General features: G+C 43.1%; 56 protein-coding genes (1 of these 56 cut by a window edge). 44 read left to right on the top strand and 12 right to left on the bottom strand.

Features of this window, described 5'->3' with window-relative positions; translation table 11 throughout:
- Window positions 1-104: 104 nt before the first annotated feature.
- From AB4407_RS14500 to AB4407_RS14510, 3 genes are all read right to left on the bottom strand, one after another.
- Window positions 105-317 (bottom strand): VF530 family DNA-binding protein, encoded by a 213-nt coding sequence (locus tag AB4407_RS14500; protein WP_017106559.1) that lies wholly within the window; start codon window positions 315-317, stop codon window positions 105-107.
- A gap of 164 nt (window positions 318-481) precedes the next feature.
- Window positions 482-2170 carry an AMP-binding protein gene (locus AB4407_RS14505; RefSeq protein WP_372121067.1) on the bottom strand — a complete coding sequence of 563 codons (1689 nt, stop codon included), beginning with the start codon at window positions 2168-2170 and terminating at the stop codon, window positions 482-484.
- Between the two features lie 90 nt (window positions 2171-2260).
- Window positions 2261-3010, bottom strand: a complete 750-nt coding sequence (locus tag AB4407_RS14510) for an AraC family transcriptional regulator (RefSeq protein WP_012604679.1) — start codon at window positions 3008-3010, stop codon at window positions 2261-2263.
- Between the two features lie 193 nt (window positions 3011-3203).
- Here AB4407_RS14510 and AB4407_RS14515 point away from each other — a divergent pair, with 193 nt between their 5' ends.
- From AB4407_RS14515 to AB4407_RS14595, 17 genes are all read left to right on the top strand, one after another.
- Window positions 3204-3374 carry a Flp family type IVb pilin gene (locus tag AB4407_RS14515; protein ID WP_012604678.1) on the top strand — a complete coding sequence of 57 codons (171 nt, stop codon included), beginning with the start codon at window positions 3204-3206 and terminating at the stop codon, window positions 3372-3374.
- A 173-nt stretch (window positions 3375-3547) separates the two neighbouring features.
- Window positions 3548-4078, top strand: coding sequence for a prepilin peptidase (locus AB4407_RS14520; RefSeq protein ID WP_372121068.1), 531 nt, complete (start codon window positions 3548-3550; stop codon window positions 4076-4078).
- A 37-nt stretch (window positions 4079-4115) separates the two neighbouring features.
- Window positions 4116-5465 carry an ATPase AAA gene (locus AB4407_RS14525; protein ID WP_012604676.1) on the top strand — a complete coding sequence of 450 codons (1350 nt, stop codon included), beginning with the start codon at window positions 4116-4118 and terminating at the stop codon, window positions 5463-5465.
- Complete coding sequence (cpaB, locus tag AB4407_RS14530) at window positions 5458-6207, top strand: Flp pilus assembly protein CpaB (protein ID WP_372121069.1); 750 nt, start codon at window positions 5458-5460, stop codon at window positions 6205-6207. The genes AB4407_RS14525 and cpaB overlap by 8 nt, the downstream gene beginning before the upstream one ends.
- Window positions 6208-6215: 8 nt before the next feature.
- Window positions 6216-7670, top strand: a complete 1455-nt coding sequence (locus AB4407_RS14535) for a type II and III secretion system protein family protein (protein ID WP_012604674.1) — start codon at window positions 6216-6218, stop codon at window positions 7668-7670.
- Window positions 7660-7929 carry a hypothetical protein gene (locus AB4407_RS14540; protein WP_029223092.1) on the top strand — a complete coding sequence of 90 codons (270 nt, stop codon included), beginning with the start codon at window positions 7660-7662 and terminating at the stop codon, window positions 7927-7929. The genes AB4407_RS14535 and AB4407_RS14540 overlap by 11 nt, the downstream gene beginning before the upstream one ends.
- Before the next feature lie 16 nt (window positions 7930-7945).
- Window positions 7946-9214, top strand: a complete 1269-nt coding sequence (locus tag AB4407_RS14545) for a TadE/TadG family type IV pilus assembly protein (protein ID WP_372121070.1) — start codon at window positions 7946-7948, stop codon at window positions 9212-9214.
- Between the two features lie 2 nt (window positions 9215-9216).
- Window positions 9217-9645 carry a TadE/TadG family type IV pilus assembly protein gene (locus AB4407_RS14550; protein ID WP_029223775.1) on the top strand — a complete coding sequence of 143 codons (429 nt, stop codon included), beginning with the start codon at window positions 9217-9219 and terminating at the stop codon, window positions 9643-9645.
- Window positions 9645-10136, top strand: a complete 492-nt coding sequence (locus AB4407_RS14555; RefSeq protein WP_269335709.1) for a TadE/TadG family type IV pilus assembly protein — start codon at window positions 9645-9647, stop codon at window positions 10134-10136. Before AB4407_RS14550 ends, AB4407_RS14555 begins: the two co-directional genes overlap by 1 nt.
- A gap of 24 nt (window positions 10137-10160) precedes the next feature.
- Window positions 10161-11375 (top strand): AAA family ATPase, encoded by a 1215-nt coding sequence (locus AB4407_RS14560; protein WP_372121071.1) that lies wholly within the window; start codon window positions 10161-10163, stop codon window positions 11373-11375.
- A gap of 33 nt (window positions 11376-11408) precedes the next feature.
- Window positions 11409-12860: a CpaF family protein gene (locus AB4407_RS14565; protein ID WP_372121072.1), complete on the top strand. Its 1452-nt coding sequence runs from the start codon at window positions 11409-11411 to the stop codon at window positions 12858-12860.
- A 9-nt stretch (window positions 12861-12869) separates the two neighbouring features.
- A complete protein-coding gene (locus AB4407_RS14570) occupies window positions 12870-13835 on the top strand; it encodes a type II secretion system F family protein (protein ID WP_372121073.1) in 966 nt (321 codons plus the stop codon).
- Window positions 13836-13838: 3 nt separating this feature from the next.
- Window positions 13839-14810, top strand: a complete 972-nt coding sequence (locus AB4407_RS14575) for a type II secretion system F family protein (protein WP_012604666.1) — start codon at window positions 13839-13841, stop codon at window positions 14808-14810.
- A complete protein-coding gene (locus tag AB4407_RS14580; protein ID WP_372121074.1) occupies window positions 14807-15811 on the top strand; it encodes a tetratricopeptide repeat protein in 1005 nt (334 codons plus the stop codon). Before AB4407_RS14575 ends, AB4407_RS14580 begins: the two co-directional genes overlap by 4 nt.
- 26 nt (window positions 15812-15837) lie before the next feature.
- Window positions 15838-17610, top strand: a complete 1773-nt coding sequence (locus AB4407_RS14585; protein ID WP_372121075.1) for a hypothetical protein — start codon at window positions 15838-15840, stop codon at window positions 17608-17610.
- Window positions 17607-18536, top strand: a complete 930-nt coding sequence (locus AB4407_RS14590; RefSeq protein WP_017096776.1) for a glycosyltransferase family 2 protein — start codon at window positions 17607-17609, stop codon at window positions 18534-18536. Before AB4407_RS14585 ends, AB4407_RS14590 begins: the two co-directional genes overlap by 4 nt.
- A 9-nt stretch (window positions 18537-18545) precedes the next feature.
- Window positions 18546-19256, top strand: coding sequence for a class I SAM-dependent methyltransferase (locus tag AB4407_RS14595; RefSeq protein WP_372121076.1), 711 nt, complete (start codon window positions 18546-18548; stop codon window positions 19254-19256).
- A 100-nt stretch (window positions 19257-19356) separates the two neighbouring features.
- On the opposite strand, the gene chrA is transcribed toward AB4407_RS14595, so the two are convergent.
- Window positions 19357-20505 carry a chromate efflux transporter gene (gene chrA / locus AB4407_RS14600; RefSeq protein ID WP_372121077.1) on the bottom strand — a complete coding sequence of 383 codons (1149 nt, stop codon included), beginning with the start codon at window positions 20503-20505 and terminating at the stop codon, window positions 19357-19359.
- A 100-nt stretch (window positions 20506-20605) separates the two neighbouring features.
- Between chrA and AB4407_RS14605 the strand changes: the two genes are divergently transcribed.
- Both AB4407_RS14605 and AB4407_RS14610 read left to right on the top strand, forming a co-directional pair.
- A complete protein-coding gene (locus AB4407_RS14605) occupies window positions 20606-21532 on the top strand; it encodes a LysR family transcriptional regulator (RefSeq protein WP_372087899.1) in 927 nt (308 codons plus the stop codon).
- Window positions 21533-21949: 417 nt separating this feature from the next.
- Window positions 21950-23077, top strand: a complete 1128-nt coding sequence (locus tag AB4407_RS14610) for a CyaA/EF/ExoY family adenylyl cyclase toxin (protein WP_372121078.1) — start codon at window positions 21950-21952, stop codon at window positions 23075-23077.
- 95 nt (window positions 23078-23172) lie between these two features.
- Here the strand turns inward: AB4407_RS14610 and AB4407_RS14615 are convergent, their stop codons facing one another.
- Window positions 23173-23733, bottom strand: a complete 561-nt coding sequence (locus tag AB4407_RS14615; RefSeq protein ID WP_372121079.1) for a gamma-glutamylcyclotransferase family protein — start codon at window positions 23731-23733, stop codon at window positions 23173-23175.
- Between the two features lie 288 nt (window positions 23734-24021).
- On the opposite strand from AB4407_RS14615, the gene AB4407_RS14620 reads away from it, so the two are divergent.
- Both AB4407_RS14620 and AB4407_RS14625 read left to right on the top strand, forming a co-directional pair.
- On the top strand, window positions 24022-25206 hold the full coding sequence (locus AB4407_RS14620; RefSeq protein WP_372121080.1) for an NnrS family protein: 1185 nt from the start codon (window positions 24022-24024) through the stop codon (window positions 25204-25206).
- 348 nt (window positions 25207-25554) lie between these two features.
- Window positions 25555-25872, top strand: coding sequence for a DUF3622 domain-containing protein (locus AB4407_RS14625; protein ID WP_017056240.1), 318 nt, complete (start codon window positions 25555-25557; stop codon window positions 25870-25872).
- Window positions 25873-26042: 170 nt separating this feature from the next.
- Here AB4407_RS14625 and AB4407_RS14630 read toward each other — a convergent pair whose 3' ends face one another.
- Complete coding sequence (locus tag AB4407_RS14630; protein ID WP_012604657.1) at window positions 26043-27089, bottom strand: succinylglutamate desuccinylase/aspartoacylase family protein; 1047 nt, start codon at window positions 27087-27089, stop codon at window positions 26043-26045.
- A 260-nt stretch (window positions 27090-27349) separates the two neighbouring features.
- On the opposite strand from AB4407_RS14630, the gene AB4407_RS14635 reads away from it, so the two are divergent.
- Window positions 27350-27889, top strand: coding sequence for a DUF3332 domain-containing protein (locus AB4407_RS14635; protein ID WP_372121081.1), 540 nt, complete (start codon window positions 27350-27352; stop codon window positions 27887-27889).
- Window positions 27890-28028: 139 nt separating this feature from the next.
- On the opposite strand, the gene AB4407_RS14640 is transcribed toward AB4407_RS14635, so the two are convergent.
- Entirely contained in the window at window positions 28029-29501 is a 1473-nt protein-coding gene (locus tag AB4407_RS14640; protein ID WP_372121082.1) for an aminoacyl-histidine dipeptidase, read from the bottom strand.
- Between the two features lie 1063 nt (window positions 29502-30564).
- On the opposite strand from AB4407_RS14640, the gene AB4407_RS14645 reads away from it, so the two are divergent.
- From AB4407_RS14645 to pgpA, 14 genes are all read left to right on the top strand, one after another.
- Window positions 30565-31854 carry an NCS2 family permease gene (locus AB4407_RS14645; RefSeq protein WP_009847476.1) on the top strand — a complete coding sequence of 430 codons (1290 nt, stop codon included), beginning with the start codon at window positions 30565-30567 and terminating at the stop codon, window positions 31852-31854.
- Window positions 31855-31938: 84 nt separating this feature from the next.
- Window positions 31939-32403: an oxytetracycline resistance phosphoribosyltransferase domain-containing protein Tet(34) gene (gene tet(34), locus AB4407_RS14650; protein WP_004741499.1), complete on the top strand. Its 465-nt coding sequence runs from the start codon at window positions 31939-31941 to the stop codon at window positions 32401-32403.
- A gap of 89 nt (window positions 32404-32492) precedes the next feature.
- Window positions 32493-33746, top strand: coding sequence for an esterase FrsA (gene frsA, locus AB4407_RS14655; protein ID WP_009847474.1), 1254 nt, complete (start codon window positions 32493-32495; stop codon window positions 33744-33746).
- A 143-nt stretch (window positions 33747-33889) separates the two neighbouring features.
- Window positions 33890-34279, top strand: a complete 390-nt coding sequence (crl, locus tag AB4407_RS14660) for a sigma factor-binding protein Crl (protein WP_009847473.1) — start codon at window positions 33890-33892, stop codon at window positions 34277-34279.
- Between the two features lie 76 nt (window positions 34280-34355).
- Window positions 34356-35540, top strand: a complete 1185-nt coding sequence (proB, locus tag AB4407_RS14665) for a glutamate 5-kinase (RefSeq protein ID WP_372121083.1) — start codon at window positions 34356-34358, stop codon at window positions 35538-35540.
- A gap of 66 nt (window positions 35541-35606) precedes the next feature.
- The gene (locus AB4407_RS14670; protein WP_372121084.1) at window positions 35607-36857 is read left to right on the top strand and encodes a glutamate-5-semialdehyde dehydrogenase; all 1251 of its coding nucleotides are present in this window, start codon (window positions 35607-35609) and stop codon (window positions 36855-36857) included.
- Between the two features lie 156 nt (window positions 36858-37013).
- On the top strand, window positions 37014-37463 hold the full coding sequence (gene nrdR / locus AB4407_RS14675; RefSeq protein WP_004734394.1) for a transcriptional regulator NrdR: 450 nt from the start codon (window positions 37014-37016) through the stop codon (window positions 37461-37463).
- A 40-nt stretch (window positions 37464-37503) separates the two neighbouring features.
- Window positions 37504-38607: a bifunctional diaminohydroxyphosphoribosylaminopyrimidine deaminase/5-amino-6-(5-phosphoribosylamino)uracil reductase RibD gene (ribD, locus tag AB4407_RS14680; protein ID WP_372121085.1), complete on the top strand. Its 1104-nt coding sequence runs from the start codon at window positions 37504-37506 to the stop codon at window positions 38605-38607.
- Between the two features lie 46 nt (window positions 38608-38653).
- Window positions 38654-39310, top strand: coding sequence for a riboflavin synthase (locus AB4407_RS14685; RefSeq protein ID WP_048658105.1), 657 nt, complete (start codon window positions 38654-38656; stop codon window positions 39308-39310).
- A 109-nt stretch (window positions 39311-39419) separates the two neighbouring features.
- Window positions 39420-40529, top strand: coding sequence for a bifunctional 3,4-dihydroxy-2-butanone-4-phosphate synthase/GTP cyclohydrolase II (ribBA, locus tag AB4407_RS14690; protein ID WP_372121086.1), 1110 nt, complete (start codon window positions 39420-39422; stop codon window positions 40527-40529).
- 280 nt (window positions 40530-40809) lie between these two features.
- A complete protein-coding gene (gene ribE / locus AB4407_RS14695; protein ID WP_004734398.1) occupies window positions 40810-41280 on the top strand; it encodes a 6,7-dimethyl-8-ribityllumazine synthase in 471 nt (156 codons plus the stop codon).
- Window positions 41280-41747: a transcription antitermination factor NusB gene (gene nusB, locus AB4407_RS14700; RefSeq protein ID WP_004734399.1), complete on the top strand. Its 468-nt coding sequence runs from the start codon at window positions 41280-41282 to the stop codon at window positions 41745-41747. Before ribE ends, nusB begins: the two co-directional genes overlap by 1 nt.
- A gap of 115 nt (window positions 41748-41862) precedes the next feature.
- The gene (thiL, locus tag AB4407_RS14705) at window positions 41863-42837 is read left to right on the top strand and encodes a thiamine-phosphate kinase (protein WP_372121087.1); all 975 of its coding nucleotides are present in this window, start codon (window positions 41863-41865) and stop codon (window positions 42835-42837) included.
- Window positions 42837-43343 (top strand): phosphatidylglycerophosphatase A, encoded by a 507-nt coding sequence (gene pgpA / locus AB4407_RS14710; protein WP_372121088.1) that lies wholly within the window; start codon window positions 42837-42839, stop codon window positions 43341-43343. Before thiL ends, pgpA begins: the two co-directional genes overlap by 1 nt.
- Window positions 43344-43470: 127 nt before the next feature.
- Here pgpA and dxs read toward each other — a convergent pair whose 3' ends face one another.
- The 3 genes from dxs to xseB are packed head-to-tail and all read right to left on the bottom strand — an operon-like array spanning window position 43471 to window position 46523.
- Complete coding sequence (gene dxs, locus AB4407_RS14715) at window positions 43471-45354, bottom strand: 1-deoxy-D-xylulose-5-phosphate synthase (protein WP_372121089.1); 1884 nt, start codon at window positions 45352-45354, stop codon at window positions 43471-43473.
- A 21-nt stretch (window positions 45355-45375) separates the two neighbouring features.
- Window positions 45376-46260: a (2E,6E)-farnesyl diphosphate synthase gene (gene ispA, locus AB4407_RS14720; protein WP_372121090.1), complete on the bottom strand. Its 885-nt coding sequence runs from the start codon at window positions 46258-46260 to the stop codon at window positions 45376-45378.
- Between the two features lie 20 nt (window positions 46261-46280).
- A complete protein-coding gene (gene xseB, locus AB4407_RS14725) occupies window positions 46281-46523 on the bottom strand; it encodes an exodeoxyribonuclease VII small subunit (protein ID WP_004734405.1) in 243 nt (80 codons plus the stop codon).
- Between the two features lie 298 nt (window positions 46524-46821).
- Between xseB and pomA the strand changes: the two genes are divergently transcribed.
- The 8 genes from pomA to AB4407_RS14765 all read left to right on the top strand — a co-directional run bounded on the left by pomA (window position 46822) and on the right by AB4407_RS14765 (window position 56482).
- Window positions 46822-47586, top strand: coding sequence for a flagellar motor protein PomA (pomA, locus tag AB4407_RS14730; protein WP_009847464.1), 765 nt, complete (start codon window positions 46822-46824; stop codon window positions 47584-47586).
- 11 nt (window positions 47587-47597) lie between these two features.
- Window positions 47598-48545 carry a flagellar motor protein MotB gene (locus AB4407_RS14735; RefSeq protein ID WP_009847463.1) on the top strand — a complete coding sequence of 316 codons (948 nt, stop codon included), beginning with the start codon at window positions 47598-47600 and terminating at the stop codon, window positions 48543-48545.
- Between the two features lie 338 nt (window positions 48546-48883).
- Window positions 48884-50332: a tRNA uracil 4-sulfurtransferase ThiI gene (gene thiI / locus AB4407_RS14740; RefSeq protein ID WP_371726977.1), complete on the top strand. Its 1449-nt coding sequence runs from the start codon at window positions 48884-48886 to the stop codon at window positions 50330-50332.
- A gap of 668 nt (window positions 50333-51000) precedes the next feature.
- On the top strand, window positions 51001-51909 hold the full coding sequence (locus AB4407_RS14745; RefSeq protein WP_017063339.1) for a transcriptional regulator GcvA: 909 nt from the start codon (window positions 51001-51003) through the stop codon (window positions 51907-51909).
- On the top strand, window positions 51902-52525 hold the full coding sequence (locus AB4407_RS14750; protein ID WP_017069501.1) for an alpha/beta fold hydrolase: 624 nt from the start codon (window positions 51902-51904) through the stop codon (window positions 52523-52525). The genes AB4407_RS14745 and AB4407_RS14750 overlap by 8 nt, the downstream gene beginning before the upstream one ends.
- Window positions 52515-52913 (top strand): DUF423 domain-containing protein, encoded by a 399-nt coding sequence (locus tag AB4407_RS14755; protein WP_017069500.1) that lies wholly within the window; start codon window positions 52515-52517, stop codon window positions 52911-52913. Before AB4407_RS14750 ends, AB4407_RS14755 begins: the two co-directional genes overlap by 11 nt.
- Window positions 52910-54001, top strand: coding sequence for a 23S rRNA (cytidine(2498)-2'-O)-methyltransferase RlmM (rlmM, locus tag AB4407_RS14760; protein ID WP_029223102.1), 1092 nt, complete (start codon window positions 52910-52912; stop codon window positions 53999-54001). The genes AB4407_RS14755 and rlmM overlap by 4 nt, the downstream gene beginning before the upstream one ends.
- A 450-nt stretch (window positions 54002-54451) precedes the next feature.
- On the top strand, window positions 54452-56482 hold the full coding sequence (locus AB4407_RS14765) for a TonB-dependent receptor (protein WP_372121091.1): 2031 nt from the start codon (window positions 54452-54454) through the stop codon (window positions 56480-56482).
- A 113-nt stretch (window positions 56483-56595) separates the two neighbouring features.
- Here AB4407_RS14765 and lipA read toward each other — a convergent pair whose 3' ends face one another.
- On the bottom strand, window positions 56596-57561 hold the full coding sequence (gene lipA, locus AB4407_RS14770; protein WP_017096213.1) for a lipoyl synthase: 966 nt from the start codon (window positions 57559-57561) through the stop codon (window positions 56596-56598).
- 4 nt (window positions 57562-57565) lie between these two features.
- Window positions 57566-57671 carry the 3' portion of a lipoyl(octanoyl) transferase LipB gene (gene lipB, locus AB4407_RS14775; RefSeq protein WP_004737632.1) on the bottom strand. It continues 554 nt past the right edge of the window, so only the last 106 of its 660 coding nucleotides appear in the window; its start codon lies off the right edge, out of view; the stop codon is at window positions 57566-57568.

Here is a 57671-nt window from a genome sequence, read left to right on the forward strand (position 1 = left end):
GCGAGATGCGAGATGCGAGAAATAGGAGACTGATGTGGCCCCTAAAAAGTAGACACAGGGGTTGTCCCGTATTTAATCAACACGGGACTGATGAAGCAGAGAGACTAACGCTTTAAGTCGATGTAAATCTGCTCTACCTTGGTACGAGCCCAATCTGTTTTACGCAAAAATTTTAAGCTCGATTTAATGCTCGGGTCTTTTTTAAAGCAGTTGATGTTCACCATGTAACTCAACTCTTCCCAGCCGTAATGTTCAACCAATTCAGTCAGTAGCTTCTGTAGAGTGATACCATGAAGTGGGTTGTTTTCTTGTGTCATGAGGGATTCTCGCGATTTAGTTACTCCCAGTATAACATTTTCACTTTATGGATGAGCAGGCAATTTTCCTTGCTAAACAGTGTGAACAATTGATTATTCAAAGAAATGAAAAGAGCGAGCTTTTCAGCTCACCCTTAACGTTATCTTTCATTCCGGTCCGATAGCTATTCTTCCCAAACCACCAATTTATCTTTCGGCCAGTTATGACCGATTTCATGGTATTTCTGCTCAAGGATATGTCGCTTTATCTTGAGAGTAGGGGTAAGTACACCGTTGTCGATGCTCCACGGTTCCTTAATCATCAGTACCCCTTTGATCTTCTCATGCGAGGCTAACTGTTCGTTCATTTTTTCAATGACACGTTTACTTGTTCTTTCATAACGAGCCTGATCAAAATTAGGGAAGTCATGCGGTACCACGAGTAGGATAGGACCAGGTAAGCCTAAGCCGATCAAACACATCATTTCTACGCGGCTGTATTCAAACAGTTTGTTTTCGATTGGCACTGGAGCCACAAACTTACCTTTCGCAGTTTTAAAGGTGTCTTTTTTACGTCCCCGGATCGTTAGGTAGCCCTCGCTGTCGATATCACCAATATCGCCAGTATGAAGCCATCCCTCAGAGTTAAAAGACTCTTGGGTGGCTATGTCATTTTTGTAATAACCAGAGAACATACCTTTGCTTCGAACCAAAATTTCTTCATCTTCTGCAATTTTGAGTTCGATGCCCGGACCAGCATTACCCACAGTACCAATTTTGTCGGCTCTAAACGGGTGATTAATCGTGCTGTAGGCGAAAGACTCAGTCATTCCCCAAGCCTCGGTAATGTGTAGGCCAACACTCTCATACCATGCGAGTAGAGCCGGTGATACCGGAGCTGAACCACATCCCAAAACGCGTGCTTGATCTAACCCTAGGCCATCAGCCAGTTTCTTCTTAATGATGTTGTTGATAAACGGAATCTTAAGTAAGAAATTCAGTTTCTTCTGCGGAAGCTTATCTTGGATTCGTTGCTGGAACAGAGTCCATAAGCGAGGAACTGAAATAAATAGAGTAGGGCGATGCATTTTTACATCATCAATAAAGGTATCTAAAGACTCCGGGAAAGCAGTGACTATACCGCCCATTACCGATGAGCCAAAGATGTAAACGCGTTCTGTAATATGGGCAAGCGGTAGATAAGAGAACAGGCGATCACCGGGTTGGATACCAATATGATCGATCAACCGTTGAACTGACCACGTAAAGGCGCCGTATGTGAGCATCGCACCTTTTGGTAGCCCTGATGTACCCGAAGTATAAACAAGCGACATTACTTTATCATCGTGATGCTGAGGACGCTTGGTTGAGGGTTCATGGGTATCGATGAGTTGTTCGAAAGTATGTTGGCACTTCGCTGCGCTATCGTAGGGAAGTGAGATACTCACCAAGTTTGGATTATCATCCAGTACTTTTTGAGTGGCCTTAGGATCGTCGAGTTTACCCGCAATCACAATTTTACTTTCACTGTGTTCAATACAGTACTGTATGGTATCGGCACCCGCTGTTGGAAAGATTGGGACGCTGACAAAATCTCCTAACATCATGGCAAGATCGCAGATAAACCACTCTGCACAGTTTTTCGATACGAGAGCGACTCGATCGCCAGGTTGGGCGCCGAGTCCTTCTAATGCTGACGCCAGTTTTAGTGCTTTGTCGGCCACTTCTTTATAAGTAAACTCAACAAATTGGCGGTTAATAATTTGCTTTAAGTAGACTTCATCTGGGCGTTCTTCTGCCCATTTTAAAATCATGTCATTGGGTGTAGGGAGAGCTGTTGCTTGTTCTTGGCTAAACTCGTTAGGCTGAATCATTGTCTAACTCCATGTTTTTCGCTAAGTTATTTTTGTTAAAATCATGTTAAATGTACCATGATTTTTTCTTTTAGGGAGTAAAATTAGCGTTTATGTTCTTTGTTTTCCGTTATCTGTGCAGGCTCGCCTGTAACTTGCAGGCGTTACTCCAGTCCGTTTCTTAAAAATTCTCGAGAAATATGACACATCCTTGTATCCACATTGATACGCAATGACAGCAATTTTTGATTCGGTATCTGCTTCGATTAACTTTTTGGCAAGTAGAATGCGTTTATCGCACACGAAGTCTCTAAAGCTTACTCCAAAGTGTAGATGAAACTTTTTAGAAAAATAGGTGGTTGAACAGTGACATTTCTCGGCGATCTCTGTTTCTCTGATTTCTTTGTTGATGTTGTCCATCACAAAGTTAACGACTTCGGATGTGAAGGCTTTTACAGGAAGCTGGTTGTTATTGTTTGTGTCTCTGTCGATATCGAAATGGGACTCGAACATATGCCGTGTCTTAGCCTTAAGCTCTTCGAATTGACTGGTCAGATGATTACTGTTTGTTTCTATGATGAAAAATATATTCTTATGATTTCGAACGATATTAGGTAACGGGTCAGAGCAAATAATAACAATTCTTTTGTTCAAATTTTCGCAAATAGATAAAGCCATGGTAAGTAGTTGGATTTTATCAGGGGTATTCAAAATGAAAAATACCAGTCTGACGTCTAAGTTACTGATTATAGATATGTCTTGTTTGAAGTTGGCAATAGAGAAATAGTGACTTATTTTATTGATAATAACGGAGTTGAAATCACTCTCTTTATCCGATAATAACGGGGTTACTATTTTCATACAGATACCCAATGCATTTCATATTCTCTTTTAGTCTAAAAGTGGCTAATTAATGAAGCTTTATATTTAGATTAGAAGTACCACAAAAAAGTGCAAGTAAATGGCAAAAAAATCCTAACCAAATATATCTCTCACCTCTAGATTTACTTTACAGGCAAACAAAGTCTGATACGTAAATCAAGGAGAGGTTCTCATGGATAAGTTTTTGAATAATTGTAAAGAATTCATGAAAGATGAAGAAGGGTTGACTGTTATCGAGTATGTAATTGGTGCAGCGTTACTGGTATTAGGCTTGACCACTATATTTACTGGTTTTGGGGCCGCCCTATCCGCTAAGCTTAATAATATCATTAACAGTATTTAATGATTACTGCCATGGTTGCTCGGAGAGTGAGACAGCAAAAGGGGTTAACGACTATTGAGTATGTCATTGGTGCTGCCTCACTCATAATTTTTGTCGGGCTAATTTTCTCTGGAATGGCTACGACATTAGTGAGTAAATTTCAAAGTATTATATCGAGCGTATGAATTGAAATTATGATTAATGAGCCTTCTGTTTTTTGGGCATTGCTAATTGCTGTATCGGTATACGATGTTGAGAAACATCGTATACCAAACAAAATATTGATTCTTTTTTTGTTTTTCTATTTTTTATCAATGTTCAACAGCAATTACACCTTTGATAGTTTCTTAATGTCTTTATTTGGGTCGGTCGTATTCTTTTGTTTTGGATTGCTATTCTATTTTTTAAGAGCAATGTCTGCAGGGGATGTGAAGTTATTAGGTGTTGTAGGAATGTATTTGGGGTGGGGGCAATTACTCGATGCATCGTGCTTTATCTTGGTTTCTTCTGGAGTTGTTGGGGTTTTCTACCTGCTATACAACCTGTCCAACTCGAGCTGTTTTAGTATTAAAAGCTATTTTGAAAATAAGATAATTGTGCTTGGTGGAGCTGCACCAGTCATTGATAAAACAGCTAATTTACATACTCGGTATTCAAATAAAGTAACGATGCCTTTTGCTCCTTCTGTTGTTATAGGGTTAGCGATGTATAGCTACTTTACTTAAATCTGTTGTTGGTTAGCTTTGTGGGGAGACATAATATATGGATATTATAGGGCGTACTGCTCCAACAACCTTGAAGCCACAAATTTCAGCCCCAATCGTCCCTACATCTCTTGATATGTTGGGTGTTCCTGAAGTCGTTATTGAAAACCTTGTACTTAAGCATTTGTCGGCTTACCCAAAATCGGATGTTTTAGAGCTTTCTAATTATTTATGTGTTGTTACTCATATTGTAGAAAGCGCTTTGGCTGTTTTAAGAAAGAAGTCACTAATCGAAGTATTTCAGCCTACTTCTGATATTTCCCTCTCATCTGTGTCGCATAGTCATGTTCGTTATTCACTATCAGAAAAAGGGCTTGAAGAAGCGGATCTTGCTTTCAAGCGTGATGCTTATTTAGGCCCCGCACCGGTTTCGCTTACCCAATATAGTGAGGTGGTAAAACAACAAGACTTGAGAGCTGAGTTAGTAACTCGGCCACATGTCGAGGCGGCACTGAATGATGTATATGGTGTCGACAAAATGATTTCAGTACTTGGGCCTGCAATCAATTCGGGACGTGCTTTGTTGCTGTATGGACATGCAGGAACGGGGAAAACATTTGTTGCGAGCCGTATTGTGAATGCTTTACATACCTCTGTGTTTATCCCTTATGCCGTCTATGCTCTGGGTAACATTATCAAGGTGTTCTCGGCGCAACATCATAAACCGTTGGATAGTAACGGCAGCGATCAAAGTATTTCCCTCAAAGATCAGTACGACAAGCGTTGGCTTAATTGTGAAAGACCCAATATCCAAGTTGGGGGAGAACTGACGATGGATATGCTTGAAGTTAATCACTCAGAAAATAGTCGAGTCTGGTTAGCACCAGTTCAAATGATGGCAAACAATGGGATTTTTATCATTGATGACCTTGGTCGTCAGCCCATGCCTGTGGATGCGCTTCTTAACCGTTGGATAGTACCGATGGAGTACTCATTCGATTATTTGTCGCTGCCTAATGGTCAGCAGATAACGATGCCATTTGTATTAACGCTGGCCTTCTCTACCAATCTAAATCCCAAGAAAATAAGCGACCCTGCCTTTTTGCGTCGTTTAGGTTACAAGATTGAATTCAAGCCACTTAACCAACGAGACTATGAAGCTTTATGGATGAGCGTCGTTGCTGATAAAGAAGTAGAGCTTCAAGATGGATTCTTTGAGCGTTTGTCTCAAATGCACACGCTTCTTAAGGTGCCACTTTTCCCATGTTTACCGAAAGATCTCGTTGGTATAAGCAAAGATATTCTTTCGTTTGAACAACTCCCGCCTGTTATTACCTTCGATATTCTTTCCATGGCATGGGAAGTCTATTTTACCTCTGATGGACACGAGGAAGAAAATAATGAATAAGAGTCAAGTTTTCCTACTGTTTTTACTGTCCGTAGTATTTGGCTTAGCGGCTGTATTTTTTGCTAAGCAGTGGATGGAAGATCAAGTTCAACCAACCGTTGAAGTTGAAGCTGTGGAGCGTCATCCAGTCGTGGTGGCATCACAAGAAATTGAAGCTGGAACCATTATTGAGGAACAGTTCTTAGCGACAAAGTTGATGGAAGTTGATTGGATTAATGAAAATAATTTTTCCGATGCTTCTGAATTGGTTGGCAAAGTGGTGGCCAATACTATTTATGCTGGAGAAGTGCTTCATAAAATGCGTTTTACTATTCCAGGAGAAGGCTCAACGCTTGCTGCATTAATACCTGAGAATAAACGTGCGGTAACAATACGAGTGGATGACGTTATTGGTGTGGCTGGTTTTCTATTACCAGGTAATAAAGTTGACATACTTAGCACCGTTTCTTATAGCAAAACTTCAGCAGCAACGCGTACCGTGTTGAAAGATATCAAGGTATTGGCAGTAGACCAAACGGCAAAAACGAATGAAAACAGTCCTATTATCGTACGAGCTGTGACATTAGAGGTTTCACCTAAAGATGCTGAAAAACTTTTAACAGCGAAGAGTAAAGGCAGTATTCAACTGACACTGAGAAACCCACATGAAGTTGAGAAAAAGGTTGTTCGTCGATACGTACCTAAGCCGAGTGTGACGATCATTAAAGGTACTCAAGCATCTAGTGTTCGCGTCAAGGATTGAGGTGAGTTATGAAAATAATAATAACGTGTATTTTGAGCTTTGTTTGTTTCTCTACACTGAGCTTTGCTGCTCTACAAACGGGTAAAACGGTAACGGTTCCTCATCACAAATCAACACATGTGGTGTTGTCAGGGAAAGCGAGCAAAGTGTCGCTTGGTGATCCTGATGTACTTGATATTGTGATGTTGAAATCGAGCGAGCTGTTTTTAATCGGAAAAAAATTAGGTGCTACTAACCTAATGGCGTGGGACTCCCGTGGCCAGCTGATTGAATCGATCAACATCGAAGTCACTCATGATCTTAATAGCTTAAAAGCGAAGTTATATGAGTTTCTTCCTGATGAAACTATTGAGGTGCACAGTGCTCAGAATCGCTTGCTGCTGAGTGGGCAGGTGAGTAATCAGCAACAAATGAATGTAGCGATGCGAATAGCAGAAACCTACTCTTCGGGTGAAACAGCTGATGAATCGAAGGAAAGTGGTAGCGAGCAAGCGGCAGCGACAGGTGTTATCAACTTGATGTCTATTGGCGGTGCTCAACAAGTTATGTTGGAAGTGACGGTTGCCGAGGTTCAAAGAAGCTTGGTGAGAAAATTTGATGCAAACTTTCACTTCTTCCAAACGAGCGGATCGAATATTTCTTGGGGGGCGTCGTCAGTTCCTGCTGGTGTTCTAGGGGCTACGCCAATCTTTGATATTCCAACCTCTACTGATTACGGCATTTTAGGCTCGTTTATTGATAGTAATACCCTGTTTACATTCGCCCTAGATGTCGCAAAACAGAATGGTGTGGCGAAAGTTTTAGCAGAACCTAACTTAACGGCATTAAGTGGCTCTAAGGCTGAATTTTTAGCGGGTGGTGAATTCCCTATCCCGGTGCCAGATGAAGACGGTATTACGATTGAATATAAAGAATATGGGGTTGGGTTAAAGTTCATTCCCACAGTTCTGAGTGATAAAAAGATCAACCTAAACTTGGCTGTTGATGTGAGTGAAATTGCCAATAGTAGCTCGTTAACGATTGATCCTGGAACAACCAATGCGACCTACTTTATCCCTCCAATCACTCGTCGAAGCGCGTCATCGACGCTTGAGCTGGCCGACGGACAAACTATTGGTATTGCTGGGTTGCTCAGCGAGAACGTTAGGGATGTGAGTAACAAAATGCCGGGTATTGGTGATGTCCCCATCTTAGGGCAACTCTTTAATAGTCAAGAGTACGTATCTGGTGAAACAGAACTTGTCATTCTTGTTACCCCTCGACTTGCGAGTCCTATTGACCGAAGTAAAGTAACGTTACCAACAGACGCCTTTGTTGACCCGAATGATCTGGAATATTACTTATTAGGTCGAAGCGCTTATATCGCTGAACCGTCTGAATCGGATTCAGAGCAATCTCAAGCTTCACAGGGAATATCACCAACAGATGGTGGTAGCGAAGGCTCATTTGGACATGATTTATAAGGAGATAGATATGATTAGAATAATGATGGTCTTTCTCGTAATGGTGTTAGTTGGCTGTGCTAATGATGCTCGTTTAGGGCATTCGGTAGCACTCGTAAAAACGGAACAAACGTATAACCCTAATGCGACCCAAGAGAATTTACTCGTGGTACCGGATGGTACGGGGGAGCGGATGCAGACTGGTTACGATAGATATGTAGGCAGAGGTGAAAACGAACTGTCTGGAAGTAGTAGCCAGATCTTAGAAGAATTTAACTAAATCTGGAGGTACTCATATGTTGTATCGAGTATCAAAAAGTCCCAGAAAACAGCAAGGCTTAGTTGTCGTATTAGTTACCGCTGCTTTGCTTGTTTTCTTAGGGGTGTCAGCGTTGGCTGTAGACGTTAACCATATGCTGGTTAATAAAACACGCTTACAAAATGCTGTAGATTCAGCGGCGTTAGCTGCGGCAACCATACTGGACAATAGTAAAGACAAAGATGCGGTGGATGCTGAAATAGTCACTGCGCTAAATGCAATGGCAGGGTCAACAGGGAATCATGAGATTGATTTTACCACGGCTTCCATAAACATTGATTACTCTAACGATCCTCAGGATTTTACTGGCACAGCCACCTTCGGTGAAAACGATGATGTATATGTGCGCGTTCGAGTTGATTCGTTGGATATGGATGAATTCTTTATTCAAATGTTTGGATTAGTAAAAGAGGTTTCAGCAAGTGCCGTCGCTGGGCCAAGCTCTGGGCAAGAGGTTGTTAATAACGTTGTGCCAATTGGTGTTTGTATTGGTGACGGAACTTCGGATAACGACGTCGATCCTGAAGATGGATATCATGACGTTACAGGCGATGCAATAACGAGCGTGTTTGGTTATGAAGTCGGGACTGTCCATGCATTGAAGGTGGGTGACAGTAGCTTATCTGAAATGGGTAACGGTAATTATCATCTATTAGACTTTGGGTCTGGTGGTAAGGCTATAAAAGAGGGGTTAGGTGGTAGTTATGACCAACCTGTTAAAATTGGTGAAGATATCACGACCAAACCTGGCGGCACGGTTGGCCCAACAGGCGATGGTTTGAATACTCGTTTTGGTGATTACGGTGGTGGCTTATCAGCATCAGATTACCCTTCTGACTATGTAACTACAGAGCCTCGCGATGAGATTACGATTGACGCTAGTACTGGAGATATCGATTTTGATGGTACTTACAACTATGCGCAATATGAAGCTGATACCAACGCATGTATAGCAAATAACGGTTCAGGGTGTGCCGCTAATGGTGTTGCTTGGCGTCGTATTTTACCGATACCTATGATGGATTGCTCAGGTAAAAGTGGCGGTGCCACTGACTTTACTGTGAATAAAATTGGTTGTTTTTTCTTGTTGCAAAAAGCACCAACTAATAACTCAGGTACGCCGGCCGTCTTTGGTGAATTTATTCACTCCTGTAGTGTTGTTGGTGGTTCAGGCAGTACAGAATCAACAACGGAAGGAACTTATAAGATTGTTTTGTATAAGGATCCTGATAGTGGGGAGTCTTGATTATGAAACCTTTAATTAAATCTAATCGTGGCTTTGCTGCTATCGAGATGGTAATCGCGACTCCTGTATTGCTATTTTTCCTTATATTAGTGCTTGAGTTAGGCAATATGATGATTCACTACAATGTGATATCTAAATCCGTTCAAAATGGCGCCCGCTATGCGGTTAGTGAGGTCTATGGAACCAAAGGTGGAACGCTGGCTCCGTCGTCAGAAATACAGAATGTGGTGGTTTATGGTCAAAACACCGCAGGAACAGCGCTATTGTCGAATTTAGTTGTTTCTGACGTGACAGTTAGTCCACCCAATACAGACAGCTATGTGCGTGTGAGTGTGACCTACAATTATATTCCTCACTTTGTGTCGATCCCGTTTTCCTCGGCGAGCTTTTCTATTCCGATTAGTGTCTCTTCGATAATGAGGGTGTTGTGATGAAACGGTACAAAGGGCGCATTAAAGGCATCGCTATTATCGAATTTACCATAGTGTCTTGGCTCGTTTTTCTTTTGGTTTTCCTTATTTTAGCGCTGGGTGCTTACATATTTTCGCTTCAAATGGTGAGTGAGGCGACCAGAAAAGCAGCAAGGTTAGCCACGGTTTGCTACGTTGCAGATAGGGATAATATCGCAGGAATGGTTGTAGCTGATCTCCCTCTTGTTGGTTTTAGCGCGGCGAATTTGGAAGTTGCCTATTTAGATGTTAGCGGGAATGAAATTACATCTGGTTATGATACGGATCCGGTATTTAGCAGCATTAAATTTGTAAGGGCGCGAGCGACAGGGTACGGAATTCAACTAATCGATAATTTGAGTTTTTTAGGAACGGGTGGTTACTTGGCCGCTCCCTCATTTGAAACCATCTTACCTGCAGAAAGTTTAGGTGTGGTAAGGGCGGACTCCGAAACTCGGAATCGGTGTCCATAAGTTATTTTATACAGGAGTAGCGGTATGGGGGAAGCGATCAAAATCACGCCTAATGAGAACGATATTACGCGTTTGAGAACAAACCTAAAAGTCTGGTTGATCTACAGTACTGAGGGTTTTCTCTCACACATGAGTCAAGAGCTGAAGAAATGTCGAAATGTGCATGTGACATCATTTTCTCTCGGAGCAATGAGTGAAGAGTACTTAAAAAGTGCCGATGTTCCAGAACTTATTTTTGTTGAAGCACATGGCAACTGGGCTCAAAAAATGGTTGAGCTACAGGGTTATGATCTATCGCTAGAAGAACAAGATTTATCTTTAGTTGTACTCGGTGATGAAAGTGACAATGGCTCATTAAAAATCGCGCTGCGTCTAGGGGCTTCTGATTTCTTATCTCACAACGTGACGCTTTCTGATTTGCTCCCACTGCTCAAGAAAACGGCGGCCGAAAAGCTTGAGAATTCAAGCTACGGTGAGTTTATTCTGTTTTTAAACACCAAGGGGGGAATGGGGGCGACCACCTTGGCGTTGAATACCGCTATTGAGATGGCCAGTCAGCATCCCGGTGAGGTTTTGCTACTTGATATCGACCTTCAATTTGGTGTGATTCCTGATTATTTAAATATTGTTCCTACTTATAGTGTTTCGGATGCGATCAATAGTTCGAATGACTTAGATGAAATATCGTTGGGAACTTTGGTAAATAAGCACGAATCTGGCTTACATGTTCTAAGCTTTAAGCATGAGAACAATGCTGATGACTTTGAACAGGCACAGAAAATAGGCCGATTGCTTCCTATATTACGCCGTTTTTATCCTTATGTGATCATTGACCTCTCTAGAGGGCTAGACCATGTGTTTGCATCTGCAATATCACCAGCAACAAAGGTGCTTCTTGTTTTGCAACAGAGTTTAGTGTCAGTCAAAAACACAAGTCGACTCATTAAGTCTCTGAAATTTGAATACGGCTTACAAAGTGATTCAATCGAGGTCATTCTGAACCGTTATGAAAAGCGGCACTCAATTAAGTTGAAAGATATTGAGCAAGCGGTGGGGAATCACAACATACACCTGATGCCGAATGATTTCAAAGTTGCGTTAGAGAGTGCCAACTTGGGGCAACCGCTAGTTCAGTCGAGAAAGAAAAGCTCCATTACTCGCTCTATTATCGATTTGTCGCATATTCTTTCACCACCAGAGCAGGAAGAGAAAGGGTGGCTAAAAAAGCTGTTTTCATAATGGGTTGATAACAAGTAAACGCGAGGGATTGTGATGTTCTTTAAACGAAAAAATGTAAATCCAGAGTTTGAAAAAAGAGTAGAACAGATTTCGCATGATTCAGAAGATGCCAATCCTGTTGAACGTTTATCAAGCGTGGAGATGACTAGCCACACTCGAAGTGCAGAAGCTCATGTAGAAAAAGAAAAGGCGATTGATGAAGCTCGCAAAGTTCTGGAACAAGAGCTATCAATAAAACACTTTTTCCATAAGCAGCTCCTTGAAACACTAGACTTGGGGTTACTCTCAAGCTTGGAAAAAGAGCGAGCTAAGCTAGATCTACATGAAGCCATCGTACAATTAATGGCTGAAGATGGGAGCCATGCGCTCAGTGCTGAAGGGCGTAAGCGGGTTATCAAGCAGATAGAAGATGAGGTTTTTGGCCTTGGGCCGCTTGAGCCTCTATTAGCCGATCAAACGGTCTCCGATATATTAGTCAACGGCCCTAAAAGTGTTTACGTTGAGCGAAGGGGTAAACTCGAAAAAACGCCATACACTTTTCTGGATGACCGTCATCTGAGAAACATTATTGATCGCATAGTCAGTCAGGTAGGGCGTCGAATAGATGAAGCATCACCTATGGTAGATGCGCGCTTAGTTGATGGGTCACGTGTTAACGCCATTATCCCTCCTCTGGCTCTTGATGGTCCTTCCGTTTCAATCCGTCGTTTTGCCGTTGATCGTTTGACGATGGATAACTTGATTAGCTACGACTCCGTCTCGCCTCAAATGGCTAAGTTTGTCGAAGCTGCCGTGAAAGGAGAACTTAATATCTTGATTTCAGGAGGGACGGGGTCAGGGAAAACAACCACACTGAATATCTTTTCTGGTTTCATCCCTCGAGACCAACGAATCATTACTATAGAAGACTCTGCAGAGTTACAACTTCAACAACCCCATGTTATTCGCCTAGAAACCCGCCCTGCTAACTTAGAAGGGAAAGGGGAGATTAGTCAGAGAGAGTTGGTAAAAAACACCTTACGTATGCGACCAGACCGAATTGTGGTTGGTGAGGTGCGTGGTAGCGAAGCCGTTGATATGTTGGCGGCAATGAATACTGGTCACGATGGGTCTCTCGCGACTATTCACGCCAATACCCCCCGAGATGCTTTAAGCCGTGTTGAAAACATGTTCTCTATGGCTGGTTGGAACATTTCAACCAAAAACTTAAGAGCCCAAATTGCGTCGGCTATTCACCTTGTTGTCCAAATGGAACGACAAGAAGATGGTAAGCGCCGTATGGTGAGCATTCAAGAGATCAACGGCATGGAGGGGGAGGTGATTACCATGTCGGAAATTTTCCGTTTTCAACGTAAAGGTATTGATGAAGATGGCAATATTATCGGCTATTTCACTGCGACGGGGGTCGTACCTCAATATCATGACCAGTTAGTTAAACGTGGACTCGATCTGCCTTTCGAGCTCTTCACTGAGACTCATGGTTAAGGAGAGATTATGGATAATGTAAGTGTTTCACTCGGCCTATTATTCATTGCGGTGCTTTTTATCTCCCAAGCTTTGTTATTGCCTGCTGCGGGGAAAAAAGCTAAGCATAAAGAGCTTTCTCGACGTTTGAAAGAGACCCAACGTAATATCGATGAAGAGAGCTTGTCGCTACTCAAAGAGCATTATAATAAAGACTTATCCCCATTAGATCGCAAGCTCATCGTTATCCCTTATTTTTCTGGCTTAAAACGGATGTTGGAGTTAGCCGGTATTAGAGTTTCGCTAAGCCGCTTTTTACTCATTGTTGCTCTATGCGGTGTGTCGCTCACTCTGATATCAATAATGACTCAACAAGAGTGGTTCATTAGCCTAACGGCATTCATTGCTGTCTGGGTTATTGCTTATCTGTATGTGCAAAATCGAGTGAGTTATCGAATGGCTCGATTTGAAGAGCAGCTCCCTGAAGCGTTGGATATTATTCGACGGGCATTACAAGCTGGGCAGCCGCTAATTCAATCATTCAATGAGGTTGGTGAAGAACTCCCTGACCCTATCGGTGCCGAGTTTAAAAATACCTATAACCTACTTAACTATGGTTACGATTTACGTTTGGCTATTTTACAGATGGCTGAGCGTGTCCCCACCGTATCAATGTTAGCTTTTTCTAGTGCGGTAATGTTGCAGAAAGAAACAGGGGGTAACCTCTCCGAAAATCTTCAAAAAGTATCCGAAGTTCTCAGATCTCGCTTTAAGTTAGAAAGGAAAATAAAAACGCTTTCTGCTGAAAGTCGGCTATCAGCATGGATATTAACCTTATCCCCATTTGGTTTGTTTTTTGCTTTGAAAGTGGCGAATCCAGATTATATTGAGCCGCTTTATAATGACCCTCGCGGCGTTTCAATGGTCAGTGTTGGTATTGTACTTTTAGCGATCGGAGCCCTATGGATTAAGCGAATCATCAGCATAGAGATTTAACCTATGGAATTATTAAACATTGAAGTTTGGAAGCAAATGTTAGCGGACTTTGGAGTTAGCTCTCAGATGGTTATCTACGTAATGATTTTGCTTACCACCATTTTGTTAACATTGACTCTAGGGTTGTTTATTTTGGGAACCCGATCCCCTTTAGATAAAAAGCTCAAACAGATATCAGAAACGGGTTCACCCAATAATAGAAAGCCTTATGACTTCTCTAATACGTTGGAGTCGCTGAGTCCTTTTATTAGTAAAGGTAATAAAAAGGATAATGAAACCTACTCACAAAAGTTGATGCATGCAGGCTTCCATGAAAAAAATGCGTTATCGGTTTTTTATGCATTGAAAGTGTTATCGAGTTTGGTCGGTATCATCGCGGGCTTTATGGTTTATTACATCTCATTCGGTGGTAGCTACAATAATTTATTGATCATGACCTGCGTCTTTCTTGGGACTTTCACTCCCAATATTATCTTGAGCAAGTTGCAAAAAGAGCGTCAGAAGAAAATTAGAAATGGTGTACCTGATGCTCTTGATCTTCTTGTAGTTTGTACGGAATCTGGTCTAGGCTTTAATGCAGCACTTGGACGAGTTGCTTCTGAGCTTTATGTTTCTCAGCCAGAGTTAGCCGATGAATTGGAGACTGTTTTTGCCAAGATACAAGCAGGTGTCACCATGCCAGATGCGCTGAGGCAGTTCATTGACCGGACGGGGTTGGTCGAATTAGAGGGGTTGGTTTCTTTGCTTTCTCATGCATCGAGAATGGGGGGGAGCTTAGCGCAGACTCTTCGTGATTATACGGTAGATTTTCGAGATAAACGTCAGCAAGCTGCTGAAGAAATCGCGGCCAAGATACCGACTAAAATGTTGTTCCCTATGTTGTTGTTTATTTGGCCTTGCTTTTTCATTGTCGCGTTAGGGCCTGGGATCATTATTGTTATTGATGCACTTGGTGCACCAGGAGTAAGTTTATGATACGAGTGAGTAGGTATTTTCTAGCTTTATTAGTGTTCGTTATTCTTGGTTGTGCATCCTCGGATGAGCCGACAAACCAATTTGATGCCGAGTTGTATTCAGGTAAACCAATCGATACCTTAAGCAGTGATGACCCTCCATTGAGTGAGAAAGAAGCCATTATGCGTGGTGATGTAGCATTGAGGGATAACAATATCGATTTGGCCCTTTATGAATATATTCGCTCTCTATCCTTTCCTGAGAAAGAGTTTCACGATAAAACGCTTTTTACTATAGGCCAAATTCATTCATCTCGTGGTAACTATGCACTATCCGAGAAAGCTTATTTAGCAGCATTAGAATTTAACCCTGCACATACCGAAGTCCTAGAGCAATTGGGTGTTTTGTATACAAAGCAGCGTCGCAAAGAGGAAGGGCGGAGTTATTTCTTTAAAGCGATTAATGCAGATCAAGTTCGTTTAAAAAGTAGTGAAACGATTACAAATTACCAAGCCTTAACTCAAAGTGAAGTGGCTAGTTTGAAGGTCGATAGCATGTCTCCCGAATTAGCTTTCATGGGGATAGGTGTGCTGGAAGATGTCGATGGAAAACACCAGATCGCGCAAGAGTACTTTAAAAAATCACTGACAATAAACAAGAGTTCAGTTAAAGCTTTGTTGAATATGGGCTACTCCCATTACATGTATGGCAATTACAAGGAAGCGTATCAATACACTCGTTCGGCTTTAGAGATAGAACCTAATAATGAAAAGGCTCAAAACAACCTTGCGCTTATTTACTTGGCTGCCGGGGATATCAAAAAGGCAACCAACGTTTTTATGAGACACATGGAAGCTCCTGAAGCTTTGAATAATGTCGGTTATTTTTTAATTTTGCAGGGTAAGCCTGACGAAGCTATTCCCTATCTACAACAAGCTATCGATAAAAAAGCCTCTTATTATAAAGTAGCCAACGACAACTTAAGTAGAGCCTTATCAGAGGTAAGAGAGATGGAGCAGTAACGACTTAAATTATTATCTTTGGGTTAATGAAAAGGATATTCATCTTGCCTAAGAGTGAAAGTTTTAATAAAGATATCATCATTATTTCTGTTGTTTGGCTGCTGTGTGCGACTGCGATATTTGTCTATAAATGGGAGAGTATCTCAACACTGGTTTTAAATGATAATGACGATTACATGCGCTTTGTTCAATTTCAAGACTGGATGAATAATGGGCGCTGGTATCTAAAACCAATGGATAACTTCAATGCCGCTGATGGTATTGTTATCCATTGGTCCCGATTCCCCGATCTGATACTTTCTGTTATTGCGTATCCTTTATTGTTTGTTGTGGATGAAAGTACCGCTTATTCACTGTCTATTTCTATTGTACCTTTGCTTTATCTACTCCTCTATTCACTGTCATGCTTCTATTTATGTAACCATTACTTCGGAGAGCGCTATCGGTTTTTGAGCATGATGTTCGCTCTGTTTTCCCCATCGGTTATGCATTTTATTCCTGGCTCCATAGATCACCATAATATTCAGCTTATTTTGGCTATCTTGTTCCTATCTTTAACACCTATAACTGTAAGTCAAATTAATCAATTATGGCGAGTGTATGCTCAATCTATTCTATTGGCATTGTCGTTATGGACTGGGTTAGACAATATCCTTTTGTTTGCGAGTTTTTTTATCGTCTACACTGTGTATTGTTTTTTTGTTAGCAAGATTTGGTTTGTTTATGTATCAAGGCTATATCTGTTCTGCTGTGTTTCAGTTGTTATCTCCGTTTTATTAAACAGACCTTATAATGAGTTCTTTGATTTTAAGTACGATGAAGTGTCGTTTGTTATTGTGGTTTTGTTTTTTGTTGGTTGGGCTTTTGTTAATAATTACAATTGGTTTAAATTTGATAGCTGGCCTTTTGGGTTGCGTTCGTTTGTGTTTGTTATATTGGGTGTTGGATATATTACTCCAGTAGCTTTGTTATATCCAAATATTACCAGTGCTTTGTTTGTCGATTATCCACCTATACTTCAGACTTATTGGCTTGACCATGTTTCTGAAGCTAAATCAATTTTTCAGTATATAAGTGAGAATGGATTATTATCTATTGATAATTATGTGTTACTGGTCATTCCTGCTTTATTGTATCCTTTTTTTAGAGTTAACAATCATCATTGTACAATCTTGTATATTATTTTCTTATTGAATTTATTCCTTGCCATATTCTGGCAGGTTAGGGTGATAAGATTATGTTTTATTTTATCAAGCCCTTTTCAGGCTTACGTAGTTATAAGATTGTCTGATTTTGTAAAATATTCAATATTTAAAGTGTTAATTATATTGTTAGGAGCTCCATTAGTGATGGCATTTCTAGTGATAGCGGTTGGTAATGATGACTTCGAAAGAAATGCGGTTGAAAATGACAAAAAAACTCTATTTAGAGTATTGGAAGAAAAGGGCATCGAATCAAAGGTTATTCTAACAGGAATTGAGACGGGGGCACCTGTATTGGCCCACACTAATAACCGCATAATTGCAGCCCCTTATCATAGAAATATCGTTGGCAATCAATTCCTTATAGAGGTTATGTTAGAGGGGGATATGAGTTTAGCCAAGGACGAAATCCAAGCTAAGAACATTGATTATATTGTTATAGGAAATGACGCCCACTTAATGGTTTTGAAAAAATCAGCAAGTGAAGAGGCTCTTATAAACAAATTATACAGCTCAAATGTTCCCGGCTGGTTGGAGACCATATATGACGATGTTCCTGATGGCTACCGAATCTTTAGGGTTAGGGAGAGTTTATGAATAGTATAAAAGTTGCAGTATTACTCCCATGTTTTAATGAAGCGGGTGCTATCGGAAAGACAGTTATGTCTTTTAAGCAGGCTTTACCTGATGCGTCTATTTATGTGTATGACAACAACTCAACCGACAACACGGTAAACGAGGCCTTGCAAGCTGGGGCTATTGTTCGACATGAGCCTCGCCAAGGTAAAGGGGAGGTTGTCAGGAGAATGTTCTCTGATATTGATGCTGATATCTATGTGATGGCTGATGGTGATGACACTTACGATGCGTCAATATGCCCTGCGCTGATCGAACAATTGGATAACGAAAAACTCGATATGATTATTGGAAGTCGAGAGCGAGCTTCAATGGCTTATCCCAAAGGGCATATCCTAGGAAATAAACTGTTTTCATCGCTGATTAATTTAGCATTCAATGCTCAATTGAGTGATGTGTTTTCTGGTTATCGAATTATGAGCCATCGATTTGTCAAAACCGTACCCATTTTCAGTGATGGCTTCCAAATAGAAACAGAGCTTACCGTTCATGCGCTACATCATAATATGCCAATCAAAGAAGTTTCGACGCAATATCAATCAAGGCCTGAAGGCACAGCCAGCAAATTGAATACCTTTAGTGATGGGCTCAAAATTCTCAATTTCATTTTGTTCTTATTGAGAGATGTAAAGCCAATGTTTTTCTTTGGCGTGTTGTCTATGTTGCTTTGCTTCATTTCATTGGTTTTAGGAATCCCCGTTATCATCGACTTCATCGATACTGGGCTTGTCGAAAGGGTGCCTACTGCGATTTTGTCTAGCTCAATTGCGTTGATAGCGGTGATGTCTTTTTTCTGTGGGTTGATACTCGACAACGTATCACGAGGTAGGCGAGAGATGAGGATTCTTTCTATATTAAGAACGAGTGATAAAACGCTATCTGAATAGGAATCAAGCATGAGAACAAGCAAGGATGAAGACAAAGAGTGGATCGATTATTTGTCCCGTTTCAGTGACGAATATGATGAGCGAGTTTATAACGGCAATACAACGGGTTATGTGATGAGAGCTGGCCACATAGCATGTGAAAAGCCATTTGGTGAAAGTGAACACTTTTCGAGAGTGTTAGAAGTGGGCTCCGGTACAGGTGAACACTTGCTGCACGTCAAACACACCTTTGACGAGTATATCGTGAGTGATGGCGATGTTGCGGCTCTTGAGGTGGCAAAAGAGCAACTCAGTCGTATCAATTCTTATGACAAACTCACTTTTAACGTAACTAATGCTTGTGAGTTAGATTTTGAAAGCAATAGTTTTGATCGCGTGATCGCAACTCATATATTGGAGCACTTATACGAGCCTCACTTGGTGATCAAAGAGTGGTTACGAGTGTTAAAGCCTGGAGGTACTCTGTCTATTTTGATTCCTACCGATCCTGGGATCGCTTGGAAAATCGGCCGTTATATGACGACAAGAAAACACGCCTTACAGAAGGGGTGGCATTACGATTACATTATGGCGAGAGAGCATGTCAATCCATGTAATAACTTAATCGCTTTCTTAAGGTATTACCTTCCTGAACACCAAAAATCATTTTGGCCGCTGAGCTTTGTACCGCTTATTGATTGCAATTTGTTCTTTAACTTCCACGGGGTTAAACCACTATAGGAAGTAAAAGATGCTTTTAGTTTTTGAAAGAAGAGCGGGAAAACAAGAAGTAAGCGATCAAACCTCTCACTTCTTATTTGTCTGTCTATTAATTGATTGCTTAGATCGTCAAACCTGTAATTGCGCCAAACAACATAAACACACCCACTAACCCTACAATCGGGACCTTTACGGTTTTTAATAACCACACACCAACAATGATCAGAGCGAAGTCTATGCCGCTGCTCACTGCGCTTGTGAAGATGGGTTGATACAGGGCCGCAAGCAATAGACCAACAACTGCTGCATTCACACCAGTAAGAGCGCCTGCTACCAAAGGCTTGCTTGCAATCGCCTGCCAATTCTTCAGTACAGCCAGTAGCAATAAGAAACCCGGTAAGAACACCGCAACTGTTGCGAGCAGTGCACCTGTAATCGGTGCCGATGGCATCAACACATAGCCTAGATAAGTGGCTAATGTAAACATTGGGCCAGGAACCGCTTGCGCAGCGGCATAGCCTGTTAGGAAGGTATCTTGAGACAGTTGGTCGCCAATACCATTTTGTAGCAGCGGAAGTACCACGTGACCGCCACCGAATACCAAACTGCCTGCTTGGTAAAATAAACCAAACACTTCGATGCCTTGAGAATATGCACTAAACAGTGGTAAACCAACCAATAGTGCTACAAAAATGACAAGCGGCGTTATGGATATCTTATGTGTCGAAGGCGTTGTTTTTAAGTCTTGCGAGGTTAAGAACTTACTGCCAATGATTGCTGCAAATAGAAGTACTAAAACTTGAGGCCAGATCCCAGGAATCAAAAGTAGAACAATCGCGGTAATGACACATAAGGCGGTCGCTATCTTCGATTGGCAAAAGTTTTTGTACATACCAAAGGTTGCATCAGCCACAACCACAACGGCGAGTAATTTAAGTCCGTGGATTATTGAAATGAAAAGCGGTGCTTCCAACAGCTGGTTGCTCACTAAGGCCAATATTAACATTAGGATGACTGAAGGGGAGGTGAAGCCTACAAATGCAGCAATCGCCCCCGTTAAGCCACCTTTTTTATAACCAACTGCGAAGCCAACCTGACTTGAGCCTGGGCCCGGTAAAAATTGACTGAGGGCGACAATTTGCCCGTACTCTTCGTCGGATAACCAATTCAGTTTCTCAACAAAGGTTTTACGGAAGTAGCCAATATGTGCCGCTGGTCCACCAAAGCTAATCCAGCCAAGCCAGAAAAAGGTTTTAAAAATTGAAAGCATGATCGATTCCAGATAAATGTTTAGCGTAATTTAGGTGGAGTTGAACTATGATTCAAATTAATTGTTTTAATTATAACTATGAATGATATGGGATTGATTTGTGGCTGATTTTAACTGGAAAGGAATTGACCTTAACTTATTGATTGCACTGCAAGCTCTATATAAAACAAACAGTGTGAGCAAGGCCGCTGAACGTTGTTATGTCAGCCAGTCAGCGATGAGTCATAGTTTACAAAGGCTACGAAAGTTGTTTGATGACCCTCTATTTGAGCGTGTGGGCAGTAAGATGGAAGCAACCGATCGAGCCATTGAACTGTCCAGTACGGTAGAAGCTCTGCTCAATACCATCCAGTCAGAGGTGTTACTGTCTAAATCGTTTGATGCCGCGACTTATAAAGGGACTTGGAAGATTGGTCTTACCGATTATGCTGAGCAGATGTTCGCGCCAGCATTGTTTGACCTCATCAAGCAATCCTCTCCTAATTCGCAAGTCGTGCTGTTCAATGTAAACCGGAGTAACTATCAGCAAGTATTTGAAGACGCCAAGCTTGATATGGCGATAGGCAGTTTTGGTGAGGTCTCAAAGCAATATCGAACCACGCATTTGTACACAGAGCAACATGTCTGTTTATTCGACAAGTCGGTTGTATCTATTGAGGGGCCGATATCGTTAGAACAGTTTGTTGCTGTCGAGCATGCTCTTGTTTCTCCTGCTGGGTCTTTAAAGACTGGCGTCGATAAACGTTTGGCTGAATTAGGCTTCAGCCGAAAAGTGGCTATATCTTCAAGCAACTTTTTAACAGTAAAACGTTTGATACGGGGTAGGGAGTTATTGTGTATCGTCCCCAAACTGGTGGCACGCAATGATACTCAAGACCAAGATACCGTGGTAGCAGTGGAGCCACCTATCGATGTGCCTGATTTTGATATACAGCTCATCTATCGCAAGGCTAAGCATTTAGATGATAAAAATAAGCTACTTAGAAAGCTTTTTACACAAGCCGTTTCATCTGTGGTTGCTGCATAGTTGCAGCCGTTGTTTGGTCATTAATTTTATGCGAATTATTTTTAGAAAAATCCGGCTTATTATAAGAACCCGACTATACTTAATTTACGACTAAAAGTAGTCGTAAAGAATAGGCTTTTTGATTTACCTAAGTAAAAAAATTGATTATATCCTAATGATATAGCTGAAAAAAACTACCAGGCTAAACGGACTTAGTTGGTCTTAAAGCGCTAGCTCCCCCTAGCGCTTTTTCTTTTGTTCGAAATCAGTTGTTACCCCACTGACTTGGGCGATTTGAGATCATCTTAACCTTTAACTAACGCATGATGGCTTATTGATATCGTGGCTCGATCTTGTAAGTGTATGCTGAATGTTTCACTCGTTTTGAAATTAGTATAGATTGTGGCTAATAGGAATTTATCTAGAGTCGATGACATTATGTATAAAGGCGATGCAGCAATAGAGCCATCTGGGATAGTGCCTCTGCATAAAGATCTAATTATCCAAACTGCATTCCAGAACAATTGCATTATCCTAGTTCGGCCTGTAAATAAATTGTCGACTTCGCTTATTGCGGAAGGCTACGCTACAAAAGATTTACATGTGAAAGGAAAATCATCGAACTGGGGACCTCAATCAGGCTTTATTTGCTGTGACCAAAAATTTAGTAAACTGTTTAAGAAAAGCCCTCAGGAAATTGTAAAATTTAACAGTAAAGTTAAAGAGTCAATACGGGATAGGTTTGCCAAACCTGTACCACTACTGATATCAAACGAGCGTCTGAATTCTTTAATTAAAGACAAAATGCTGCATATAGTATCTAAAGATCGGGGGATTATTCATGTGACTAACCATGGAAAGCCTCACCACGATTTCGTTCTATATCCAAATGCAATGATGCCTTTTGGTGACTATCCTATACGGTATCGAAATCATCAAAAGAATTTAATGGTGATGTTCAAGAATCTTCCGCAATTGAAACATGGCTATTGGGTTATGACAAAAAATGGCGAATCTATTGAGGAGCTCCTTGTTCTAGCTGAATTTGATAGTTGTGTACCATTAACCGCTGATTATGATTTGTTTGGTGTGCTACCACATTTAAGCAGTTTCTCACACTCAAAACCTTTAAATCTCAAGTCAGCAGCGCGTGTTGTATCAACTGCTTTAGCCCAAAAAGAAAGGCGTATCAACGATGCTGATCTAGGGCGGATTTCTAGCATAACACGCAGAGTTAAAATACAAATCAACCAAAAAATAGGGCTTAGAAAAGTTATCCATCATGGATGCGAACTAGATAACCCCGTTACAGAGCTAGATTATCCAATTACCGCTTTTACTCCGTGGAACGAAGTGGTTGGGGCGGAAAACCAAGGCGAGTTAGAGGCTTTAATCAGAGATACAATAAAGCTGGGCTATGCCTTTTATGCTAATCGACTGTGGAGTCAGTTAGGGAAAGTTAATACCAATTCAAAACAGTTAGGCTATTTAAGAGATTATCAGTGGGATACGAATATTCCAGAGAGTTCGTTGTCAAAATTAGAAGTATTAACCCCTAGGGTTTGACAGATTCTAGTCGTTTAAGCTCTCTTTAGGTTGGTGGTCCCAATGTGTTCACTAACCTAAATTAACTCGCTATGTACCTTTATTAACAAGTAACATCAGCTAGCTGTGCGTACAGTCAGTATCAAGCCATCAATTACACTGTGGTGGTGATCGGAAACCCCAGCAAGATTGCCGTATTTAGGCTGGTGGCGATCATTTTCTAATGGGTGATGCCAACCTTGTGTGTGTTTAACAAAGTGCGCCGCAAAGCTTTCAGACACCTCTAAACATCCTGCCAATACCGTGTCGACATAGGTTTGAACGATAGGGCTGTTTTCGCAAGGAGCCTCAATCTCGTCTTTGATGTAAACCCAGATCGATTGATCCTGTTTGAACTCATTTTGGCTTTCTATCTGAGAGGCCTTTAATTCGATTCGATGATAACCTCGCTCACGGCGATCAAACTCAGCCAGTGCAATATCATCCACCTCAAGCAACACACCATTCACCTGTCCCTTGCCGAGATTGACGATCAAAGGTGATAAAACATAACTGTCATCGATCTTGCTCCAATGGCGAATTAAGCCATGAACAATCGCAGGGATCGCTTGCCCAGTCTGACCGGTAAGCTGGCGTGAAGATGAGTTGATCAAGCTGCCATAACCAAAAATATACATCGCGTTCCTTGTCTGTTCTGTTGTATTTGAGACTAGTCTTACTATATGTGGCGAGATAGTAAAAGTCAGTAAGTTTCTATTTATACATCTATATGTCTTTATGACTCTTTTGGTTGTGTTTTTTTGACCTGTTTATTGGCTAGTGAATCTCGTGAGTGACTGTTTTTACTGGCTTTATCTAATTGGCGCGTTTCATGCAGTGTGATCTGCATATTGCATCGAATTTGATGCACACCAAATTTGGTTTAGGTAATACCTTGGCCGCTTATCTGAGAATTAGGAGCGAGTTTGTTAAATATCACAGATAAAAGTGTAGAAGACGCGATTCCAGCCTACCTGCGTTTAGGCTTTCGACCTTTCTTCTTTTTGGGCAGTCTCTATGCCGTGATTGCGATTGTGGCTTGGGTCATCATGTTCCAAAACGGTCAGCCTGAGATTTTAAACGTGCCCGCACTGTGGTGGCACGTGCATGAGATGCTGTTTGGTTTTTCGATGGCGATTGTTGTCGGCTTTGTGCTCACTGCCGTGCAAACGTGGACGGGCGTCAATGGCACCAAGCATTATCGATTAGCTGTGCTCGTCGGATTGTGGTTGGCACCTCGTATTCTGTTTTGGACTCCGGCTCCGCTATGGCTGATCTCTTCGATTGAAGCGCTGTTCTTAATCTTCGCGGCTTACGAGATTGGTTTCCGTGTCGTGAAGTCGAAAGGTTGGAAGAACCTATTCTTCGTACCGCTGTTTATATTGGCTATCGTGGCGAACTTTGCGAGCTACGCGACCATTAAAGGCATGCCTCCATTCCCATCGTCTGCAGTATGGCATGCAATGTTATGGTGGTTTACCTTGCTATTATCCGTGATGGGTGGACGAGTTATCCCGTTCTTCACGGCCCGTCGTTTTGACTTTGAGAAAGCGCAGCCGTTGGTTTGGTTGGAATGGTTGGCGAACCTGCCTTTGGTTGGATTGTTTGTTCTGAGCTTCTTCCCGTTAACCTTTGCTCAAGTGGGCAATGAGTTGATGGTTTTTGCGGGTGTTACTCAGTTGGTGCGCTTTATCCGTTGGAAGCCTTGGACAACCTTGTCTGAGCCATTAGTGTGGTCACTGCATACGGCTTACTTGTGTATCCCTCTAAGCTTGCTGTTACGTGGTTTGTTAGATAACCCATTTGCCAGTCATAACATGCTACACCTGTTCGCTATTGGCGGTTTGAGTGGCTTGATTCTCGCGATGATTACTCGTGTGACTATGGGACACACAGGTCGTGCGATTTACAAAGGGCCAAGCATGGCGTTAGCGTTCGCAGCCATTTTCATTGCCGCGTTAGTGCGCAGTTTGGGTGTGACCTTCTTCCCTGCTTACTTATTTGAGATGGTCAACATCAGCGCGGGTTTATGGACGTTGGCGTTTAGTCTGTTTATCTGGAAGTTTGGCATGATGTTGTTAACACCAAGAGTGGATGGTCATCCGGGGTAAGCGTATTGATTTTCTAACACATTTTTAAAGGGAAGCACTGAGCTTCCCTTTTTGATCGCAGCTAGTTATCGCTTTAATTTATCTCTGTTTGAGCACAGTTCATTTCATTGTTGTCGATAAAATAGCATAGAAGTTGATGGTGAATCGGAGAGTTACGAACCCATTGAAATCCGGCACACACAATTTACAGCACTGGAGTGTGATCCGCTGCAAATATTTGCAGCAATATTCATTGATTTGTGCTCTAATACCGCGCTTACCAAGGGATGGTGTTAAAAGATGCTCACTTAGATGGAGTTATCAAAGTTGACCGATCCCTTAATGATCTCCCTTAGGAAAAAATAGAACATGTCTAAGAACAAAAAATTTGATATCCGCCTTACAGAAAAACGCAACGGTTGGTGTGCAGAGATTACTCGTCAAGTAACGTCTCGCAGCACAACAGTATCTAAGCGTGAGTCTGGTTTTGAAACTGAAGCTCTAGCACAAGAGTGGGCAGAGAAAGAGCTAGCATCTTTCATCGCAAACCAAGCTGAACGTAACGAGCGTAAATCAGAGCAGCGTAAAGAGCGTGACGAACTACGTCATACTAAAGAACTTAAAGCTGAGCAAGCACGTGAAGCGCGCGCTAAAGCTCGTGCAGAAGAGCAAGAAGACGCTGAGTAATTCAGTGCATGATTAATTTATAGATCCCTTAATTTTAAGATAAGGGACAAGTAAAAAAAGCCCCAATATAACTTTTTTCTTTCTAGTCAAAAGTGTATTGGGGCTTTTTAGTTTGTGGAGTTTATTTTCGAAAATGTAGCCATTTCTTGCTAGTGACTACATGTCATTGATTAGTTGTTAAGCGCCGTTAGCCAATCATCTTCCGCTACTTCTTCAATATAGCTCTCAACGGATTGTCCCACTTCATCGTCATCTTGTTTGAAGTAAGCAATGTGGAATACTGCGTCACCTTCGTTTACCAACGGTAGAGTTTGTTGGCCAATCACGATACCGCCTTTGGTTGTGATCACTTGGCCTTCTTGGTGACCTAACGGAGAGCTTATGTAAGCGAGAGTTTGTCCTGCTTCAACTTGTTCGCCAAGTCTCACCATGTTACGCAAAATACCGTCTGACTCAGCGCGGATCCAGCTGGTGGATTTGCTCAACACTGGCTCTGGCAACTTTTTACGGTTTGGGCGCAGCATACCGATTTCTTTCATCACTTGATGTACGCCAAGGTAACCCGCACGAATCGCTAGGTGATCAAAACGCAACGCTTCACCACCTTCGTAAGTTAATACAGGGATACCCAATTTTTCCGCTTCGCTACGAAGTGATCCGTCACGCAGTGGTGAGTCAATGATCACTGGTGTTGCGAACGCTTTTGCGATGCGCAATGTTTCTGGGTTCGACAGGTTTGCACGGATCTGTGGCAAGTTAGTACGGTGAATCGCACCTGTGTGTAGATCCAAAATAAAATCACAGTGCTTCGCCACATTCTCAAAGAAAGTGTAAGCGATGCGTGATGTTAGCGATCCTTTCTCACTGCCAGGGAAGCAACGGTTTAGGTCACGACGGTCTGGTAGGTAACGAGATTTATGGATAAAGCCAAACACGTTAACGATAGGCACAACAATCAAGGTACCTTTCAGTTTCTTTGGATCAATCGCATTGGTCAGTTGTCGTGCAATCTCAACACCGTTTAGCTCATCGCCGTGGATAGCCGCATTTACCATCAATGTTGGGCCTGCTTGGCGACCGTGAATAATTTCAATCGGAATCGAAAGTGGAGAGTGCGTGTAAAGCTGAGCCGCTTGCAGTTCAATCTCCATTCGCTGTCCTGGCTGAACAGTATAACCAAGTAATTCGAATGGTTGATTAGGTTTTAGTCTTGCCATTTAGGTTGTTCTCAACATGGTGATAATTCGTTAACACGGAATGTACCAATCGTTGATTTTTAGTACGAATCAATCGGTTTACGGTGACGACAAAAGTTTTCTATGGAGCTGTCTATAAATAGGTTTCCAGTTTTAATTTGACTCATTATAGGGTGTTTCAAATTGTGGTTTTTCTGACAATACACTGATATTTGTCATTTGGTTGGTTGCTATTATCCACCGCCATTTTTTGGCGGCCAAATTCAAATATCGAGATGAAAATGAAAAAAACAATTTCAAAGGTTGTAGCACTAGCTGTGGTATCTGTTGCTTTATCTGGCTGTGTTGGTAGCAATGCAGTAACGGGTTACCTAATGAAGTTCAACCTTAAAGCCGTTGATAACCGTTACGCTCGTGGTGGTTTGAACATACTGCTTGCACCTGCTTACGGTCTAACAGTTGCAGCTGATTACTTGGTATTCAACTCACTAGAGTTCTGGACGGGCAGCAACCCACTAACAGGTGCACCGCATATATTTGATACTAAGATTGATACTTACCTTGATATAAACCATCAGCTTGATAAGTCACTGACTGAAGCACCAGTGGGTCCTATTACGAGTGCTGATATGATTAAGAAAGGTCAAATGCAGCAGATCGACGAAAACACGATCCAAATGGACATCACTTACCAGTCTGGTGAGCGTGCGACATTGATCGGAGTTCGTGATGGTGAGATGGTGACATACTTCATCGACGGCGAAGTAGTGGCACAAACTTCAATTGATGAGTTAGAAAGCTACGCGGCTTCACGCGCTTAATTGTTTATTTAGTCACAAGTACATAGCTACAAAGATTAGATACAAAAACAGGTACTCATTGAGTACCTGTTTTATTTTGTCTCGAATAAAAGATGCTTACTAAAAAGCCCCTTTTACTGAACAAACATAGCTTATCGAATTAAGCTTTTTCTGGGATTGCTTCAAGCAGTGCAACCATTTGGTTCCAGAATAGCTCAACGGTGTCGATCTTCACTTTCTCATCTGGAGAGTGAGGGAACTTGATGGTTGGGCCGAAAGAAACCATATCCATGTTCGGGTAAGGTTCTTTGAACAGACCACACTCAAGACCAGCATGGATAACCATGATATTTGGTTTGTGGCCGTAGATACCTTCGTACATGTCGCGGAAGATGTGCATGATCTCTGAATCAGCGTCTGGCTTCCAACCTGGGTAAGCACCAGAGAACGCGATGTTCGCGCCTGCGAGTTCAGCAACAGAGTGAAGCATGCTTTCTACTTGACTACGACCTGAATCGATTAGAGAACGAATCAGGCAAAGCACTGTGATTGAGTTCTCTTCTGTTGTGATAACACCTACGTTTAGAGACGTTTCAACAACACCTTCAATCTCGTCACTCATACGAATCACGCCGTTTGGACATGCGTTAAGTGCCGCGATAAAGCGCGCTTGGTCTGCTGACGCAAGTGCACCCATTTCAACCGAAGTTTCTTCGTTGAAAGTAACAATGCTGTCTTCTACTTTACCTAGCTCTGTTGAAAGCAGCTCTGTGTAGTAGTTGTATAGCGAAGCCAGTTTCTCTTGGTTTGCAGCAGGTACTGCAACTGTTACGAAGCCTTCACGAGGGATTGCGTTACGAAGGCTACCACCTTTGAATTCTACGATGCGCAGGTCTAGCTCTTTCGCGTGACCCGCTAGGAAGCGAGCAAGCAGTTTGTTCGCGTTTGAACGACCAGTGTGGATGTCACAACCAGAGTGACCGCCTTTAAGGCCTTTCAGCGTTAGCTTACGTGTTACGAAGTCAGCAGGAATTGCGTTACGTGCAACATCAAATGTCATTGCGCCGTCGATACCGCCAGCACAACCCATGTACACTTCGCCTTCTTGCTCAGAATCGGTGTTAAGAAGGATGTCACCTTCTAACCAACCTGCTTCCAGACCGAAAGCACCTGTCATACCTGCTTCTTCGTCTACTGTTAGTAGAACTTCGATAGGGCCGTGCTTGATTTCGTTTGAAGCAAGAACTGCCAAACAAGAAGCCATGCCCATGCCGTTATCAGCGCCAAGCGTTGTGCCTTTTGCTGTAACCCACTCACCATCGATGTATGGTTGGATTGGATCTTTAGCGAAGTCATGAACGGTGTCTTCGTTCTTTTGTGGAACCATATCGATGTGAGCTTGTAGCACCACACCTTTTTTGTTTTCCATACCCGGCGTTGCAGGCTTCTTGATGAATACGTTGCCCGTTGGGTCACGACGTACATCTAGGCCTTGCTCTGTTGCCCAAGCAATAATGTATTGAGCAAGCTCTTCTTCATGCTTTGAAGGGTGTGGGATTGAGCAAATCTTATCGAAGAACTGCCAAATAGGGGCAGGGGATAATTTACTGATCTCAGAATGGAATTCAGACACGGATGACTCCTTTTTTATTTGATAACCATATATTTAGAATTTCTATAGGTAAAAACTTAGAACAAAAATCTAAAATATGGGTCTGTTTTGATGGCAACAGCATACCACTAGAGTGTTTTGACGAGTAGCGGTTCTAAACCTCAAATAGCTCAAATTTTGAAAGCGATCTTGTCTATCTGATCATAAATAAGCGCATTGATGCTTATAAATGGTGCAGGCAAACGTTTGTTTGATTCTTTTTTGTAATTTAATTACAGGAATGAGTTTGTAAAATAACCGTAAATAGCCAAAAGTGTGACGCGCAGCAAAAAATACTTGTAATCTTTTTTCTTTAGGGTATATTGATAACCAACTTCTGAAGTGAAGAGTAAATGCTCAAAGGATGAGTCCGTTTTATCGCCTCCAAGGAACCGAGAAATCAAATTCGTTTTTTATTGATTTATTAAGGTGATAGTTATGAAAGGTTTACCATCTGCAATGTTCTGGATTAACAGCTCTGTTTACACTAGCAACTTTGCATACCCTACAAGCTTTGGTTACTAATATCGTAAGCATGTAACTCGAACAGTTTTGTTCACCCCTATATATTGGAATTATTTTACAGCCCTTTTGGTTGACAGATTCTACCGCCACTCAGTTTTGAGTGGCGTTTTTTTTGCCTGCTACTTTTCCAAACCGCTTTCGCTTATCACTTTTCCTGCTGTTCTGCGTGGTTGTTTTTTAAACGCCGAAATATCAATTTGCGCCTTATTACTGATCCTGTTGAAAAATACATAACTATTGTGGGTTTGAATTCGGAATTTATTAGCTAGATTCTCAATGAAAATAGCCGATGGTAGAAAAAGCAACCAACTAATCATATTGAGCATTTTGATTTTAATTGCTTGTTTTTAATAATCATTTCCCATTTATGCTTTTATTTTTAATCGCTCTGTTTCATACGGCATTCTGATAAAGATCGATTAGAGCCTTAATTCTATCTGGAATTTGTTATTTGATAACTTTATAATCCACAGCCAATCGATTACGCAACCGTTTACTTTTACCCTTATAGGATTCGATAATGTTCGAAAAGCTATTCAAACTCAGTGAAAATGGCACCAATGTGCGCACTGAAATCATCGCAGGTCTAACAACCTTCCTAACAATGGCTTACATCATTTTTGTAAACCCAATGATTCTAGCTGATGCTGGTATGGACCATGGCGCTGTATTTGTAGCAACCTGTTTAGCCGCTGCTATTGGCTGTTTCATCATGGGCTTTGTTGCTAACTACCCAATTGCTCAAGCTCCAGGCATGGGTTTGAACGCATTCTTTACCTACGCTGTTGTCATGGGTATGGGTTATACGTGGCAAGTTGCTCTGGCAGCGGTTTTCGTATCAGGCGTAATCTTCATTTTTTTAAGTATCTTTAAGATCCGTGAATGGATTATCAACTCGATTCCTATGTCTCTGCGTGTTGGTATCTCTGCGGGTATCGGTCTTTTCCTAGCATTTATTGCACTGAGCAATGCTGGCATCGTTGTTTCTAACCCTGCAACTAAAGTTTCACTGGGCGACATTACCGCGATTGCTCCTATCCTAGGTGCGCTTGGTTTCTTCCTTACGATTGCTCTTGTTCACCGTGGCGTGAAAGGCGCAGTAATGATTGCGATTCTAGCTATCACAGCTGTTGGTATTGTTATTGGTGACGTTCAATACGGCGGCATCATGTCGACACCACCAAGCCTTGCACCGACATTCATGCAGCTTGATTTCTCTGCTGTATTTGAAATAGGTATGATTTCAGTAGTATTCGCTTTCTTGTTCGTCGATTTATTCGATACAGCGGGCACTCTGGTTGGTGTTGCAACGAAAGCAAACCTAATCAAAGAAGACGGTAAACTGCCTCGTCTGAACAAGGCACTGCTTGCTGACTCTACAGCAACATCTATTGGTGCATTGTTAGGTACATCAAACACAACCTCTTACGTTGAGAGTGTTGCGGGTGTCGCTGAAGGCGGCCGTACCGGTCTAACGGCTGTTGTTGTTGGTATATTATTCCTACTGGCTCTTTTCTTCTCACCGCTTGCAGGTATGATTCCAGCCTACGCAACATCAGGTGCGTTGTTCTATGTAGCAATTTTGATGATGTCTGGCCTAGTTGGTATTGATTGGCGTGATCTTACGGAAGCAGCCCCAGTCGTGGTAACATGTCTGCTTATGCCGTTGACATACTCTATCGCTGAGGGTATCTCATTAGGCTTCATCGCTTACGCTGCAATTAAGCTGCTAAGTGGTAAAGGTCGCGATGTTTCACCTGCTGTGTGGGTAATGTCGGCTATCTTTATTCTTAAATATACTTTCGCTTAATCGTCTAGATTTCTGCTTAATCGCTGAAGAGGTTATGTTTGAAATAGCCTCTAATAACATGACAAAATTATTAGGTTTTATACTATGAGCAACAAATTCGTTATCACTTGGGACAACATGCAGACTTACTGCCGTCAACTTGCTGAAAAGCAAATGCCAGCAGAGCAGTGGAAAGGCATCTGGGCAGTAAGCCGTGGTGGTTTGGTTCCTGGTGCAATCTTGGCTCGTGAGCTAGGTATTCGTCACGTAGATACGATTTGTATTTCTAGCTACGACCACGATCACCAACGTGATATGACAGTCGTTAAAGCACCTGAAGGTGACGGCGAAGGCTTCCTAATCGTTGAAGATCTTGTTGATAGTGGTGACACTGCACGCAAGCTTCGTGAAATGTACCCGAAAGCGAAATTGATCGCTGTGTGTGCAAAGCCATCTGGCGCACACCTACTAGACGAGTACATCGTAGATATCGCTCAAGATACATGGATTGAGCAACCTTGGGACACTAGCCTAAGCTACGTTGAACCAGTAAATCGCAAGTCAAAATAAGCGTAAACTTAGTTTTTTGAGAAATGACCCTTTATAGGGTCATTTTTTTTTATATGATTAGTGACAACCATTTCTTATTAAGTATCCCAATGTCTGAATCAGAAGAAACGAGCTCGAACCTTTCGGAAACCTTGTTTGTAAAACACAAGCAGGCTAAAGAGACCTCAATGCTGACACAATACATGCCAAGCTCTGAAGCGCTATTGGATGAGAAGCGTGAACAGCAAAACTCATCATGGTACCGAAACCTAAGACGTCTTCAGTGGGTATGGCAAGGCGTTAACCCCATTGAGCAAGAAGCGGTATTGGCTCGCATCGCGTCATCAGATAACTCTCGTACAACCGATGAGTGGCTTGATACGGTCATGGGTTACCGAAGTGGTAACTGGGCATACGAATGGACCAAGCTAGGTATGCAGCATCAAAATCGCTCGAACGAGAAGAAGGGTGAAGAAATGGCTGAAGAGCTGTTTTCAGCATCGTTATGTTTTAGCATAGCGGGTTACCCACATCTCAAGAACGACAATTTGGCTGCTCAGGCTCAAGTGTTGGCCAACGCAGCTTATTCTGAAGCAATTAAGCATACGAAGTTGATCGTCAAACAGATTGATATTCCATACCAAAACAAAAAGATCAAAGCGAATTTGCATCTAACCAAAACAGACAAACCACAACCGGTTGTGATTGTCAGCGCTGGTCTAGATAGCTTGCAAACCGATATGTGGCGCTTGTTTAGGGATTATTTAGCACCAAAGAACATTGCCATGCTAACGGTAGACATGCCATCGATAGGGCACAGTGCACATTGGCCGTTAACAGAAGACTCATCTTGTCTTCACCAAGCTGTCTTGAATGAACTGCCTAATATCCCGTGGGTCGATCACCACAAGGTTGGCTTGTTTGGCTTCCGCTTTGGTGGCAATGCGATGGTGAGACTATCTTTCCTTGAGCAGCATAAGCTTAAAGCGTGTATCTCTTTAGGTGCGCCAATTCACGATATCTTTGTTCATGCCGACAAATTGAAACAGATGCCTAAAATGCATTTAGATGTGTTGGCCTCGCGTCTTGGTAAGGGGGCGGTTGATATCAATAGTCTTTCTGGGCAATTGATGGCGTGGTCACTTAAGGTGCAAGGTTTGCTGTCAAACAGTAAAACCAGTGTGCCTATCTTGGCATTAGCCTTAGAGGGCGACCCTGTATCACCTCCAATGGATAATCAACTGGTTGCTATTTACAGTGATTACGGTAAAGCGAAGAAAATCAAAGCTAAGTCAATTACACAAGGTTATGAGCAATCCCTCGAATTGGCGATAAAGTGGCTTGAGGATGAATTATTTAGATGACATTTCTCCTAAATTAGTTAAGCATGAAAAGTGTACAAAGTAAGTACATGATACTCAGAGAAATTTTATAAGAACCAATTGCGTACTTTCTACGTACTGCAGTCTGAGTAACGTCATTCTTAGCATTGAAATGGAGATTCAATATGTCAGAAGTGACACAACAACCTACGCATTATCGCTTGTTAAATGTTTTAAAGGCCATTGGCCCTTACTTAAGAGAGCCGCAATCAGAAGAAGGCCACTATATTTTTGATTGCTTGTCTGTGTGTGTGAACGATAAAAAATCACCAGAAGAACGTGAGTTTTGGGGCTGGTGGTTGGAGTTGGATAAGTCGGAAGAAGGATTTTCGGCGAAGTACAACACGGGTAAATACAACATCGATGGTAACTGGGATCCTTTGCCATTACCTAAAAAGGCGATCGCTGAGGTCTCTCGAACTCAAGAAGCCTTTCACCAAAAGCTGGTTGATGAACTTCAAAAGAAATTTGAAATCGGCGTTCAGTTAGACGAAGAGTCTGTCGAATTCGTCTGATTTTAAAGGTTACTCTTCTATATAAAGCAAAAAGGTGCGATTTCGCACCTTTTCTGCTTGTGAATTCCCCTTTTGATTGCTAAAACATCACCTCTTATTTGTTTTATCCATAAAAGACTTCATGACAACAAATCATCAAAGCGGGACAACAACACAGCGTAAAACTGTCGTTGTTAAACTGGGTACCAGTGTCTTAACTGGTGGAACATTGGCATTAGACCGCGCTCATATGGTTGAGTTGGTTCGTCAATGTGCTGAATTAAAAAAACAAGGCCACTCTGTGGTTATGGTTTCGTCTGGCGCAATTGCAGCCGGACGTGAGCACCTTGGTTACCCCGCACTTCCCAACTCGATGGCAAGCAAACAATTGCTTGCGGCAGTTGGGCAAAGTCAGTTGATTCAAGTTTGGGAGTCTTTGTTTGCTATCTATGGCCTTAAGATTGGCCAGATGCTACTGACTCGTGCTGATCTCGATGATCGCGAGCGTTTTCTTAATGCACGTGACACGATCAATGCGCTTGTTGAGCACGACATTATTCCGGTAGTAAACGAAAACGACGCAGTAGCCACCAACGAAATTAAAGTGGGCGACAATGATAACTTGTCGGCCTTAGTGGGGATTTTGTGCGGTGCTGATAAGCTTTTGTTATTAACGGACCAAAAAGGCCTGTTTACGGCTGACCCTCGTAAAGACCCAAATGCTGAGCTCATCAAAGAAGTGAAAACCATTGATGACACACTGCGCAAGATCGCAGGCGGAAGTGGTACTACGTTAGGTACTGGCGGCATGGCGACAAAACTGCAGGCGGCTGATATTGCTCGTCGCGCTGGCATCGAAGTAATTATTGCTGCGGGCAGTGCTGAAAATGTGGTGTTTGACTCACTGAGTGACAACCCACAAGGCACACGTTTCTTACCGTTAGCGGAAGCGCTTGAAAACCGTAAACGCTGGATTCTAGCGGGCCCTGCTTCAGCTGGTGACATTGTGGTCGACGACGGCGCAGTAAACGCAGTCAACACTAAAGGCAGCAGCTTGTTGGCGAAAGGGGTTGTTCGAGTTAAAGGCGAATTCTCTCGTGGTGAAGTCACCCAAGTTACAGACAGCAAAGGTAAAGTAATTGCGCGTGGTATCGCTAGCTACTCAAGCCAAGACCTTGCAAAAATAGCAGGCAAGCACAGTAAAGATATTGGCGACATCCTTGGCTACGATTACGGGTCGGAAGTCATTCACCGTGACGACCTGGCTGTAATCCAAGAATAGCTCGTGATGAGAAGGCGAATCACCTTTTTGCATCCAAAGACAGACAGAATTTAGGGAGAGTTAAACGTGGATTTAACTAACATGGGTATCGCAGCAAAAGATGCTGCTTTCCACCTAGCGACCGCATCTACGGCGCAAAAGAATAAAGCATTGGCGATCATCGCTGATGAACTAGAAGCAAACGCAGCAACGATTTTAGAAGCCAACGCGAAAGACATCGAATTAGGTCGCGAAGCGGGGTTAACTGACGCACTGCTTGATCGTCTACTTCTTAACGAAGAGCGTTTAACAGGCATAGCTAATGATGTTCGTAACGTGATTAGCCTGAATGACCCAGTAGGCAGCGAAATTGACAGCAAGGTACTGGAAAACGGCATGTCATTGTCTCGCCGTCGCGTACCGCTTGGTGTGGTTGGCGTTATCTATGAAGCGCGTCCGAACGTAACCATTGATATTGCGGCATTGTGTCTGAAGACAGGTAACGCAAGTATCCTTCGTGGCGGTAAAGAGACGTTTTTCACGAACATGGAACTGGTTAAAGTTATCCAGTCTGCATTAGAGAAAGCGGAACTTCCTGCGGCTTCTGTTCAGTACATCGAAAAACCGGATCGTGAACTCGTATCTCAACTGCTTAAGCTAGATGACTATGTTGACATGATCATTCCTCGTGGTGGTGCTGGCTTGCACAAGATGTGTAAAGAGAACAGCACCATTCCAGTGATCATCGGTGGTTTCGGTATCAGCCATATCTTTGTTGATGAAAGCGCTGATCTTGAGAAGTCTGTTGATGTGGTTGAAAACTCGAAAGTTCAACGTCCATCTGCATGTAACTCATTGGATACACTGCTAGTGCATGAAGCGGTTGCTGAAGCTTTCCTTACTAAGCTGAAACAGCGTTTAGCGGGCAAGGTAACCTTGGTTGCTGATGCGAGTGCAAAATCACTGCTAACTGGCTTTGAAGACCAACGTGATGCGGTTGAAGGTGACTTTGACACTGAATGGCTAAGCTACACGTTAGGCGTAAAAGTGGTTGCTGACGTTGCAGAAGCGATTGACCACATGCGCGTACACAACGCGAGTCACTCTGATGCGATCATGACTAACAGCCTAGAAAGCTCAGAGCGCTTTATTAACTCGGTAGGTTCTGCGGCGGTATATGTAAATGCATCAACTCGCTTCACTGATGGTGCGCAGTTTGGTTTGGGCGCTGAAGTAGCAGTCTCTACCCAGAAATTACATGCTCGCGGCCCTATGGGCTTAGAAGAGCTAACAAGTTACAAATGGGTAGGTAAAGCGAACTATTTAGTTCGCGGTTAACGCTGGTCGTTAATTTTACTCCTCAGCTCATTTTTGAAATGGCTTTGGAGTAGCAATAATCAATGAATTACCACACAAAAGGGCCTTAATTGGCCCTTTTTCTTTCCTAACGTTTGGCAATTCCGTTACACTGATATTCAATTATTTGGAGGTGATATGCATTGTCCTTTTTGTTCAGAGAACGACACTAAAGTAATCGATTCAAGACTGGTAGCCGATGGCCATCAGGTTCGTCGTCGCCGTCAATGCCTTGCATGTAGCGAACGTTTTACTACGTTCGAATCGGCAGAACTTGTGATGCCTAAAGTAATTAAGTCGAATGGAAACCGCGAACCATTTAATGAAGATAAAATGGTCGGTGGTGTTCAGCGCGCCCTCGAAAAACGCCCAGTGAGTGCTGATGCCATTGAACTTGCGATCAGTACGATTAAGTCACAACTCCGTGCAACTGGTGAGCGTGAAGTACCAAGCGAGATGATTGGTAACCTTGTGATGGGCCAATTGAAAGAATTGGACAAAGTGGCGTACATCCGTTTTGCCTCTGTTTACCGTAGTTTTGAAGACATCCGAGAGTTTGGCGAAGAAATCGCTAAATTAGAGGATTAACTCCTCAATCATGTCAAACTTTACTCCCCTAGATTTTCAAATGATGTCGCGTGCTATTCAGTTAGCAAAACGCGGCATTTACACTACTGCACCAAACCCGAATGTGGGCTGTGTCATCGTACAAACCGATGGTCAGATCGTCGGTGAAGGTTTTCATGCTAAAGCGGGCGAACCTCATGCCGAAGTGCATGCCATGAGAATGGCAGGCGATAAGGCCAAAGGCGCGACAGCTTATGTCACACTTGAACCTTGTTCGCATTATGGTCGAACGCCGCCTTGTGCCGAAGGTTTGATTAAGGCTCAAGTTGCAAAAGTAATTTGTGCCATGCAGGACCCAAATCCTAAAGTCGCAGGGCGTGGCATCAAGATGCTACGCGACGCGGGTATTGAGGTTGAAATCGGTTTGCTTGAGCAAGATGCTCTCGATTTGAACCCTGCATTTATCAAGCGTATGCAAACAGGCATGCCTTTTGTTCAGCTTAAAATGGCAGCCAGCCTTGATGGTCAAACTGCATTGGCAAATGGTCAAAGCCAGTGGATAACATCGCCAGAAGCACGTCGTGATGTTCAGAATTATCGAGCAAAGTCCGGTGCGGTTCTATCAACCAGCCAAACGGTGATTCAAGACAGCGCATCGCTGAATGTTCGTTGGGCTGAATTACCAAGCAGCGCTCAAGCTCATTACGCTGAAGCCGAGCTACGTCAGCCGATTCGCGTGATTCTTGATCGTCAAAATCAACTGCGCCCTGAGCTCAAGTTATATCAGTCGCCAACACCAGTGTTAAGGGTGGCTGAAGCGTCTGCGGATATTGAAGTAGGAACCACAGATGCAGGTCAGCTCGATTTGCACGATCTGATGCGTCAATTACCTGCCAATCATATCGACCATATTTGGGTCGAAGCGGGCGCAACATTGGCAAAAAGCTTGATTGAAGAACAGCTGGTGGATGAGCTAATCCTCTATTTAGCACCTAAACTTATGGGCAGTGACGGACGAGGTTTGATGGGCGCATTAGGGCTCACTTCAATGTCTGACGTTATTGACCTAGAAATTAAAGATGTTCGACAGGTTGGTGTGGATATTCGCATTGTGGCGAAACCAATTGTGGCTAAACCAATAGCAGCGAAACCACTCTCGAAATAGTTACTCCAACTGCATACGTGTCGTTGACAATAAAAAGAGTTTTAAAATGTTTACAGGAATTGTAGAAGCCGTAGGTACATTGAGTGCAATCACTCCCCGCGGAGAAGACATCACCGTAACGGTCAACGTTGGCAAGCTTGATATGGCTGACGTTCAGTTAGGCGACAGTATCGCAACCAATGGTGTGTGTTTGACAGTCGTTGAATTCAACGACCACAGCTACAGTGCAGACCTTTCGCTTGAGACCCTGAAAAAAACGGGTTTTGTCGATTACCAAGCGGGCGATAAAGTTAACCTTGAGAAAGCAATGTTACCAACCACGCGTTTCGGTGGACACATTGTGTCTGGTCACGTTGATGGCGTGGGTGAGATTGTTGAACGCAACCAAGTTGGCCGTGCAATTGAGTTTTGGGTAGAAATGCCAGCAGAGATCTCAAAATACGTCGCTCAAAAAGGCTCAATAACGGTCGATGGCATCAGTCTGACTGTGAACGATTTACGCAAGAACGCATTCAAGCTGACTATCGTTCCTCACACCTCTTCAGAAACCACCATAGACCAATTCAATGTTGGTCGCAAAGTGAATCTAGAAGTCGATGTATTAGCGCGCTATATGGAGCGTTTACTGCAAGGCCAGCAGCAAGAGTCTGAGCCTGAATCTCGATTAACAATGGAATTCTTACAGCAGAATGGTTTTGCTTAACCGTTTGTACAAAGCTTGCTAAAGAGTACTTTGTAAAAGCGCAGCAATATCATCAGGTTTAAATAGTGTCGGTTCTAGGAAGCAGAACCATTTCAAAGGATATAGAACAATGCCAATTAGTACTCCTCAAGAAATTATTGAAGACATTCGCCTAGGGAAAATGGTTATCCTGATGGATGATGAAGATCGCGAAAATGAAGGCGATCTGATCATGGCAGCTGAACATGTCACGCCAGAAGCGATTAACTTCATGGCGATGTATGGCCGTGGTTTAATCTGTTTAACACTGACCAAAGAGCGTTCAAGCCGCATGGGTTTAGCGCCTATGGTTCAAGATAACAACGCTCAATACACGACTAACTTTACGGTTTCAATTGAAGCTGCAGAGGGCGTAACAACCGGTATTTCTGCATCAGACCGCGCTGTTACCATTCAAGCTGCTGTGGCAAAAGACGCAAAAGCGGCTGACTTAGTTCAACCTGGGCATATTTTCCCTCTGACTGCTCAAGAAGGTGGTGTTCTAACGCGCGCAGGCCATACTGAAGCAGGTTGTGACTTAGCTCGGTTAGCAGGCTGTGAGCCAGCGTCTGTTATCGTTGAGATCCTAAATGACGACGGCACCATGGCACGTCGTCCTGATCTTGAAGTGTTCGCAGAAAAGCATGACATCAAGCTAGGCACCATAGCTGACTTGATCGAATACCGTAACAACACAGAAACAACGATTGAGCGCGTTGCACAATGTCATTTGCCAACAGAGTTTGGTGATTTCGAGCTTGTGACTTACCGTGACACGATCGATAACCAGATCCACTATGCAATGCAAAAAGGCAGCTTAACCGAAGGTGCTCCTTTGGTGCGTGTTCACCTGCATGACACGTTCACTGACCTGCTTCATTCAGACCGTGGTACAGAGCGTAGCTGGTCGCTAGATAAAGCGATGAAGCGCATTGGCGATGAAGGCGGTGTGCTGGTTATTCTGGGCAACGAAGAGTCTTCTGATTCTTTGATTCACAAAGTGAAGACATTCGAAGCGCAAGATAAGAACGAGCAGCCAACCATGGCTAAGAAGCAGGGTACTTCTCGTCGTGTTGGTGTGGGTTCTCAGATTCTACAAGACCTAGGTGTTCATGATATGCGTTTGTTGTCTTCAAGCACTAAGCGTTACCACGCATTGGGTGGTTTTGGCCTTAACGTTGTTGAATACGTTTGCGAGTAAGATGACGTCTGTCCGTTTATAGCGACATAATTTACCGATGATTTCAGTGGCTCTTTTAGAGGTTAATTTCGATAAAAGAGCAAAGTAGCCAAGCCCGATTCAAAACGTGTCGAATACACAAGTTTGGCTACTTGCTGCTCCAATATGGTTGGCAGCAGCGCTGCGTTATCATCTTTACATCTCCGGTGTCTGTTCTTCTAAATTAGCATTAGATATTGCTCACAGTTTTGTGCTAGAATCCGGCGATTCTCACTTGATGAAAATAGTTAAAGGAAGGCTTATGAAAGTGATCGAGGGTGGCTTCCCAGCGCCAAATGCAAAAATTGCTATCGTTATTGCTCGTTTCAACAGTTTTATTAACGAAAGTTTACTTTCTGGTGCAATCGATACTTTAAAGCGTCATGGACAAGTAAGCGAAGACAACATCACTGTTGTTCGTTGCCCTGGTGCAGTAGAACTTCCACTTGTAGCGCAACGCGTTGCAAAAACGGGTAAGTTCGATGCGATTGTATCTCTTGGTACAGTAATCCGTGGCGGTACACCTCACTTTGACTATGTTTGTAGTGAATGTAATAAAGGTTTGGCACAAGTGTCTCTGGAATTTTCTCTTCCAGTAGCGTTTGGTGTTCTTACTGTTGATACGATCGATCAAGCTATTGAACGCGCAGGAACCAAGGCTGGTAATAAGGGTGCAGAAGCCGCACTTAGCGCACTTGAGATGATCAACGTTCTTTCTGAAATCGATTCCTAATGGGGGCCAGTGTGAAACCAGCCGCACGTCGTAACGCACGTCAATTTGCTCTACAAGCAATTTATTCTTGGCAAATTACTAAAGAAAATATTGCTACCGTTGAAGAACAGTTCTTATCTGGTGGTAAGTATGATGAAGAAGAGCATCATGCCGCAGAACCTGCTCTAGCTATGCCAGAAACAGACGTTGCATACTTCCGCGACTTACTAACTGGTGTTGCTCTTAGCCACATGGAACTTGATAGCAAGCTTCGTCCATTCGTATCTCGCCCTATGCAAGATTTGGATTTGATGGAACTAGCGCTTCTACGTTTAGCTATGTACGAGATGACTCGTCGCGAAGATGTACCATACAAAGTGGTTATCAATGAAGCTATCGAGCTTGCGAAAGTATTCGCAGCAGAAGACAGCCATAAGTTTGTTAACGGTGTGCTTGATAAAGCTGCACCGCACGTTCGTAAGAAATAAGACGTTCGTATATTGAATCTAAAGGTCAGCTTTCATGCTGGCCTTTTTTGTAACTAAATTATCGTAATACCAATAATTACGGTGATTTGTATGAAGACTAAAGATAGGGCATGTGATGTCTGGCGAATTTAACCTGATTGAAAAATATTTTGTAAATCGACAACCACAACGTAAAGACGTACATCTGGCAGCGGGCGATGACTGTGCTTTGGTCAAAGCGCCAAGTAATGTTCAGATCGCGATCAGTACGGATACCTTAGTGGCGGGCACTCACTTCTTAACAGAGGCGAATCCGGCATGGGTAGCACACAAAGCCTTGGCTTCGAATATCAGCGATCTCGCGGCTATGGGCGCGACGCCTGCTTGGGTTTCGTTTGCGTTAACCATGCCTGAAGTCGATGAAGCGTGGCTTGCCCCATTTTGTGATTCTTTTTTCAAACTTGCAGACTATTTTGGTATTCAACTTATTGGTGGTGACACGACCAAAGGGCCGCTGAGTTTAACGCTGACTGTACAGGGCTTTGTGCCAGAAGGCCGAGCACTACGCAGAGATGGTGCGAAAGTGGGGGACTGGATTTACGTAACGGGTAACTTAGGTGACAGCAAAGCTGGGCTAGAGGTGATATTAGCCCCAGAACAGAACAAAGCTAAGCCTTATGCACTTGAGCTAGAAGAGAGGCACTACTTGAGCTCTCCAAGAGTATTGGCGGGTCAAGCTCTCGTGAACCTAGCTTCATCGGCTATTGATATATCTGATGGCGTTATTGCCGATTTAAAACACATCCTTAAGCGTTCTCAGGTCGGCGCAAGCATTGATGTGAGTGCGTTACCAATCTCCGCTGAATTACTTCAATTCTCTTCTGATACCGGTTCTGCACAGCAGTATGCATTGACCAGTGGTGAAGAGTACGAACTCTGCTTTACCGTGCCGGAAGAGAATAAAGGTTCATTGGAAAGTGCTTTGTCGCACACAGGTACAAAAGTCACCTGCATTGGCCAGATAAGACCTGTAGAATATTTTGAATTACACAATAATGGTGAACCACTAAGCTGGAACTTAACTGGTTACGATCACTTTAAGGTTAATTGATGACAAATCCACTTTCTCTTATTTCTCTTAAAAATCCTTGGCACTTATTGGCTACGGGTTTTGGCAGTGGCTTATCGCCGATTATTCCAGGCACAATGGGCACGCTTGCGTCGATTCCATTTTATCTATTGCTGGTTCAGTTACCGTTTCCTGCTTATGTCGCAGTAGTGGTTGTTAGTTGTATTATCGGTATCAAGATCTGCCAGGTGACATCTGATGATATGGGTGTACACGACCATGGCTCTATCGTATGGGATGAGTTTGCGGGCTTTTGGATCACCATGGGCCTAGTGCCTTTATTGAATATCCCTACGGATGACTGGAAATGGATATTCACTGGTTTTGTCCTATTTCGCTTTTTCGATATGGTGAAGCCTTGGCCTATTGGCTGGCTAGATAAACGAGTACACGGCGGCTTAGGTATCATGATTGATGATATCGTGGCGGGTATTATGGCGGCTGTTGCCTTGTACGCAGTGGCACATTTCGCGGGCTGGTTAGTTTAAGTTAGCTAAAGGATTAAGACTTAGTTGCAAGCACATTAAGCTAAGTCTCGGATACTAAAAAGGTTGACCCTAGGGCCAACCTTTTTTGCTTTTATTGCTTACGAGCTTACGAGCTTACGTGTTAAGGCTATTTAGCAAGATAGTCAGAGATAGACTTCTCAATTCCTTTCGCATCTAAGCCAAGCTCTTCATGCAGTTCGCCTTGAGTGCCTTGAGCAATAAACTTGTCTGGTAGACCAAGGTTCAGTACTGGCATCAGTAGCTTTTCTTTCATCAAGAATTCAATCACACCCGCGCCGGCACCACCTGCAATCGCGTTTTCTTCGATTGTCACAAGTACATCGTGGTCAGCAGCAAGTTGTTTGATCAGAGCTTCATCGAGTGGCTTTACAAAGCGCATATCAGCCACTGTCGCATCGATAGCGTCTGCGCTTTGAAGTGCACTTTCTAGGAAAGTACCGAAGCTTAGAATAGCGACTTTCGAGCCATCTTTTGCTTTTTTGCTTTCACGAACGATACGACCTTTACCAATCTCTAGCGCAGTAAACTCACTTTGAATCTCTGTACCCATACCATTACCACGAGGGTAACGAACGGCACTTGGACCTGTGTGCTGGTGGCCAGTGTATAGCATTTGGCGACATTCGTTTTCGTCGCTTGGTGCCATGATCACCATGTTTGGAATACAGCGCATAAAGCTTAAGTCGAACGCACCTTGGTGTGTTTGACCATCGGCGCCAACAAGACCTGCACGGTCAATAGCGAACATAACCGGTAGATCCATGATAGCGACATCGTGGATCAGTTGATCGTAGCCACGTTGTAAGAACGTCGAGTAGATAGCCACAATCGGCTTATCACCCGCAATCGCCATACCCGTTGCTAGTGTCACTGCGTGCTGCTCAGCAATCGCTACATCGAAGTACTGTTCTGGGTATTCTTTCGAGAAACGCACCATGCCAGAACCTTCACGCATTGCTGGCGTAATTGCCATCAGCTTAGGATCTTGCGCAGCCATATCACACAGGAAGTCGCCAAAAATCTTAGAGAAAGTTGGTTTAGAGCTGGTGCTCTTAGGCAGACTTGAGTGTGCGGGATCGAATTTCGGAACGCCGTGGTAACCGATTGGATCTTTCTCTGCTGGCTCGTAGCCTTTGCCCTTCTTGGTCATGATATGCAGGAACTGAGGACCTTTTAGGTCTCTCATGTTCTTAAGCGTTTTAATCAGCTCATTCACATCGTGACCGTCAACCGGACCAATGTAGTTAAAGCCTAACTCTTCAAACATGGTGCCAGGGACAACCATGCCTTTTAGATGTTCTTCTGTACGACGAACCAGCTCTTTAATCGGCGGAACGCCCGATAGCACTTTCTTGCCACCCTCACGAATTGACGTGTAAAGACTGCCAGAAAGAACTTGAGCTAGATGGTTGTTCAGAGCACCGACGTTTTCAGAGATCGACATCTCGTTATCGTTAAGGATAACCAGCATGTCATTATGAATATCGCCCGCGTGGTTCATCGCTTCGAAGGCCATACCCGCAGTAATCGCGCCATCACCAATCACACTGACGACTTTACGATTCTTGCCTTCTTTCTTCGCACTGATAGCCATACCAAGTGCAGCACTGATCGAAGTTGAAGAGTGACCAACAGAAAGCGTGTCGTATTCGCTTTCTTCACGCCATGGGAATGGGTGCAGACCATCTTTTTGACGAATAGTCGACAAGCGGTCACGACGACCAGTAAGAATCTTGTGCGGGTATGCTTGGTGGCCAACATCCCAAACCAATTGGTCAAAAGGCGTGTTGTACACATAGTGCAGAGCCACTGTTAGCTCTACCGTACCTAAGCCTGACGCTAAGTGACCACTTGACTGGCTCACTGAGTTAAGAAGATAGGTGCGTAATTCATCACAAAGCTGTGTTAGCGTCTCTTTCGGAAGAAGACGCAAATCCTCTGGCTTATCAGCCAAAGCAAGAGTTGGGTACTTTGATATATCAAGAGTCATAGGTAATGCGCGCTTATTGTCTTAGTTCTTGCGCTCGATGACGTATCGGGCGAACTCTTCGAGTAACTGGGTATTGTATGGGATTGCAGCCAAAGCTTGAAGCGCTTCCTGTAGCAGAGATTGCGCTTTTTCTTGAGCGCCCTCTAAACCTAACAAAGAAGGGTAGGTGCTTTTGTTTAATTCTTGGTCAGAGCCCTGTGGTTTACCCAAAGTTTCAGTATCGCTAGTGATATCTAAAATATCATCTTGAACCTGGAATGCTAATCCAATGGCATCGGCGTACTTGTCTAATTGAGGCATCACTTCGAACGCTTTTTCGCCAGCAGCTAGAGCACCTAAACGAATCGCACTCTTCATTAGAGCACCAGTCTTGTTACGGTGAACTTCTTCTAACTCCTCTAGCGTGACAGAGCGGTTTTCAGCTTCAATATCAAGAGCTTGTCCAATACACATACCTTGTGCACCAGACGCTTCTGCTAGGCGTTGAATCATTCGAACGCGATTGCTTTCCCCGTCAGCACTTAATGTGCCTTCCGCAAGTATAGTAAACGCGAGAGTTTGTAGTGCATCGCCAGTTAAAATTGCCGTTGCTTCATCGTATTTAATGTGACAAGTCTGATGGCCACGACGCAATTCGTCGTCGTCCATTGCTGGAAGGTCGTCGTGAATCAGAGAATAGGCATGAATACATTCGATTGCTGAAGCTGGAGTGTCGAGTTCTTCCGCAGTGCAACCGAGCATTTCCCCTGTAATGTAGACAAGAAACGGACGTGCGCGTTTGCCGCCTAAAAGTAACCCATAACGCATCGCGTTAATGAGATTCTGATTTTGGTGTGGCAGGCGATCAAGCCAAAGGTTAAGTTGCTCGTTATTACGTGCTTGATAAGACAATAACGTCTCGATCATAGGGGATCTCATACAATTTGTTATTCAGGTTGTGGGTTAAAGTCACTCAGTTCTGCATTTTCATCATTTTGCAACAGGATGCTAACACGCTGTTCAGCGTCGTTTAGTTTACTTTGACCAGCACGAGCGAGGGAGATGCCTCGTTCGAACTTTTTCAGCGCATCATCTAAAGCTAGATCACCATTTTCTAGTTGATCAACCAAGCCATCAAGCTCTTCGATAGCCGCTTCAAAGCTCATATTTTCAGGTTTCTTAGTAGCCATAATAAATCTGCGTTTGGAAAGATGAACGAACGTTACCCTAGGCCGCTGAGATGGTCAAATGTAACCAAGAATTTTTGCTAGAAAGTTCGTTTTTAAGGCGCTTGAATTTACTTTGATTGAATAACCGTGGCTTTATCGAGTTTATACGCTTTGGATAAGTCCAAAGTAAGCCAATAGTTGTGATTCAAAAACGAAAAGTGTGATACTTAGACGAAGAATTAACTAAAAGATCTTATAGTCTTGCCGATAAGGATATTATCGTCGACGTAGAACTGTAAAAAAGCATGAGGAGTGCTCAGTGGATTTAGCAACCCTAATAGGTTTGATTGGTGGATTTGCCTTCGTAATTATGGCAATGATCCTAGGTGGAAGCCTCGGGATGTTCTATGACACGACATCCGTTTTGATCGTGATTGGTGGTTCAACGTTTGTTGTTCTAATGAAATTCACCATGGGACAGTTCTTTGGTGCGGCAAAAATTGCCGGTAAAGCATTTATGTTTAAAGCCGATGAACCAGAAGATCTTATTGCTAAAGTCGTAGAGATGGCGGATGCCGCGCGTAAAGGCGGTTTCTTAGCACTTGAAGAGATGGAAATCAGCAACAGTTTCATGCAAAAGGGTATCGACCTATTGGTTGATGGCCATGATGGTGATGTAGTGCGTGCAGCACTGCAAAAAGACATCGCGTTAACCACAGAACGTCACGAACAGGGCGCTAAAGTATTTACAGCTTTTGGTGATGTTGCACCCGCAATGGGTATGATTGGTACATTGGTTGGTTTGGTTGCCATGCTTTCGAACATGGATGATCCAAAAGCGATCGGGCCGGCGATGGCGGTTGCACTTTTAACCACTCTATATGGTGCAATTCTTTCGAACATGGTGTTCTTCCCTATCGCGGACAAACTTGCTCTACGTCGTGACCAAGAGACACTGAATCGTCGTTTGGTGATGGATGGCGTACTCGCGATTCAAGATGGTCAAAACCCACGAGTTATTGACGGTTACCTGAAGAGTTACCTTAACGAAGGTAAACGTACGATTGATGGTGAAATGGCTTAAGGGGAATAAAAATGGATGAAGAAAATCCATGTAAATGTCCCCCTCCGGGTTTGCCACAATGGATGGGAACATTTGCTGACTTGATGTCATTGTTGATGTGTTTCTTTGTACTGCTCCTCTCATTCTCTGAGATGGACGTACTGAAATTTAAACAGATCGCAGGCTCAATGAAATTCGCGTTTGGTGTACAAAACCGCTTGGAAGTAAAAGACATTCCTAAAGGTACCAGCATTATTGCACAGGAGTTTCGTCCTGGTCGCCCAGAACCGACGCCTATTGATGTAATCATGCAACAGACCATTGATATTACGCAGCAAACTCTAGAGTTTCATGAAGGGGAATCTGAGCGTGCTGGCGGTACGATGCGTGATCAGGGCAAGATGACTGGGGGTAAATCAGCAGAGGTTTCTGCGCACAACAACCAAAACTCAGAATCAGATCAGCAGCAACAGCAAGCTCAAGAACAGTCTCAAGAGATGGAAACCTTGATGGAGAGCATCAAGAAGGCGTTAGAGCGAGAGATCGACCAAGGCGCGATTGAGGTGGAAAACCTTGGCCAGCAAATTGTGATTCGAATTCGTGAAAAAGGCGCATTCCCATCGGGTTCTGCTTTCCTACAACCTAAGTTCCGACCATTGGTTAGACAGGTTGCCGAGTTAGTGAAAGATGTTCCGGGCATTGTCCGAATCTCTGGGCATACTGATAATCAACGTCTTGATTCTGAGCTTTACCGTTCTAATTGGGACTTATCATCGCAGCGCGCGGTGTCTGTGGCTCAAGAGATGGAAAAGGTCCGTGGTTTCTCTCATCAACGCTTAAGAGTTCGCGGTATGGCCGATACAGAGCCAGTAGAGCCGAACGATACTGAATGGCAACGTAGCTTAAACCGTCGTGTTGAAATCAGTATTATGCAGGGCGAACCGCTTTACAGTGAAGAAGTCCCAGTAATCACTGAATAGTATTTACCAAGAATATGCATCCCAAAGCTCAATCTGTCGTAGATTGGGCTTTTTCTTTGTCTGATACACAAAAGGGTTTGTACCAAGCTAGTAAGAGAAGAGAAGAGAAGATATATGGATAAATGAGCTTGGATGAAATCGAGACGATAGTTTGTCACTAAGGTGAGTTTATTAATGGCACCAAAGCACGCACTCTTTTCCTTGTTTGATTTTCTCATGTATAATTCGCGCCCTTAGATTTAATATTGATCTATTATTGCTTCAATAACTATGTGAAATGACCTTTTACGTGGTGATGAACCTATTAAAATTGTGAACCTTATTGGCGTGAAAGTACTATGAAATTTATTGTTAAGCCCCACCCGGAAATTTTTGTAAAAAGTGAATCGGTGCGTAAGCGCTTCACAAAGATTCTAGAACGTAATATTCGTACTATTCTTCAGCGTCGTACTGAGTCTGTGGCTGTCTTCAACCGCCGTGACCATATCGAAGTGACGTCTGAGAGCGACAAATACTTTAAAGAAACACTCGAAGTATTGACGCAAACTCCGGGTATTCATCACTCCCTTGAAGTTCAGCAATCAGAATTTAAAGACCTGCACAATATTTACGAGCAAGTCCTTGAGCGTAGCGGTGCTCTTATTGAAGGTAAGACTTTCTCTGTACGTGCTAAGCGTCGTGGTAAGCATGACTTTACTTCTATCGAGCTAGAACGCTACGTAGGCGGCGGTCTAAACCAAGCGGTTGAATCAGCAAAAGTAAAACTGAAAAATCCAGATATTACCGTTAAAGTTGAAGTCGAGAACGATAAGCTAAACCAAGTTATTGAACGTCATAAAGGCCTAGGTGGTTTCCCTCTTGGTACTCAAGAGGATCTGCTTAGCTTGATCTCTGGTGGCTTTGATTCTGGTGTTTCAAGCTACTTACACATCAAACGTGGTTCTAAAGTGCATTACTGCTTCTTCAATCTTGGTGGCCCTGCTCACGAGATTGGTGTTAAGCAAGTTTCTCACTACCTATGGGATAAATACGGTTCATCGGCAAAGGTGAAGTTTATCTCTATCGATTTTGAACCTGTAGTTGCAGAGATCCTTGAGAACGTTGAAGACGGCCAAATGGGCGTTGTTCTTAAGCGTATGTTCATGCGTGCTGGTGGTATGGTTGCAGAGCGTTTCGGTATCGAAGCTCTAGTAACGGGTGAAGCTCTTGGTCAGGTTTCTAGCCAAACGCTAACTAACCTGCGTCATATCGACAACGTGACGGATACTTTGATCCTTCGTCCACTGATCAACTGGGACAAAGAAGACATCATCGACCTGTCTCGTAAGATTGGTACTGAAGACTTCGCTAAAGTAATGCCTGAGTATTGTGGTGTTATCTCTAAGAAGCCAACCGTGAAAGCGAAGAAAGGCAAACTAGAAGCGGAAGAAGCTAAGTTTAACTTTGAAGTGCTGGATCAAGTGATCGAGAACGCTCGTATTATGGATATCCGTGATATCGAGAAAGAGAGCCAAGAACAGGCACCAGAAGTGGAGCAAGTTCAAGCCGTTGCTGAGCACGCTGTCGTTCTTGATATCCGTAGCCCAGACGAAGAAGACGAAAGCCCGCTAGAGATCGATGGTGTTGAAATCAAACACATCCCGTTCTTCAAGCTTTCAACTCAGTTTGGTGACCTAGACCAATCGAAAGAGTACTTGTTGTACTGTGACCGTGGTGTCATGAGCCGTCTGCAAGCGCTTTACTTGCAAGAACAAGGCTTCCACAACGTTAAGGTTTACCGCCCATAGTGGTGTGTTGACCAAGCGTTAATAATTTTGCAAAGCCGCATACTGAAAAGTAAGCGGCTTTTTTATTGTCTATGATGAAGGATTGACAGTAGACAGAGGCATGCGTTTGGACGTGCTATCGTCATGCTCAGCTTTGAAATTTTGGATTGATAGAACTGGTGAGATCTAAACGGGTCTATAAGTACTGAAGAAGTGTGAGTATCTTGAAGTATTCTGTTACTTTTTAGTGCAACTCAATGGTGCTATTTGTATGTGTTCAGTTGTTTATTTGAGTGGGTGTCTGATTCTGTGATTAGCGATGAAAAATAATAAAGATTAATTAGCACAGCTATTGATAAACTTATTGTTACTTTTCTTTGCACATAAAAAAACACCGCCCATAAGGCGGTGTAAACAAATTTGACAGACAGGTCAAAATAAATACAGGAAGTACATGCCTCGTTTCAGTATAGAACTGCAACAAAACATTTGGTAGAACTCTACCCAACTCGAAAAGAACGAGTTTGCAAACACAACATCGCAGGAGCTAAACCAATTGATTCTAGAGAGAATCAAGCCGTTCAGGCTAGCTGCTGCGGGATGAAATATAGAATTTCTCTGGCCGCTAGGCAATGGACAAATTATAATGTTTCAGATAAAAAAAACTAATGCTTATTTAGAGAGTAACTATGTCTCGTCGATTACCCCCATTAAACTCGCTAAGAGTGTTTGAAGCCGCGGCTCGACACTTGAGTTTTACGCGTGCCGCAGAAGAGTTGTTTGTTACTCAAGCCGCGGTCAGTCATCAGATCAAAGCGCTTGAAGAATTCTTATCTTTGAAGCTGTTTCGTCGAAGAAACCGCTCTTTGCTGCTGACTGAAGAAGGTCAAAGCTACTTCTTGGATATCAAAGATATTTTCACATCACTGGCAGAAGCGACAGACAAAGTGCTTGAGCGAAGTGAGAAGGGCGCATTGACCATCAGTTTGCCGCCGAGTTTTGCTATTCAATGGTTGGTACCAAGGCTCGCTGACTTTAATCAGCAAGAACCTGATATTGATGTAAGAATCAAAGCCGTTGATATGGATGAAGGCTCGTTGACCGATGATGTAGACGTGGCTATTTACTATGGCCGAGGGAATTGGTCGGGGCTCAGAGCCGATAAACTTTACCAAGAATACTTAATTCCTCTTTGCTCACCTTCCGTGCTGCTAGGAGCTAAACCTTTAGAATCTCTCAGTGATTTGGCATGTCATACGCTACTGCATGATACATCTCGAAAGGATTGGAAACAGTTTGCTAAGCAAAATGGTATTGATGGGGTAAACGTTAATCATGGCCCTATCTTCAGTCACTCAACCATGGTATTGCAGGCGGCCGCTCACGGGCAAGGTATTGCTTTGGGTAATAATGTGTTGGCGCAACCTGAAATCGAAGCAGGTCGTTTGATTGCCCCTTTTGATGAAGTGTTGGTAAGTAAGAACGCCTTCTATGTAGTGTGTCATGAGAAACAAGCTGACATGGGGCGTATTGCGACTTTCCGTGATTGGATGTTGGCGAAAGCGCAAAGTGAACAAGAGGACTTACTTGATGAATAACCTCATCATTGATGGTGAAGACAACCCAATAACCTTTATCTTTGCACATGGTGCTGGCGCAGGTATGGATCATGAGTTCATGCAGTCGGTAGCAAAAGGGTTGGCGTTTAAAGGGATACGGGTGATTCGTTTTAATTTCCCTTACATGATCAAACGTGCTGAAGATGGTAAGCGTCGTCCACCTGATCGAGCCCCTAAACTGCTCGAAGCTTACCAAGATATTATCGGACAGGTAGATGCCGATAAGCTTGTGATTGGCGGTAAGTCGATGGGAGGACGTATGGCGAGCCATTTGTCTGAAGTTGATAAGGTGGCTGCAATGGCCTGTTTAGGCTTTCCTTTCCATCCGCCAGGCAAACCAGAGAAATACAAAGGTGAGCACTTGGCTGAGTTAGCAAAGCCGTGTCTTATTCTGCAGGGTGAACGTGATACCTTTGGTAAGCGAGAAGAGTTTGCTGATTTCGACCTGTCGGATTCGATTCGTGTTGAGTTTATTCCTGATGGCGATCACAGCTTTAAGCCTCGTAAGAGCTCTGGCTACACCGAACAGCAGAACATAGCGTTAACCGTTGAGAAACTATCGGCGTTTATCAAAGAGGTGCTTAATGAGAAGTAAGTATTTACTCACTTTTGCAGGTATCTCTGGCGCAATAGCCGTAATGCTAGGTGCCTTCGCCGCTCACGGGTTAAAAGCTGTCTTGCCAGAGTATCTGCTAGGCGTGTTTGAGACAGGTGTTCAGTACCAGTTTATCCATACACTAGCAATATTGGCGTGTGGTGCACTGCTGCAGATGAAACTTGGCGCTAAATCACAAAAATATTTTTTCATTGCGGCAATTTGCTTTATCATCGGCATCCTTTGTTTTAGTGGCAGCCTTTATGGCTTAGCACTGACAGGAATAAAATGGTTTGGCCCTATAACACCGTTTGGTGGTCTACTATTTATCATTGGTTGGGGAGTCTTCTCCTTCGCTGCTTTGAATATAAAAGAGGTAACTCAGTGAAACACGTACTACTTTATTGTCGCTCTGGTTTTGAAAAAGAATGTGCTGGCGAAATTCAAGACAAGGCAACACAACTGGAAGTGTTTGGTTTTCCTCGCTTAAAGAACAATACAGGCTTTGTATTGTTTGAATGTTATCAAGCAGGCGAAGCCGATAAACTGGTAAAAGAGATCGACTTCCAATCGTTGATCTTTGCTCGTCAAATGATCGCGGTAGCGGTTGAAATCAAAGATCTGCCGACTGATGATCGTATTTCTCCAATTCTTGAGGCGCTTTCTGAGAAAGAAGGTTTCCCACGTTGTGGCGATATCCGTATTGAAACACCAGACACCAATGAAGCGAAAGAGCTTTTGAAGTTCTGCCGTAAGTTTACTGTGCCAATGCGTCAAGCAATGCGCGGTAAAGGGTTGATGACAGCGAAAGACAATGTTAAGAAGCCTGTGCTTCACTTATGTTTTATCGCTCCGGGTCACTGTTTTGTTGGTTACTCTTACCCAACCAACAACTCGCAGTTCTTCATGGGTATTCCTCGTTTGAAGTTCCCATCAGATGCACCAAGTCGTTCTACATTGAAGCTAGAAGAAGCATTCCACGTATTCATCCCTCGTGATGAGTGGGACGAACGTCTGGCTCCGGGTATGTGGGGCGTAGATTTAGGCGCGTGTCCAGGTGGTTGGACTTACCAATTGGTTAAGCGCTCTATGTTTGTTCACTGTGTTGATAACGGCATGATGGCAGATAGCCTAATGGAAACGGGTCAAATTAAGCACCACATGGTGGATGGTTTTAAATTCGAACCTGACCGTAAGAACGTCACTTGGATTATCTGTGACATGGTTGAGAAGCCAGCTCGTGTTGCACACCTTATGGGTGAGTGGATCATCAAAGGCTGGGCGAAAGAAGCACTGTTCAACCTTAAACTGCCAATGAAAGGCCGTTACGATGAAGTTCTGCAGGATATCGAAAACCTAAAGCAGTTCCTGATTGATAACAAAGTGAAGTTCAAGATGCAGGCGAAGCACCTTTACCACGATCGCGAAGAGATCACGGTTCATATTCAGTCGCTTTCGAATATCTCACCGTACTAATATTTACGTTAGTGTGTCAGTGATAAAGAAAATGCTCCTTTAAGGGGCATTTTTTATATCTGAAGTTTGTTTATGAGTTTGATTATCGCTTCGTATGGGTAGTTTAGAAAGGTTGGTCTATATGCGTTTTTTAGTCATATTTAAGTGTAAATGTGACTAATTCAACTTGGTTGATAGTCGTCGAATTGTCGACTATTAGTGTCGATATGAGACAAAAAAGCCGTAAGCTATCGATACTTACGGCTACCTAGTTCAGCGATGAAACGAAGAAGGGTTTATTTAAAATTCAGCAGTAAATTACAGCGAGAACATCCTAATCAAATTGTATTTTATTATAAGTAAGTAAATGTAAGTAAAGAATGTAAATGATAACTATTACTATTAACATTGTTATTAGTGTCGTGTACTATTCGTGCACTTTACTTAAATCTATAAAATATAAGTCGCATTATGAAACTTAAAGCACTATCAGTGGCCGTTACGGTTGCCTTAACCTCATTTACAGCATTTGCTGCCGACGAACCAGAAACCGTAGTCGTTATCGGTTCTGCCCTTGACCAATTGATTCAGACTGAAATCAACTCTGACACACTGGAAAAGAAGCAAGCATCAGACATCAAAGATGTTTTGAATACTATGCCTAGCGTTACGGTTGACGGGAACGCACGTTACTCACGCAAAGTATTTGTACGTGGTATGGAAGACAAATTTGCCGTAGTGACTATTGATGGTGCGCGACAAGAAGGTCAGCTTTTCCACCACTCTGGTGACCAAGCGATTGATCCTGCAATGCTAAAAAGAGCTGAAATTGAATTAGGTGGTAACTCTGCACTGTCAGGTTCTGGTGCTATCAATGGTTCATTTAGCTACGAAACGAAAGACCCAAGCGATCTTCTTAAGCCGGGTGAAAGCGTTGGTGCTCGAGTAAAAACAAGCTATAAAACAGCTTATGAGCGTTTTGCAACCAACGTTGCTGTGTATGCAAAAGTGAACGACAAGCTACAGTTCATGGGTATTGCGAACTATTCAGAAGATGGCGATCTGCACATTCCTGATCAAGAAGCGGTAACCTCTAAGCAGGGTGAGCTTAAGTCGGGTTTGGCTAAAGTTGTTTTCATTCCTAATGATGCCAATGAATTTAAACTGACTTTCAACCGATACAGTGATGGTGGTACGCGTCAGCTTTCTGGCGAAAAGGCGGGTGCTCTGTATGCTGACGATAAACACGACTATCATTCGCTTAATCGCGATACAGTGACGCTACAGCACGAATACGATGCGGGTAGTGATCTAGTTCATCTGAAAAGTAATGTTTACTACAACCGTCAATACATGGATCGTGATGCTCTTGAAGGTACCGCTTGGGGCAAAACACCGGCAGGTAAATGGTTCAAAGATGGCAAAATGTCTTACCCTAAGCGTGAATACAATGTAACAACCATTGGTGGTGACATTCGTAACGTTTCTTGGGTTGGTGAGCATGAGCTTACTTATGGTCTTGAGGGCTACAAAGCCAAGCAATGGATTGATGCTGGTCAAGGCGTATATCTAAGCGGTACTAAGCAAGGTCAAACCGAGAACTACAGCATGGATGGTGGTACGGTGACGGCTTACGGTCTGTATCTACAAGATATGTACGAATTCAGCGATTTCCGTCTGACAACAGGTCTTCGTTACGACGTTCATAAACTGGGTGGCGTGTATAAGGGCGAGTTTGATCAGCTATCTCCAAAGTTCAAAGGTGAATACCAAACAACGGAAAACCTAAAACTTCGTGTGGGTTACGGTCGTCTGTTTAAAGGCGCGTCACTACCAGAAACGCTGACGATGAAAGCACCAAGCAAAGTTAAGCAGTCTGATACTAAGGCGATGACGGGTAATAACTACGAAGCGGGCTTTGATTACGAGCTAACACGTTTGCTTGCGGCTGATTACGCGATTCTAGGTTTCACGGCTTATACCTATGACCTTGATAACCAAATGCACCCAACTAAGAACAACGCAACATTATCTAATAAGTATGATGTTGAAGTTTGGGGTGTAGAGACTGTATTGAGCTATCAGTTAGATGCTTTAAGTGTTTACGCTAACCACTCTTACTCTGATGGTGAGCAAAAGAGCCTGAAAAACGGCAAGACAAGTCACATGAATAAAACCGGCATTCATAACTTCAAAGCGGGCTTTAACTACAGCCTAAACAGTGAGTTTGTGTTTGGTTGGGATTCACGCTTTGTTCCGGGGAACGATTACGAGAACGAAAAAGGCAAAGAGATCAAACGCTCTGGCTTCGCAACGCACAACATTTGGGCGGCTTACACACCGACGTTTGCTAAAGACCTAGAGATGAACCTTGGTATCGATAACCTGCTTGATAAGAAGTACGCTGAGCATACTGGTTTTGGTATCTCTTGGGGCTCAGAAAAGTACACCAGCTATGAAGCGGGTCGTAACTTTAAAGCTTCTATCGCTTATAGCTTCTAATCTTCTCTTAGCTGAAAGTTATTCTAGAAATAGAGACTTATTAGTATTGAGTTAGAAAAAAGGCGCTGAACATACAGTTCAGCGCCTTTTTAATTTTGGTATAAGCAACGTGATTACTTAATTTCCATACCTTGAGCTTGTAGGTCTGCATGGTAAGAAGAGCGTACAAATGGACCACAAGCTGCGTGAGTGAAACCTAGCTCTAGAGCAATCTCTTTCAGCTCATCAAACTCAGAAGGTGGCACGTAACGTTCAACTGGCAAGTGGTGGCGGCTTGGTGCTAGGTATTGGCCTAGTGTCAGCATAGTTACGCCATGTTCGCGAAGATCTTTCAATACTTGAACGATCTCTTCTTTCGTCTCACCAAGGCCCATCATCACACCCGACTTGGTCGGGATGCTTGGATGCTGCTCTTTGAATTTTCTTAACAGATCAAGAGACCACTTGTAGTTCGCACCTGGACGCGCTTTACGGTAGAGACGCGGCGCTGTCTCTAGGTTGTGGTTGAAAACATCTGGTGGGTTGTCTTTCATTAGTTCAAGCGCAACGTCCATACGACCACGGAAGTCCGGAACCAGTGTTTCGATACGAATGTTTGGGTTTTGCTCGCGAATTTCACGGTTACAATCAGCAAAGTGTTGAGCACCGCCATCACGTAAGTCATCACGGTCTACTGAAGTGATTACAACGTACTTCAGTTTCATGTCTTTAATCGTCTTAGCCAGTTTCTTCGGCTCTTCGGCTTCTGGAGCATTAGGTCGACCATGGGCAACATCACAGAACGGGCAGCGACGAGTACAGATAGCGCCAAGAATCATAAACGTTGCCGTGCCGTGGTTAAAACATTCGGCTAGGTTAGGGCAAGACGCTTCTTCACAAACTGAGTGCAGGTTGTTTTTGCGCATTGCAGATTTGATTTCTTGAATACGATGGCTGTCTGAAGGAAGTTTAATCTTCATCCATGCAGGCTTACGTAAAACTTCTTTCTGTTCAGCAGGCATATTCTTTACGGGAATTAATGCCATTTTGTCAGCGTCACGATATTTAACGCCTTTTTCCATTTGGATTGGTTTGCTCATGATTTTATGCTTCTGCTGTAATGTTACTGGTGGCTTGAATGTCTACTTGGTCATAGCCGAGTAGCTCTACGAGCTCTTGTATTAACTGTTGCTCAACGTTTTCTAGTTCA

The organism is Vibrio sp. 10N.261.46.E11, from assembly GCF_041472735.1.
GTDB lineage: Bacteria > Pseudomonadota > Gammaproteobacteria > Enterobacterales > Vibrionaceae > Vibrio.

Bases quoted from the DNA above. Each gene is read 5' to 3' on its own strand.
- AB4407_RS14500 (WP_017106559.1), bottom strand. From the start codon at position 317: ATGACACAAGAAAACAACCCACTTCATGGTATCACTCTACAGAAGCTA.
- AB4407_RS14505 (WP_372121067.1), bottom strand. From the start codon at position 2,170: ATGATTCAGCCTAACGAGTTTAGCCAAGAACAAGCAACAGCTCTCCCT.
- AB4407_RS14510 (WP_012604679.1), bottom strand. From the start codon at position 3,010: ATGAAAATAGTAACCCCGTTATTATCGGATAAAGAGAGTGATTTCAAC.
- AB4407_RS14515 (WP_012604678.1), top strand. From the start codon at position 3,204: ATGGATAAGTTTTTGAATAATTGTAAAGAATTCATGAAAGATGAAGAA.
- AB4407_RS14520 (WP_372121068.1), top strand. From the start codon at position 3,548: ATGATTAATGAGCCTTCTGTTTTTTGGGCATTGCTAATTGCTGTATCG.
- AB4407_RS14525 (WP_012604676.1), top strand. From the start codon at position 4,116: ATGGATATTATAGGGCGTACTGCTCCAACAACCTTGAAGCCACAAATT.
- cpaB (WP_372121069.1), top strand. From the start codon at position 5,458: ATGAATAAGAGTCAAGTTTTCCTACTGTTTTTACTGTCCGTAGTATTT.
- AB4407_RS14535 (WP_012604674.1), top strand. From the start codon at position 6,216: ATGAAAATAATAATAACGTGTATTTTGAGCTTTGTTTGTTTCTCTACA.
- AB4407_RS14540 (WP_029223092.1), top strand. From the start codon at position 7,660: ATGATTTATAAGGAGATAGATATGATTAGAATAATGATGGTCTTTCTC.
- AB4407_RS14545 (WP_372121070.1), top strand. From the start codon at position 7,946: ATGTTGTATCGAGTATCAAAAAGTCCCAGAAAACAGCAAGGCTTAGTT.
- AB4407_RS14550 (WP_029223775.1), top strand. From the start codon at position 9,217: ATGAAACCTTTAATTAAATCTAATCGTGGCTTTGCTGCTATCGAGATG.
- AB4407_RS14555 (WP_269335709.1), top strand. From the start codon at position 9,645: ATGAAACGGTACAAAGGGCGCATTAAAGGCATCGCTATTATCGAATTT.
- AB4407_RS14560 (WP_372121071.1), top strand. From the start codon at position 10,161: ATGGGGGAAGCGATCAAAATCACGCCTAATGAGAACGATATTACGCGT.
- AB4407_RS14565 (WP_372121072.1), top strand. From the start codon at position 11,409: ATGTTCTTTAAACGAAAAAATGTAAATCCAGAGTTTGAAAAAAGAGTA.
- AB4407_RS14570 (WP_372121073.1), top strand. From the start codon at position 12,870: ATGGATAATGTAAGTGTTTCACTCGGCCTATTATTCATTGCGGTGCTT.
- AB4407_RS14575 (WP_012604666.1), top strand. From the start codon at position 13,839: ATGGAATTATTAAACATTGAAGTTTGGAAGCAAATGTTAGCGGACTTT.
- AB4407_RS14580 (WP_372121074.1), top strand. From the start codon at position 14,807: ATGATACGAGTGAGTAGGTATTTTCTAGCTTTATTAGTGTTCGTTATT.
- AB4407_RS14585 (WP_372121075.1), top strand. From the start codon at position 15,838: ATGAAAAGGATATTCATCTTGCCTAAGAGTGAAAGTTTTAATAAAGAT.
- AB4407_RS14590 (WP_017096776.1), top strand. From the start codon at position 17,607: ATGAATAGTATAAAAGTTGCAGTATTACTCCCATGTTTTAATGAAGCG.
- AB4407_RS14595 (WP_372121076.1), top strand. From the start codon at position 18,546: ATGAGAACAAGCAAGGATGAAGACAAAGAGTGGATCGATTATTTGTCC.
- chrA (WP_372121077.1), bottom strand. From the start codon at position 20,505: ATGCTTTCAATTTTTAAAACCTTTTTCTGGCTTGGCTGGATTAGCTTT.
- AB4407_RS14610 (WP_372121078.1), top strand. From the start codon at position 21,950: ATGTATAAAGGCGATGCAGCAATAGAGCCATCTGGGATAGTGCCTCTG.
- AB4407_RS14615 (WP_372121079.1), bottom strand. From the start codon at position 23,733: ATGTATATTTTTGGTTATGGCAGCTTGATCAACTCATCTTCACGCCAG.
- AB4407_RS14625 (WP_017056240.1), top strand. From the start codon at position 25,555: ATGTCTAAGAACAAAAAATTTGATATCCGCCTTACAGAAAAACGCAAC.
- AB4407_RS14630 (WP_012604657.1), bottom strand. From the start codon at position 27,089: ATGGCAAGACTAAAACCTAATCAACCATTCGAATTACTTGGTTATACT.
- AB4407_RS14635 (WP_372121081.1), top strand. From the start codon at position 27,350: ATGAAAAAAACAATTTCAAAGGTTGTAGCACTAGCTGTGGTATCTGTT.
- AB4407_RS14645 (WP_009847476.1), top strand. From the start codon at position 30,565: ATGTTCGAAAAGCTATTCAAACTCAGTGAAAATGGCACCAATGTGCGC.
- frsA (WP_009847474.1), top strand. From the start codon at position 32,493: ATGTCTGAATCAGAAGAAACGAGCTCGAACCTTTCGGAAACCTTGTTT.
- crl (WP_009847473.1), top strand. From the start codon at position 33,890: ATGTCAGAAGTGACACAACAACCTACGCATTATCGCTTGTTAAATGTT.
- nrdR (WP_004734394.1), top strand. From the start codon at position 37,014: ATGCATTGTCCTTTTTGTTCAGAGAACGACACTAAAGTAATCGATTCA.
- ribD (WP_372121085.1), top strand. From the start codon at position 37,504: ATGATGTCGCGTGCTATTCAGTTAGCAAAACGCGGCATTTACACTACT.
- AB4407_RS14685 (WP_048658105.1), top strand. From the start codon at position 38,654: ATGTTTACAGGAATTGTAGAAGCCGTAGGTACATTGAGTGCAATCACT.
- ribBA (WP_372121086.1), top strand. From the start codon at position 39,420: ATGCCAATTAGTACTCCTCAAGAAATTATTGAAGACATTCGCCTAGGG.
- ribE (WP_004734398.1), top strand. From the start codon at position 40,810: ATGAAAGTGATCGAGGGTGGCTTCCCAGCGCCAAATGCAAAAATTGCT.
- nusB (WP_004734399.1), top strand. From the start codon at position 41,280: ATGGGGGCCAGTGTGAAACCAGCCGCACGTCGTAACGCACGTCAATTT.
- thiL (WP_372121087.1), top strand. From the start codon at position 41,863: ATGTCTGGCGAATTTAACCTGATTGAAAAATATTTTGTAAATCGACAA.
- pgpA (WP_372121088.1), top strand. From the start codon at position 42,837: ATGACAAATCCACTTTCTCTTATTTCTCTTAAAAATCCTTGGCACTTA.
- dxs (WP_372121089.1), bottom strand. From the start codon at position 45,354: ATGACTCTTGATATATCAAAGTACCCAACTCTTGCTTTGGCTGATAAG.
- ispA (WP_372121090.1), bottom strand. From the start codon at position 46,260: ATGATCGAGACGTTATTGTCTTATCAAGCACGTAATAACGAGCAACTT.
- xseB (WP_004734405.1), bottom strand. From the start codon at position 46,523: ATGGCTACTAAGAAACCTGAAAATATGAGCTTTGAAGCGGCTATCGAA.
- AB4407_RS14735 (WP_009847463.1), top strand. From the start codon at position 47,598: ATGGATGAAGAAAATCCATGTAAATGTCCCCCTCCGGGTTTGCCACAA.
- thiI (WP_371726977.1), top strand. From the start codon at position 48,884: ATGAAATTTATTGTTAAGCCCCACCCGGAAATTTTTGTAAAAAGTGAA.
- AB4407_RS14745 (WP_017063339.1), top strand. From the start codon at position 51,001: ATGTCTCGTCGATTACCCCCATTAAACTCGCTAAGAGTGTTTGAAGCC.
- AB4407_RS14750 (WP_017069501.1), top strand. From the start codon at position 51,902: ATGAATAACCTCATCATTGATGGTGAAGACAACCCAATAACCTTTATC.
- AB4407_RS14755 (WP_017069500.1), top strand. From the start codon at position 52,515: ATGAGAAGTAAGTATTTACTCACTTTTGCAGGTATCTCTGGCGCAATA.
- AB4407_RS14765 (WP_372121091.1), top strand. From the start codon at position 54,452: ATGAAACTTAAAGCACTATCAGTGGCCGTTACGGTTGCCTTAACCTCA.
- lipA (WP_017096213.1), bottom strand. From the start codon at position 57,561: ATGAGCAAACCAATCCAAATGGAAAAAGGCGTTAAATATCGTGACGCT.